The sequence below is a fragment of the Pseudomonas serboccidentalis genome (assembly GCF_028830055.1).
GTDB lineage: Bacteria > Pseudomonadota > Gammaproteobacteria > Pseudomonadales > Pseudomonadaceae > Aquipseudomonas > Aquipseudomonas serboccidentalis.
On sequence record NZ_CP101655.1, the window covers coordinates 1,899,049 to 1,954,228 of the forward strand.

A 55,180-nucleotide genomic window follows, 5' to 3' on the forward strand; every position below is an offset into this window, starting at 1 on the left:
CAACCCGCAGGCACAGTGACGTGCAGCTGCGGTACCATGCCACACTTCACCACCTACGAGCATTGAAAATGGATTCTCACTCGATTCTGGCCTTCACCCTCGTCGCCGCGATTGCCATCGCCAGCCCCGGGCCTGCGACGCTGATGGCGATCAACAACAGTCTGGCGCACGGGCAGCGCAGCGCGATCTGGTCGTCGCTGGGCAATGCCAGTGGCCTGTTCTGCCTGTCGGCGGCGGCGATGCTGGGGTTGGGCGCGTTGCTGGCGAGTTCCGAGTGGTTGTTCAACGCGGTGAAGATTCTCGGTGCCGGCTATCTGTTCTATCTCGGGCTCAAGCAGTTGTTCAAGAAAGGCCCGATGCTGCCCGACGCTATCGCCGATGACGTGAGCAAGAGCAAACCGAGCCGGATGAAGCTGTACAAGTCGGCATTCCTCACGGCGGTGACCAACCCCAAGGCGACGATGTTTTTCACCGCGCTGTTCCCGCAGTTCATCGATCAGGGTGCGACGTTGTTGCCGCAGTTCCTGATTCTGACTTCGATTTTCATGGCGTTGTCAGTCACGTCGCTGAGCCTGTATGCCGCGCTGGCCTCCCGGGCCAAAGGCGTGCTGACCCGGCCCGCGTTGTCGCGTTGGGTCAACCGGGTAGTGGGCACCACGTTCATCGGTTTTGGTGCGGCGATCTTGACCATGCGCCGGCAAACCGTTTAAGCGCGAGCGTCAATCCAGATCGCTGGCCTGATGCCGCTCGGCGACCTGGCTCGCCTCGTCGCCCCAGGTGCGGTTGACGCGCTGGCCACGAATCACCGCAGGGCGTTGGGCGATTTCCTCTGCCCAGCGCTGCACATGGGTGTATTCCTGGGCCGCTAGAAACTCGGCAGCCGAATACACGTTGTTGCGCACCAGTTGGCCGTACCACGGCCAGACGGCGATGTCGGCGATGGTGTAGCTGTCGCCGGCCAGATAGCGGTTTTCAGCCAGGCGTCGGTCGAGCACGTCGAGCTGACGCTTGGCTTCCATGGTGAAGCGGTTGATCGGGTATTCGAGCTTCTCCGGCGCGTACGCGTAGAAGTGCCCGAAACCGCCGCCCAGATAAGGCGCCGCGCCCATCTGCCAGAACAGCCAGTTGAGGGTTTCGGTGCGGCCGGCCGGATCTTTCGGCAGGAAGGCGCCGAATTTTTCCGCCAGGTACAACAGGATCGAACCGGACTCGAACACCCGAATCGGCGGCTGCGCGCTACGGTCGAGCAGGGCCGGGATCTTCGAGTTCGGGTTGATCTCGACAAAGCCGCTGGAGAACTGATCGCCTTCGTTGATGCGAATCAGCCACGCATCGTATTCGGCACCGGTATGTCCCAGCGCGAGCAACTCTTCCAGCAGGATGGTGACCTTCACGCCATTGGGCGTCGCCAGCGAATACAGCTGCAGCGGATGCTTGCCTACCGGCAGCGTCTTGTCGTGTGTCGGCCCGGCAATCGGGCGGTTGATGCTGGCGAACTGGCCGCCGGACGGTGCTTCGTGTTTCCAGACTTTGGGCGGTACGTAGGGCGCTTTACTCATGAAATGGGCCTCATCGTGGTTTTGCCGATTGATACCTGACAGGTATCAGGTTCGACAGCATAAACGCTCCTGATCACGCTGCGCAGTTCGTGGGGTCAATTGATCCCGCGACCGTCGAGCAAGGTTTTCAGCGAGCAGGGGTATCCGCGTTTCCAACAAAGCTTGTTAGCGAAACCGGGTCGAATGATGTGTTGGCAATCTCGCTGACGTCAGGTTCCAACTGCCATTGATCCGCGCTGTTGGTCATCTGGCGCACAACCCATTGCTGCGGTCCCGTCCAGGATAGCTCGAGGTAAGGGCCTGCCAGCGCTGCGCTGGCAATCAGTAAAGCCACTTCATCCGCCGGACCGGGGCACATGCCCCCGACAGCAAAAGGTACACGCGCAAGCATCAGCTCGTTGAGCAGGCGTACGCGCTCGGCGTGCGACGTGAACGTTATCTTGCGCTCTCCGGCTGCAGCACCGGCAAACATCAGATAGCCCGTCGTCGAGTCGGTCGAGTTGATCGACGCCAGATGTACGGGTGGCTGTCCTGAGCCTTTTGCATAACGTGGCGTGTTCACTGCAAATCCTTTTCAGTGGGTGTGTGAAACGATGGGGCCAAAGCATTTTCCATCGGCCAGCGCCGCTTCAAGTGCTCGGTCAAATAATCCATGAAGGCTCTGACCTTCGGCGTCAGCGCCGCACGCTCCTGCACGCAGGCATAGATGTCCATCGGCTCGACATACGCGTGGGCTTCACCTGGGCGATGTTCAAACAGCGGCACCAGTTGACCGTTTTCGAGATAGGGCGCGGCGACGAATTCGGCCAGGCGCGTGATGCCCGCGCCGTTGACTGCCATTTGCGCCAGGGCGTCGATGTCGTCGCTGATGGCGGTGGCGTTGATCGGGGCGTCGTAGTGCTGGCCGTTGCGGATCAAACCCCAGCGCAGAAAGCGTCCGTCCAGTGGATAGCGGAACGCCAGGCAGGCGTGGTGCTGCAGCTCTTGCGGTGATTGCGGCACACCGGCGCGTGCAAGGTAGGCGGGGGCGGCGCAGAAGATGAAGGGCAGGGAAACGATCCTGCGCGCGACAATGCCGTCCTCCAGTTGCGGCTTGATCCGCAGGCTCAAGTCGATGTTGTCCTGGATGTGATTGATCTTGCCATTGGTGGTCGACAGCTCCAGCAGCAAGCGCGGGTGCAGCGCTGCGAAACCGGCGATCAGCGGGGCCAGCACGTGGCGGCCGAACGCGGAGGTGGAGGCGATGCTCAAGCGGCCTTGCAGCTCGCCTTGATCGCTGATGATCGAGCTCTGCGCCGACTCCAGGTCCGCTGCGATGCGTTTGACCTTTTCGTAGTACTGCGCGCCGTTCTCGGTCAGGGCCATGCGGCGAGTGGTGCGTTGCAGCAGGCGTACGCCGAGGTGGGTTTCGAGGCGATTGAGGGTCTGGCTCACGGCGGCGGCACTGACGCCCAGGGTCCTGGCGGCGCCGACGATGGAGCCGGCTTCAACCACTTTGATAAAACTGGCAATCGCCGCCAACAGATTCATCCGTGCTCCGCCGAGTGGGTTCGATTCGTAAGTGCTGCTTTATAAAGTACCTGCGGCGAACCGTCTAGTTGGGGGCAGGGGGCTTTGCTAAGGTGCCGGCTCCCTGTCAATGGATGGCTAAGTCACATGAATCAAAGAGCAACCCCCGATGTCTTGTATGCCTCGCGTCGCAAGCTGTCGGCACGGGCGACGCCCTATGTGTTTGCGCTGTACATGGCGACGATCATGGCGTTCCTGATGTCGCTGGTGATCACCGCCGCCAACGCCGGCATTGATAACGACTACCTGAATAATGCGCTGCATGCCTACAAGCTGGCGATGCCTGTGGCGTTTCTGTGCATCCTCGTGGTGCGGCCGATCGTGATCAAACTGGTGTCGATGACGGTGCATCCGCATCGTTGATTCATACCCCGGCCAGTGGCAAAAACAATCGAAACTTCACGCGTGCCGCGACTGTCCAGACCCTTGTATCGCCCGGCGGATATCTCGCCGGGCAGGCTTCATGCATCGGTGACAGGCGAGGAACGAGATGACGACGACAGTGGGATATTTTCTGGTGGAGCGGCTCAGCCAATGGGGCGTCACGCGGATTTTTGGTTATCCGGGAGACGGCATCAATGGCGTGTTCGGCGCGCTCGCCCGAGCCAATGGCAAGATCGAATTCGTTCAGGCGCGGCACGAAGAAATGGCCGCGTTCATGGCCTCGGCACCGTCGCAAGTGCGCCATCTGCTTGATCGTGCGGTGCGCACGGCGGTTGGCGAGCGTCCTCCCGGGCAAGAAGTAACCCCTGTAGGAGCTGCCGCAGGCTGCGATCTTTTTAATGGCAAAGCAAAAAATCGCTGTTGCGGCCAGCGAGTAGTTGCCACGCCAAACCCACCATGGGCCTCTCAAGCGAAAGCCCTTTCAAGCCGCGAGCGATCACCCGATGAGCAAAACCGTCAGCGCCCACGACCTGCATATCAACCTTGACCCGGTGAGTGAGGCCCTGGCGGCGCGGCTCAATAATGAATACGCCGGCAAGGTTGGCAACATCATCAAGGCCAGCGCCGATCCCGCCGATTTCGAACGGCGTCTGGCGGCGTTCGACGGGATCGGCCCGAAGATCGTGGAGATTTTCAGGCGTGAAGCGGCGAAGGTACTTTTTTAATGTTCATCGGTTGCGCGGGCTGGAGCCTGGGGCGTGAGTATTGGCCGCTGTTTCCGGCCGAGGGCACGCATCTGCAACGTTATGCGGCGCGCTTCAATTGTGTGGAAATCAACAGCTCGTTTTATCGTCCGCATCGGCGTCAGACCTATGCGCGCTGGGCGGATTCGGTGCCGCAGGGTTTTCGTTTTTCGGTGAAGGTGCCGAAGCGGATCACCCATGAATTGCGTTTGCAGAACTGTGATCAGGCGCTGGATGAGTTCCTCGGGCAGTGCGAGGGATTGGCCGATCGGCTGGGATGTTTGCTGGTACAACTTGCGCCTTCGCTGGCATTCGAGCCGGCAAGCGCTGAAGCTTTTTTCGTCGCCTTGCGCCAGCGATTCGACGGTGACGTGGTGCTTGAGCCACGGCATGAATCGTGGGTTACCGCGGAGCCCCTGTTGCGGGCGTATCGGATTGCGCAGGTAGTGGTCGATCCGTCGCGGATCAGTACCGATGGTTCGGTGCAGGGCTGGGCGGGTGTGCGCTATTGGCGATTGCATGGCTCCCCACGCATCTATCACAGCGCCTACGATGAGGGTTATCTGCAAGCGTTGGCACAGCAGATGAAAGTCGCGGCAGCAGAAGGCGCCGCGACCTGGTGCATCTTCGACAACACCGCCAGTGGCGCCGCGTTGGGTAACGCGTTGGCACTGGCTGCGTTGATGGCAGATTGAGTCAGACGGACAAGTGCTCGTAGAAGATTGTCACGCCGACGATCATCAGCGGTTCAGAAACGCCAGCAGGTCTTCATTCAGCGCCTCGCTGTGCGTCACGGCAAAACCGTGCGGCGCACCGGCGTAGACTTTCAACTCGGCGCCTTTGATCATTGCCGCCGCCTGTTTGCCGGTGGTTTCTATTGGAACGATCTGATCGCCGTCACCGTGGATCACCAGGGTCGGCACATCGATCTTCGCCATGTCCGGGCGGAAGTCGGTTTCGGAGAACGCGGTGACGCAATCCACGGTGCCTTTCAACGACGCCAGCAAGGCCACGTTCAGGGTTTGCGTCAGCACGCCGTCGGAGACTTTCTGGCCCTGATTGGTGCCGTAGAACGGTGCCGCGAAGTCGGCGATGAACTGCGCGCGATCCTTGAGCAGGCCGGCTTTGATCCCGTCGAACACCGAGGTGTCGACGCCTTGCGGGTAATCGGCTTTTTTGCCGAACAACGGCGTCACCGCGCCGAGCAGCACCAGACCGGCAACGCGTTCGGTGCCGTGACGGGCGATGTAGCGGCTGACGTCGCCGCCGCCCATGGAGAAGCCGACCAGGGTCACATCGCGCAGGTCGAGGTGCTGGATCAGTTGCGCGATGTCATCGGCAAAGGTGTCGTAGTCATAACCGTTCCAAGGTTGGTCGGAGCGGCCGAAACCACGGCGGTCAAAAGCAATCGTGCGGTAGCCGCGACTGCTCAGGTATTCCATCTGGTATTCCCACATGTCGGCATCCAGCGGCCAGCCATGGCTGAACAGCACGGGCTTGCCGCTGCCCCAGTCCTTGAAGTAGATCTCGGTGCCGTCATCGGTAGTGAATGTGCTCATGGAAACTCCTTGCTTGAGTGGGCGTTGGGGAGGGGCGGTAAAAGCAGGATTCACTATCCGCGTAATCGACCGTGGCCACTTGTATGCAGGTGCTGCGCTGTCGGCGTGGTTCTTTTCCGCTAGCACAGTTGTAAGATGCAACCACACGCCAGGATTGAAGGAGAAACTCCCTGTGAAGCGCAAAAGCCTGCACGGCAACGCTTGCCCGGTCGCCCGCACGCTGGACCTGATCGGCGACTGGTGGTCGCTGCTGATCATCCGCGATGCGCTGGAGGGCATTCGCCGCTTCAGCGATTTCCAGAAGAACCTCGATATTGCGAAGAACATGCTCAGTGCCCGGCTCAAGAGCCTGGTGGAGCAGGGGATCCTGCAAACGGTGCCGGCAGCCGATGGCGGCGCCTACAAGGAATACGTGCTGACAGAGCGCGGCAAGGCCTTGCAGACAGTGATTGTCGCGCTGTCGCAGTGGGGCGCAGAGCATATGTACGCGCCGGGTGAGCCGGGCTCGGTGATGGTCGATGCAAAAAATCGCCAGCCGATTCGCACGCTGCAATTGATGTCGGCCGACGGCCGCTTGCTCGCACCGGACGAGGTAGCGACGCAGTTTGGCGTTGAGCACTGAGATAACGACCGCAACATAGGTTTGACGTCAAAATGATGGCCATCTAATATCGCGGCGTTGTTTTGAGGTCATTCCCAGTCCTGTTGTGCTCAATAGAGATTTCTACGTGAAAAAACGTGTGCTCGTGACGCTGACCCTGCTGCTTGCGCTGTCAGGTTGCCATTCCAATGTGCGTAACTCTTCTCCCAGCCTGCTGAAAGACGGCATCCAGCTGCATCAAGACAAAGTGGTGGTGGACGCCCAGCACGCCAAGGTCATCATGAAGTCTTCTGGCGGCACCTATCCGGTGGAGTTCTCCATTCGCCGCGCCGATGATCCCGACCAGCGCATGGAGGTGCTTGGCACCGTGGTGGATTCAGGTCGCGGCAAGGTCTTCGGCTGGATCGCCAACCTCAATGAAGTGGCCAACAGCGCCACGGTCAAACGCTTTCCGCAACTCGAAGCACAAGCCGACGCTGATAAGCCGTTTGAGGTTTCGGGGTATTCGAACAGCCGGGTGACTGCGGGGATTTATACCTGTGGGCCACTGAAGACCACGTTCACTCCCCAGCGGGGCAAGGTGTATCAGGTGGAGTTCCAGTTCAACGGTGAGCTTTGCGAGCAGCATGTCTACGACGTTACCCAACCCCAGCAACGCATCCCTGTCGCGGGTTGATCCTGCAACGCGCCGCACTGAATTCAGTTGAAGAAAGGACATACCACGTGAAACGGAATCTCTCCCTGGCCCTTATCGTCCTGGCGGCAACGCTGGGTGGCTGCGCCGTCAACAAACCGAGCACCGATCCAGCCTTGATCGGTGCGTGGAAAGGTGTACGGGCCGAAAACGGCAAATGCCAGTTCCTCTCCTGGAAAAACAACTTCAAACCTGACGGCACCTTCACCATCACCTTCTTCCGGGATGCCCAGCAGACCCAGGCGATCCAGTCCGAACACGGCACCTGGAAGGCGGCCAATGGCAAGAACGAGTTGCGAACCGCCGGCGTTCCTCTGCCCGATATCTACACCTACACGTTGATCAATGCCGACACGGTGCATTACGTCAATGTGGCGAAGGACCCGTCGGGCGATTGTCAGGAAGACTACGAGTTCACTGAGCATCGTATTCGCGGTTAAGCTGGTTTGAAAAAGGACGACTTGATGCGTTATCTGGCATCCACGATTCTCATGGGGCTGATGGCACTGCTGTCAGGCTGTAACACCACGCCGTACGACAAAGCGACGATTTACTACGACCGTACACAGTTCCCCGCACAAATCGTAAAAGACGACCCATCGCTGAGTGATCCGATTCTTCAGCACGGGCGCTGCTCATTGATTGTCTCCACGCCTGGGTCGAACACCGGCAGTTATTACTTCTGCACCTACGCACTCACTGCCAAAGGGATTTATGTGCAGGGATGGGATGCCAAGGCGCTCAAGTATGAGGAGATCATGCACGTTGATTTTGCGACGCTGAGAAAGATTTCTCTGGCTTCATTTCTGCGTACAAACCAGCTTCAGTTGACGGAAGAGCGTCGGCAGAGTGCGTTGAGTGCCTGTATCGATGAAGGCGGGTATATCGATACTGCCGCCACTGAGCGGCTGTTCGAAACCATCAAAGGCAAGGGCGTTGCCGTGGTGAAAAGCGAAGGCATGATGAACCCGCCTGCGCCACCTTCGCCTGTTTTCGTTCCAATCATTATTCCGCGGTGATCTGATCACCGATGCGTTGCGCAGACAGCAACAATCCCTGAGACGCGGAAATTCCCGGGGTGAAGAACCCACTCAAAAGTAAGTGCCCCGAACAATGTCGGGGCGTTTTCACTCACCGGGTTTGAACGGTAAAACGTTTACCGAAACGCCGGCACCACATGCTTGATAAACAGCTCCAACGACTTCTTCTTCTCCGCATGCGGCAAGCTGTTGTCACACCAGAAACTGAACTCATCCACCCCCAGTTCCTGGTAGTACTTGATGCGCGGGATGATCTCTTCCGGCGTACCGATCATTGCAGTCTTGTGCAGGCTCTCCAGCTCAAACTCCGGGCGTCCGGCGAACTTCTCTTCCGGGCTCGGGGCGAGGAAGCCGTTGACCGGGGTTTGCTTGTTGCCGAACCACGCATCGAAGGTGCGATAGAAACGCGAGATCGCCTTGGCGCCGACTTTCCAGCCGTCCGGATCGTCAGCGGTGTGCACGTGGGTGTGGCGTAGCACCATCAGTTGTGGGCGCGGGACGTCGGGGTTGTTGTCCAGGGCGGTCTGGAATTTGTTCTTCAGGTCGACGACTTCTTCGTCGCCTTTCATCAACGGCGTGACCATCACGTTGCAGCCGTTGGCCACGGCGAAGTTGTGCGAGTCCGGGTCGCGGGCGGCGATCCACATTGGCGGGTTGGGCTTCTGCACCGGCTTCGGCACGCTGGTCGAGGTCGGGAATTTCCAGAGGTCGCCGTCGTGGGCGTAGTCGCCTTGCCACAGGGCGCGGACCACCGGGACCATTTCGCGCAGGGCCTGGCCGCCGCTGGAGGCAGGCATGCCGCCGGCCATGCGATCGAATTCAACCTGATAGGCGCCACGGGCCAGACCGACTTCCATGCGCCCGTTGCTGATGACGTCGAGCAGGGCGCATTCACCGGCGACCCGCAGAGGGTGCCAGAACGGCGCGATGATGGTGCCGGCGCCGAGGCGAATGGTGGTGGTTTTGGCGGCGAGGTAGGCCAACAGCGGCATTGGACTCGGCGAAATGGTGTATTCCATGGCGTGGTGTTCGCCGATCCACACGGTGCTGAAACCGCCGGCCTCGGCCATCAAGGTCAGCTCGGTCAGGTCTTCAAACAGTTGGCGGTGGCTGACGCTTTCGTCCCAGCGTTCCATGTGAATGAACAGGGAAAATTTCATGACGCTTCCTCGGATCTTTTATTGTTGAGGCTACAAAACTTGTAGGAGTGAGCCTGCTCGCGATAGCGGTTTATCAGATGTCGATGTGTTTTCTGACACACCGCTATCGCGAGCAGGCTCACTCCTACCGTTATTCCATTCAGGCCAGAACGGGCAGGGCGCCCATCTTGCCGTGGCAATACACCAGCGGCCCGGAGTGCTGCTCCGGGACAATCAGATTCTTTACCGCGCCGACCATGATCGCGTGGTCGCCACCTTCATATTCGCGCCACAACTCACACTCGATGATAGCCGTCGCATTGGCCAGGATCGGGTTGCCCAGCTCGCTCAATGTCCACTCGATACCCTGCGCCTTGTCCTTGCCTTTACGGGCGAAGGCGTAAGCCTCGCTTTGCTGGCCGCCGGACAGAACGTGGATCGCGAAGCGTTTGTTCTTGATCAGCACGGGATAGGAGTCGGAACTGTAGTTGGGGCAGAACAGTACCAGCGGCGGGTCCATCGACAGTGAACTGAAGGCGCTGGCAGTGAGGCCGACGATCTGGCCGTCGTCATCCAGGGTGGTGATGACGGTTACGCCGGACGGAAACGAGCCCATGACTTGTTTGTAGATGGCAGCATCGATCATTGGACGGTCCTCGGGTGTTGTGACGCGATTTTTATGTATTTGTTGGTCTGATGGTATACCAGTATTTTATCTTTGCAAGGGCTTTTAGGCTGAACCGATAAACCTGGGGCATTCGTCGGAAACTCAGCGTTTATTGGGCTTCTGGCTGGCCTGCAGCCCGCGGTATCAGTGAGGATGGCGTATCAGATAGCGCCGTAAACTACGGATCAGTCTTGTGAAATGTTTGGAATACCATAATATGGTCTGCATCTGAGGGGTGGCCATAGAGTCCCCCCGGTTTGGCTTCATACAAAGATAAGAACAGACAAACTCGAGTTCATGCATATGTCCCAGATGTCCCGGCAAGATCCGTTGATCGAGAATCACACGGTCGACTACGTCCCACTCGCGGAACGCCACGGGAAGGCCCGCGACCTTTTCACCTTATGGTTCAGCACCAACATCGCGCCACTGCCCATCGTCACCGGCGCCATGGTGGTTCAGGTGTTTCATCTCGATTTGTTCTGGGGGCTGCTGGCGATTGCGCTCGGGCATCTGATCGGCGGGGTGGTGATTGCCTTGGCGTCGGCGCAAGGCCCGCGCATGGGCATTCCGCAGATGGTCCAGAGTCGTGGTCAGTTCGGGCGTTACGGCGCGCTGTTGATCGTGTTCTTTGCGGCGCTCATCTACATCGGTTTCTTCATTTCCAACATCGTCCTCGCCGGTAAATCGATTGTCGGCGTTGCGCCGTCGGTTCCGGCGTCGCTGAGCATTTTGATCGGCGCGCTGGCGGCCACGGCGATTGGCGTGATCGGCTACAACTTCATCCACACGCTCAACCGCATCGGTACCTGGGTGATGGGCGGTGCGCTGCTCGCCGGTTTCATCTACATCTTTGCCCACGACTTGCCGGCGGACTTCCTGACTCGCGGCAGCTTCAATCTGTCGGGATGGCTGGCGACGGTGTCGCTGGGGATCATCTGGCAGATCAGCTTCTCGCCGTACGTGTCCGACTATTCACGTTACCTGCCGGCGGATATCGGTATCGCCAAACCGTTTTGGGCCACTTACCTGGGGGCGACGCTGGGCACGATTCTGTCGTTCAGCTTCGGCGCCGTGGCGGTGCTGGCAACGCCGGAAGGCACCGAGGCGATGGTCGCGGTCAAGCAGTCCACCGGGTGGCTGGGGCCGATTCTGATGGTGTTGTTCTTGCTCAACATCATCAGCCACAACGCGCTGAATCTGTACGGCGCGGTGTTGTCGATCATCACCTCGATCCAGACATTCGCCAGCCAGTGGACGCCGAGCATCAAGGTGCGCGTGGTGTTGTCGAGCGTGGTGCTGGCAGGGTGCTGCGTGGTGGCGCTCGGTGCTTCGGCGGATTTCATCTCCCGGTTCATCGGGCTGATTCTCGCGTTGCTGTTGGTGCTGGTGCCGTGGGCGTCGATCAACCTGATCGACTTCTACTTGATCAAGCGCGGCGCGTATGACATCACTTCGATCTTCCGCGCAGACGGCGGTATCTACGGACGCTTCAACCTGCACGCGATCATTGCCTACTTCATCGGCATCATCGTGCAGCTGCCGTTCGCCAACACCTCGTTGTACGTCGGGCCGTACGCCAACCTGGTGGAGGGTGCGGACCTGTCATGGCTGTTCGGCCTGGTGGTGACGGTGCCGCTGTATTACTGCCTCGCCACGCGCGGGCAGACCCGGCAGAGCAGGGCGGCGCGGTTGGGTTACGCTGACTGACCCAATCATCAATAAAACTGTGGCGAGGGAGCAAGCTCCCGCCGGACTGCGCAGCAGGCCCCTGCTTTTCTATAGCGAAGAGCGAGGTCCGCTGCGCGGCCCAGCGGGAGCAAGCTCCCTCGCCACAAATGATTTTTCCCCAGCCCTGCTGCATTCGTGCGGTCATTCAAATTGGCCATTTCGATCCCCTTTTGGCCCATCACCCACTGTGCCGCGCCCTCGCTCTCGGCAAGAATCAAAGCCACAACGAAACGCTGGACTTTCCTTGCCCTTGGCTACCTTTACAGCCGCTGCCGTGTACAGAACATAAAAACCATCGATCTCACGTCGCATTCCGGGGAAACAAACCATGGTCACGATCAAACGCATTCTGGGTGCCACCGTGTGTGGGCTGACGCTGCTGGCCAGCGCGGTGCACGCCGAACAGCGCGAACTGCGGGTGTACAACTGGGCGGATTACATCCTGCCGTCCGTGCCCAAGGATTTCGCCGCGAAAACCGGCATCAAAGTGACCTGGGACACCTTTGACACCAACGAATCGCTGGAAGCCAAGTTGCTCACCGGCAACTCCGGCTATGACCTGGTGGTGCCGTCGAACCAGTTCATCGACACCCAGATCAAGGCTGGCGTGTTCCAGAAGCTCGACAAGTCGAAACTGCCGAACTGGAGCCACCAGGATCCGGCGCTGCTCAAGCTGCTGGACGCCAACGACCCCGGCAACCAGTACGGCGTGCCCTACATGTACGGCACGGTACTGATCGGCTTCAACCCGGCCAAGGTCAAGGCAGCACTGGGCGACAATGCGCCGGTGGACAGTTGGGACCTGGTGTTCAAGCCCGAGAATATGGAGAAACTCAAATCCTGCGGCGTGGCGATGCTCGACTCGCCTTCGGAGATTCTGCCGCTGGCCCTGCATTACCTCGGCCTCAATCCGAACAGCCAGAACCCTGCCGACTATGAAAAAGCCAAGGACCTGATGCTGAAGATTCGCCCTTACGTGACCTACTTCAACTCGGCCAAGTACATGACCGACATCGCCAACGGCGACATCTGCGTGGCCATCGGTTACTCGGGCAGCTTCTATCAGTTCGGCAACCGCGCCAAAGAAGCGGGTAACGGTGTGGTGGTCGACTGGCGTCTGCCGAAGGAGGGCGCGCCGATCTGGTTCGACACCTTCGCGATTCCGAAGAGCGCGAAGAATGTCGCAGAAGCGCATGAGTTCCTCAACACGCTGCTCGACCCGAAAGTGATTGCGCCGATCAGTGATTTCCTCGGTTACCCGAACGTGAACAAGGATTCGATGCCGCTGGTGAACAAAGACATCACCGGCAACCCGAACCTGACGCCGACCAGCGAAGCGCTGAAAACCCTGTACGTGGTGCAGCCGTTGCCACAGAAACTGGAACGCGTCCGTACCCGGGTCTGGACCAGCATCAAATCCGACAAGTAACCGCACACCCCCTGTAGGAGCTGCCGAAGGCTGCGATCTTTTGACTTTTGTTCCTGAAAAACAAGATCAAGAGATCGCAGCCTGCGGCAGCTCCTACAGGGTTTGGTTTTCTTCGCGGGTGACGATCAGGCTCAATATCACCGACCCAAAAATCACCCCGCCCACCACTGCCAGCGACCACTCCACCGGCATGTGAAACCACGGCATCAGCGTCATCTTGCCGCCGATGAATACCAGCACGATCGCCAGTCCGTACTTGAGCAGATGGAAGCGGTCGGCCATGTCCGCCAGCAGGAAGTACAGCGCCCGCAGGCCCATGATCGCGAAGATGTTCGAGGTGAAAACAATGAACGGGTCGGTGGTGACGGCGAAGATCGCCGGGATGCTGTCGACCGCGAACATCAGGTCGCTGGCCTCGATCAGCACCAGCACCAGAAACATCGGCGTCGCCCAGCGTACGCCGTTGTGCCGCACAAAAAAGCGTTCGCCATGAAAGCCGCTGGTAATCCGCAAATGCCCGCGCACCCAGCGCAGCAACGGGTTGTTGTCGAGGTCCGGTTGATGCTCGGCGAACATCAGCATCTTGACCCCGGTGATGATCAGGAACACCCCGAAGGCATACAGCAGCCATTCGAACTGCGACACCAGCCACACGCCGGCAAAGATCATCGCCGCACGCATCACGATCGCCCCGAGCACGCCGTACAGCAGCACTCGGCGTTGCAGTTCCGGCGGCACGGCGAAGTAGCTGAAGATCATCACGAAGATGAACATGTTGTCGATCGACAGCGATTGTTCGATCAAGTAACCGGTGATGAATTCCAGGGTCTTGCGCTGGGCGATCTCCGCGCCGAACTCGCCGTTGAGGTACCACCAGAGTAATCCGGCGAATGCCATTGCCAGCGCGCACCAGGCGATCACCCAACAGGACGCTTCCCGCACTGAAACGCGGTGCGCCTTGCGTCCGCCGAAGACGAACAGGTCCAGTGCAAGCATCGCGAGGACGAAAACGATAAAGGCGCCCCACATCCATGGTTCGCCGATATTGATGTTGGTGGTTGGCATGGCTGGCTCCCTGGCTTTTATTGAATTAGGGTCAGGCGGCGTCATGCTAGCGGTGAGTTCGGTTGTAAGAAAAATCGCTTATTTCTGATGGATAGTTCGGGAAAAGCGAAGTGTCGTACTGACGACGCGCCTATAACGGTATGATCATCGCGTTCATAGGTTCGGGCGAATGCCTTGTCCGGCAACGAAAGGGAGTTTCGTAATTGAATCAGCCAGTCAGTGAGTTGCGTGCTGAAGAGGGCCTGGAGCGCTACCGGAAATATTTGCGCATCGAGGTTTCACTATTTATTGCAGCGATGCTCGGCGCGTTCGTGCTCAATGGCTACGCTCATCTGGAAAAATATTATCTGATACTGGATGTGCCAATCGACCGCTTGAATATCAGTGGTCAAAAGCTGGCTGCGTATGGCGCCGCCGGACTTGGCTCGATGATCAGCGCGTTACTGTTCGCCATAGCATTTGTTATTGCCGTTTCATTAATCATTGCTTTGACTGAGCAGCCGGGGAGGCCATCGGTATCCCAGACAAGCTCTCCACGGCTGGCGAGGTTTCGCCAACGTGCAAGTGAATTGAACATCGTGTTCAAACTCTTCGCGTTCTCCGCAATCCTGGCCGGATTCTCCATCATGGCTTGGTATCTGACTGTCCACGTACCCTCAATGTCGGGCAGGAAATCTGCTTTGGATACTGCCGCAACGTGCGAGGAGCGCACCTTGACCTTCCGCAGTCTGGACCGCTACACCGCTTGCCAGGTCGCAGAGTCAGAAGACATGTTGTATCTGCTCAAACGCGACTCTAAAAACAAGACCGAGGTTTCGTTCTATACCTTCCAGATTCCCAAAGCCGGCCTCGTTGAAAGTAAGGGGGAAAGCAGGAAAATGAAATTCGATTCGGATGATGACGACGGGAAATAACACGACTGTCGGCACCATGACCGATCAAGTGTGCGCACCTGTTCGGTCATCTCAAGTGCCCTGTGAGGAGGCAGCAGCTTGCCTCCTTTCGTCTATTCGGACTCGTTAGTTGCCAGGCACCAACGCCGGAGTACGCGGCGGCACCTGACGTTTCGATCCCGTAGCCTCAAACGCCGAGGCCAGGCGCAGCAGGTTCGAGTCATCGTAGGCGCGACCGGCGAAGGTCAGGCCGACCGGCATGCCGATGTCGGCCATGATCCCCATCGGTACGGTGACGGTCGGTACGCCGAGGTGACGGATCGCCAGGTTGCCGTTGGCGACCCAGATGCCGTTGCTCCAGGCGATGTCCGCCGATTCCGGATTGATATCGGCATCCGCCGGGCCAACGTCGGCGTTGGTCGGGAACAGCACCGCGTCGAGTTTGAGCGTGTCCATCCAGTCTTCCAGATCAAGCTTGCGGGTCTTTTCCAGGCCGGGCAGGCCGTCCGGCAGGGTCGGGATCTGGTCCCACGGGGTGATGCCGCGCTCGGCCATGCGCACGTATTCGTCCATGCCGGCGGCCAGGTCGCCTTCACGGTTGGGCAGGGTGCCCGGGTCGTGCGGGAAGATCTTCGGTCCGTCGACGTCGGCCAGACGGTTGAGTTTCGGATCGCCGTTGGCGCGCAGGAAGTCGTCGAAGGCCCAGGCCGACAGGTCCCACAGTTCGTGGTGCAAGAACTCCTTGGAGACGATGCCGCGATTGAACACGGTCGGCGCGCCAGGGCGGTCGCCTTCGCAGTTGGAGACCAACGGGAAATCCACTTCGATGACTTCGGCGCCGGCCGCTTCCAGAGCCGCGCGGGCCTGTTTCCACAGGTCGATCACCGATGGGCGGGTGTTGATGCGTTGCCCGGTCGGGCCACCGATGCCCGGCGCTTCGCTGGTGCCGGCTTCCGGGTCGGCGTTGATGTACATCTTCGGCACGCCGAGGCGTTTGCCGGCCAGTGCTGCTGGCTTTACCGCCAGTTCGGCGTAGGAGGCCGGGCGCACCGCGTCGACGCTCGGGATCGGCACCCACGGCTGCAGGCGCCACAGATCGCCACGGGTGTCGGGGTCTTCAGCGACCACCACGTCCAGCACTTCGAGCAGATCGGCCATGGTCCGTGCGTAGGGCACGACCACGTCCATGGTCGGTGTCAGCGGCCAGTTGCCGCGCACCGAAATCACTCCGCGCGACGGCGTGTAGGCGCACAAACCGTTGTTCGACGCCGGGCCGCGACCACTCGACCAGGTCTCTTCTGCCAGACCGAAGGCCGAGAAACTCGCGGCGGTGGCAGTGCCGGCGCCGTTGGACGAGCCGGAGGCGAACGGTGCGGTCAGGTAGGCTGCGTTGTACGGGCTCTCGGCCCGGCCATAGACGCCACGCTGCATGCCGCCATTGGCCATCGGCGGCATGTTGGTCTTGCCCAGGCAGATCGCCCCGGCGGCGCGCAGGCGTTCGATGGTGAACGCATCGCGATGTGCCACCAGCTCGGCAAACGCCGGGCTGCCCGAGGCAGCGGTCAGCCCCTTGACCAGATAGCTGTCCTTGGCGGTGTAGGGGATGCCGTCGAGCGGGCCGAGGGTTTCGCCCTTGGCCCGGCGCGCATCGGAGGCCCGGGCCTCGGCCAGTGCCTCGGGATTGCGCACTACGACGGCATTGAGCGCCGTCGCGGTGGTCGGGCCGTCGTAGGCGTCGATCCGGGCCAGATAGGCCTGCACCAGTTCAACCGCGGTGGTCTGGCCGGCTTCGAGCGCCGCGCGTAATTGAGCAATGGAGACTTCAGTGACTTCGATCATGCTGTTACCGCCGACAGGTTCGCTAAAGGGGTGGGTCATTATGGTTATCGTCGAAACGTGTAAAGAATTCCGTATGGGCGAAACTCTACCCTGAACTTTGCCGAATGGCATGTGCTAATTCGATAAATATCGACAAAAATCAGCGAAAGAATTCTCCCGGTGTCTCGCCAAACTGTTGCCGGAACGCGGCAATGAACGCCGAGGTCGAGTCATAACCGCAGGCCAGAGCCACGTCGGTGACGCGTTCGCCGCGTTCCAGCGGGGTCAGCGCGCCCAACAGACGCAAGCGCTGGCGCCAGGCGCGGAAGGTCAGGCCGGTGTCGCGTAAAAACAGCCGGCTGAGGGTTTTTTCGGTGACGCCGAATTTGTCGCTCCAGTGCTGCAGTGTGGTCTGCTGTTCCGGATGTTGCTCCAGGCTTTGATAGATCTGCCGCAGACGGCTGTCCTGGGGCAGCGGCAGCATCAGATCGATCTGCGGCGCCTCGGCCAGTTGATCGAGGATCACCTGGGCCAGTCGGCCGTGCGCGCCGGTCTCGTCGTATTCCACTGGCACCCGACTGAACGCGCGAATCAGCTCGCGCAACAGGTCGCTGACGCCGAGCACGTGGCAGCGCTCAAGTGCCCAACCGGCCACGCTGCAATCGATGTACAGGCTGCGCATTTCCGTGTGCGGCGAGCTGAACACACGATGCGGCACGCCTGCCGGAATCCACACCGCGCGCTCCGGTGGCGCGACGAAACGCCCGGCGCCGGTCTGCACTTCGAGCACGCCCTGAATTGCGTACGACAATTGCACCCACGGGTGACTGTGACGCCGGGTCAGTGCGCGATTGGGCAGCGATTCGGTGCGCCCGTACAGCGGACGCGGCAGGCTGGGCAGCCCGGGAATGCTGCGCCGGAAGCTTTTCTCATGTCCTTTAGGCGGCATCTACTGGCTCTTCGGCGTTAGTCGGTAATTCACGGTCACGTTAGAGTCGCAATCACGTACTGGCAACCCCCGGATGAGCAAACCCATGACCCGCCCAAGATTCTTGCCCGACAACTTCACCCTGACCCTGATCGGCGTCGTGCTGCTGGCCAGTTTCCTGCCGGCCAGCGGTCAGGTCGCGGTGGGGTTTGGCTGGCTGACCAACATCGCCATCGCGCTGCTGTTCTTCCTCCACGGCGCGAAACTGTCGCGTGAATCGATCATTGCCGGTGCCGGCCACTGGCGCCTGCACCTGTTGGTGTTCGGCCTGACCTTTGTGTTGTTCCCGCTTCTCGGGCTGGCGCTGAAACCGCTGCTGTCACCGCTTGTCGGCGACAAGCTGTACATGGGCATGCTCTACCTCTGCGCGTTGCCCGCCACCGTGCAGTCGGCGATCGCCTTCACCTCGCTGGCCCGGGGCAATATCCCGGCGGCGATCTGCAGCGCGGCGGCGTCGAGCCTGTTCGGGATTTTCCTCACGCCGTTGCTGGTGACGCTGCTGCTGAACGTGCACGGTGACGGTGGCTCGACCCTGGATGCGATCCTGAAGATCAGCGTGCAATTGCTGCTGCCGTTCATTGCCGGGCAGATCGCCCGCCGCTGGATCGGCGCGTGGGTCGGGCGCAACAAGAACTGGCTGAAGTTCGTCGATCAGGGTTCGATTCTGTTGGTGGTCTACGGCGCGTTCAGCGAGGCGGTCAATGAAGGCATCTGGCATCAGATTCCGGTCGTCGATCTGCTGGGGTTGGTGGTGGTCTGCTGCATCCTGCTGGCGCTGGTGCTGTTGGCGTCGACCCTGCTGGGCAAGGTGTTCGGCTTCAGTCAGGAAGACCGCATCACCATTCTGTTCTGCGGTTCGAAGAAGAGCCTGGCCACCGGCGTGCCGATGGCGCAGGTGCTGTTTGCCGGCAGCACGATTGGTGTGCTGATTCTGCCGCTGATGCTGTTCCATCAGATTCAATTGATGGTCTGCGCGGTGTTGGCGCAGCGCTATGCCAAGCGGCCGGAATCGGTGCCGGAGTTGATGGCGCAAGTCGATCCATAAACATCGCATTCCCTGTAGGAGCTGCCGAAGGCTGCGATCTTTTGATCTTAAAAGATCGCAGCCTTCGGCAGCTCCTACAGGGGGTTTTTTCTCAATCCTGCGTAACGTGTTTCGGGCCGGCCAGTGCCCAGGCAATCAGGCCAAACAACGGCAGGAACACGATGGCGATAATCCACACGCCTTTGTTGCTGCCTTTGCCTGCGCTTTTGCGCACCCGGTTGATCGCCCACAATTCAAGGATCACAAGAACGACCGCGAGCACGATCCACACTGATTCGATTTGCATAGGCTACCTCCTGATGGTCTTTCAGTTAGGTGGGCCTCGGCGCGCAGGGTTCATTTAAATTGTGCCGCCGCCCCCTGAATACTTCACCGCGGCAGCGGCCCGTGACGGCACGTTGAGCGTGCGCAACAACGAAGACACATGGATGCGCACGGTGAACGGCGAGATATCCAGTGCCCGGGCGATTTCCTTGTTGGTCTTGCCTTGGGCGATCAGCCGCAGCACGTCTTGTTGACGCGGGGTGAGGGCGGTGCCGGTCTCCAGCGGCAACAGCCCTGAAGGGGCGAACCTGACCAGCACCTCGCCTTGACGGATCGCCAGAATCGCTTCGCCGATTTCGTCCGGGGCGATGTTTTTGCCGATGAAGCCGTCGATGCCGGCTGCCATCACTTCCCCGATCAGCGCTTCGTCGTCGACCATCGACACCACAATCAGCGTGGTGCGCGGCAGTTTTCGGCGCAGGTCGGCGAGTTGGCTGATGCAGGTCAGACCGGGGAAGCGCAGATCGAGAATCAGCGTGTCCGGCTCGCTACCGCCGGGCAGCAAGGCCTGTACGGCGTCCAGATCTCCGGCTTCCTCGAGCGTTGCCTCGGGCAGCAAGCGTTGCACGGTGCGCCGCATGGCCTCGCGAAACAGCGGGTGATCGTCGGCTATGATGATTCGGCATGGCATGGCATGACCCTCCCTGGATCAGGCGTTGTTCACGGCATGCACCTTAGCACCACCGACGCCGTTTGCCTGTCGCCGGGTGCTGAATCTGATGACTGTTACACAAGGACGTTGCCCATGAAGTTCGAGAAAAACACCGAGCTGGATCAGGCCAATCTGCGCATTATCATCGCCAGCATCGCGATAGTTTATATCGGCGTGCTCGGTGCTTTACCGGGCCAGCGCTTCGATACCTATCTGCCGGTGGTGGTCTACATCGCGCTGTTTCTGCTGGCGTCGATCGGCTTGCGTCAGGCCATTGTGCGCTGGCCCGGGCATTACCCGGCCCGGCGGATTTTCGGCATGGTCCACGATTACACCGGCACCTGTTTCGGTCTGGTGGTCGGCGGCGAAGCGGCGCTGCCGCTGTATGCGGTGATCATCTGGGTCAACCTGGGCAACGGCATGCGCTACGGTTCGCGCTATCTGGCGATTGCCACGGGGCTGGCGTTGCTCGCGCTGATGGCGGTTTATCGGCTGACGCCAGTGTGGCAGGCGCAACCGTACATGGTGTTGATGCTGATGCTCACCAGCACGGTGATCCCGTTCTACGCGCACTTGCTGCTGGAGCGCACGCGCAAGGCCTCCGAAGAAGCCGTCGCGGCCAATCTGGAAAAATCGCGGTTTCTGGCTCAGGCCAGTCATGACCTGCGTCAGCCGATTCACTCCATCGGTCTGTTTACCGCGTGCCTGCGTGAGTCGCGGCTGGGCGAGGACGAGCGGCGCCTGGTGGACAACATTGACCGTTCGCTGCTCAACGTTTCGCAGTTGTTCCGTTCGATTCTCGACCTGTACACCCTCGACAACGGGCGCGTCCTGCCCAAGTTGCAGGTGTTCAATCTGGGTGAATGGCTCGCCGATCTGCTCCGGCAGAATGCCGAAGCCGCGCGTTGGGCGGGGGTGGAACTGCGGCTGCGACCTTGTCCTTACTGGGTGCGAACCGATCCGGCGCTGCTCGCGACCATGGTGCAGAACGTGCTGTCCAATTGCTTCAAGTACGGCGCGCATCGGCCGGTGCTGATTGGTGTTCGCCAGCGTGGGGCGGGGCTGGCGATCGTGATCTATGACCAGGGCAGCGGGATCGCCGAAGAGCACCTGCCCAAGGTCTTTGAAGAGTTTTACCGGGTGCGCCAGGTGCGCGACAAGGATGTCGAAGGCGTGGGGCTCGGGCTGTCGATCGTCAAGCGTCTGGGGCAGATGATGGGCGTCGATGTGGCGCTGCGCTCGCAGCTGGGGCGAGGAACGGCGGTGACCCTGTTCGGGTTGCCCGTCGCCGCGCAGCCGTCGCTGTCGGCCAGTCGCGATGATGCGCGGCAGGTGGGGCTGTTGACCGGTTTGAAGGTGTGTCTGGTGGAAGACGACCGCAACGTGCTGCTGGCAACCTCGGCGTTGCTCGAGCGTTGGGGCTGTGTGGTGCAGGCGGAACTGACGGGGCAGGATCTGCTGACCGACTGCGACATCATCGTCGCCGACTATGACCTCGGCTCGCACAGCAACGGTATCGAATGCATCGACGCCGTGCGCCGTCAGCGCGGTTTCGCGGTGCCGGCCATGATCATCACCGGCCATGACAGCGAAAAAATACAGGCGGCCTTGCACGACCGCCAAATTGCCATCCTGTCCAAACCGGTTCGCCCGGCCGAGCTGCGCGCGACCTTGCGGGCCCTGCGCGACCGGCAAACCGAGCCGGTCGAGGAGGTTTGAATCAACGCTTGCAGAGGTAGTCCTGAGTGATGGTGGTTTGCAGGCAGTTGTACTGGCCCATGGTGCGGCAGATGTTTTTCTCCGAGCCGGTCACCTCGGCATGCTTGTAGCCCCAGGTCTTGCAGCGTTCCGATGCGACGGTCAGGCCTTGTGCGGCGCTGGTCTGGCCGCTTTCAAACTGGCCCAGTTCATAGGAGACCTGAACGACGCCGTCGTTCTTGCTGCCACCGGTGGCTTCCCACTGTTTGGGCGTGGCGCAGCCCGTCAGGGCGAGGGCGGTGAGGGTGAGAGTTGCGATCAGGGTTTTCATGATGAAACGTAGTCCTTTACCGGGGGAAATGAATTACTGAAATGGAATCGGTGAGGCGCCTTTGGGCAGGCAGGACAGCGGCGGGGTCATGATGCCCATGCTCGCTACCGCGACAATGGCGCCGCTGGGCAACTCGCAGTTGTATTCGCCGGCCGGGGTGTACGCGGTGTAGTAGGTGAGGGTGCTGTCGCTGCGGATGTTGTCGATTTTCGACACCGGTTTGCCGATGACGGTCTGGGCGCGTTCTTTCATGCTGGCTTCGGTGGGTTTGGCGGTCTGGCAACCGCTGGCGCCGATCAGCAGGGCGCCGACGAGCGTGACTTTGCAGAGGTTTGCAGGCAGTTTCATGGTGCTTCTTCCTTGGTGTTGTTCTGATTTCCAGGCACAACGATCCCGCGCACTGCACAGCGGCAGTGTTGGGGAGCATCGGGGGTTGCGAGGGAATATAACGCCGGGGGGCGGGGTGGTCGATTAGCACAAATGTGCTAGTGAGCTGTGGAGGCGATAGTCTTTTCGCTTCCTTGCGGGCGGGCGCAGAAAGGAAATCAGTCTAAAAACACTCATCCATCATTCGATGGTTTTTGCTAGCCTCAAAGGTGTAGGCGAAGACGCAGACTGATGCGCAAGCGGATAGCAAGGGGACGTGGGGCGCGTTCCGAAGGGTACACGGTTAGAAAGATCTCCGCGCTGAGATCCAGCCCTTATGCCGTGTGAGGCAGCAAAGCACCGCTCTTTTTCCATGGTTGCTTTTGTACTGTGAGAGGCCCGATAAACCTTGTAAGCCAGAGACCAGCACTGGCCGCCTACTCGAACTCCAAAGCCCGCCTTGTGCGGGCTTTGTCGTTCCTGTGGCGTCAGATCGACTTCAGTGCCTGGGCCAGATCGGCGCGCAGGTCTTCGAGGTCCTCAACGCCCACCGACAGACGCACCAGACCATCGCCGATGCCGAGTTTGGCGCGGGTCTCGGGCGGGATGGTCGCGTGGGTCATGATCGCCGGGTGCTCGATCAGGCTTTCGACACCGCCGAGGCTCTCGGCCAGGGCGAAGATCTTCACGTTCTCGAGGAAGCGCCGGGCACCGGCCAGATCGCTGTTCAAGTCCACGGAAATCATCCCGCCGAAGCCGTGCATCTGCCGTTTGGCCAACTCATGCTGCGGGTGCGACGGCAGGCCCGGGTAGTGGACGCGTTTGACCTGCGGCTGTTGCTCCAGCCATTGCGCCAGCGCCAAGGCATTGCTGCAATGACGTTCCATGCGCAGCGCCAGGGTCTTCACCCCGCGCAGGGTCAGGAACGCGTCGAACGGCCCGGAAATCGCGCCGACGGCGTTCTGCAGGAAGCCGAGTTTGTCCGCCAGTTCGGCATTCTGCCCAACCACCGCAATGCCGCCGATCACGTCCGAGTGACCGTTCAGGTACTTGGTGGTCGAGTGCAGCACGATGTCGAAACCCAGCTCCAGCGGTCGCTGGATATACGGGCTGGCGAAGGTGTTGTCGGCCACGCTGATGATCCCGCGTGCGCGGCAGATACGGGCGATGGCGGCGAGGTCCGAGAGGCTCAGCAGCGGGTTGGTCGGTGACTCGACAATGACCAGGCGTGTGTCGTCCTGCAGCGCCGCTTCGAACGCCGCCAGGTCAGTCAGATCGACGTAGCTGAAACGATGCCCGGCACTGCGCTGGCGCACCTTGTCGAACAGGCGGAACGTGCCGCCGTACAGGTCATTGCCGGAGATGACGTGCGAACCGGCATCGATCAGTTCGAGCACGGTGGAAATCGTCGCCAGCCCGGACGCGAAAGCAAACGCGCGGGTGCCGCCCTCCAGATCCGCCACGCAACGCTCCAGGGCAAAACGCGTCGGGTTGTGCGAGCGCCCGTAGTCGAAGCCCTTGTGCACGCCGGGGCTGTCCTGCAGGTAAGTCGAGTTGGCATAGATCGGCGGCATCAGCGCGCCGGTGGTCGGATCCGGCGTCTGGCCGGCGTGGATCACCCGGGTCGCGAAGCCTTGGGATTTATCGTCGTGCTGACTCATGCGAGGGATCTCCGTAATTGGTTGAGCATGTCGGTGCGGGTGATCAGGCCATGGAAGCCCGAGGCGTCGGCGATGATCGCCACGAGGCCGCGACTGAGCACCGATTCCAGTTCGGCGAGGTCGGCGCCGGGCGCGAGGGTTTGCAGTTTGTCGGTCATCACGCTGGAGACCGATTGACTGAAGCGTGCGGCGTCTTCGTGTACTGCCAGCAGGATGTCCGATTCGTCGATCACGCCGACCAGTTGCTTGCCTTCAACCAGCACCGGCAGCTGCGAGACATCTGCCAGACGCATGCGCTGGAACGCGGTCAGCAGGGTGTCGCCGGGGCCGACGCTGATCACCCGGCCGTCCTCGAAACGGCGGGCGATGAGGTCGCGCAGGTCGCCATAACCCTTGCGTTGCAACAGGCCCTGATCGGTCATCCACTGGTCGTTATAAACCTTCGACAGGTAGCGCGTGCCGGTGTCGCAGACGAAGCTGACCACGCGTTTCGGCTCGGTCTGTTCGCGGCAATAACGCAGCGCGGCAGCCAGCAGGGTGCCGGTGGACGAGCCACCGAGAATGCCTTCGGCCTTGAGCAACTGACGGGCGTGATCGAAGCTTTCTTCATCGCTGATCGAATAGGCGTGACGCACGCTGGACAGGTCGGTGATCGACGGAATGAAGTCTTCGCCGATGCCTTCCACCGCCCATGAACCGGGCTTGGGCAGGCTGCCGTCACGGCTGTATTGCGCCATCACCGAACCGACCGGATCGGCCAGGACCATTTCCAGATCCGGCTGTACGCGTTTGAAGAAGCGGCTCAGCCCGGTCAGGGTGCCGGCGGACCCGACGCCGACCACGATCGCATCCAGGTCATGCTCGGTCTGCGCCCAGATTTCCGGCGCCGTGCTGCATTCGTGGGCGAGCGGGTTGGCGGGGTTGTTGAACTGGTCGGCGAAGAAGGCGCCGGGGATGTCTTTCGCCAAACGTGCGGCGACGTCCTGGTAATACTCGGGGTGGCCCTTGCCGACATCCGAGCGGGTGATGTGCACTTCGGCGCCCATGGCTTTCAAGTGCAGGACTTTCTCGGTGGACATTTTGTCCGGCACCACCAGCACCACGCGGTAGCCCTTGGCGCGGCCGACCAGCGCCAGACCCAGGCCGGTGTTGCCGGCGGTGGCTTCGACGATGGTGCCGCCCGGTTGCAGGCGTCCATCGCGTTCAGCCGCGTCGATCATGGCCAGACCGATGCGGTCTTTGATCGAGCCTCCGGGGTTTTGCGACTCCAGTTTGAGAAACAGTGTGCACGGGCCAGTATCGAAACGAGTGACTTGAACCAGCGGAGTATTGCCGATCAGCCCAAGTACGGCAGGGCGTGATTCCTTTGACATTTCTTCACCTCTTCGTGGTGTTGATCGCGTTCCATTCGCGGGGAAAAGCTCGCGAGCAACATAGGCTCACACAGGGTCTGTCGCAACCTTTAGTCGGCCGTCAATTCAGCCAGTTCGATCTAACCATAGAACAAAATCGCCGCCCGCAAGGGGCGGGTTGGGCGTGTTTATATCGAGGCGCCATTGAGTATTCAAAGGGCGTCGTAGGCGTCACCAACGGCTTGATCCGGGAATGAATATCCTGCTGGGAAAACGGGCCGGCGGGATCATCTTCAGCTCATCCGATCATGAGGGAAACTTGTGATCATCAAGATTAAAATGAGTTTGTCTCACTAGCGCTTGATCTCGACAATGGTCGCCATCAACAAGACATTGGAGTTGTTTGTCATGGCACTGGCCCATTCCCTCGGATTTCCGCGTATCGGTCGCGACCGCGAACTGAAAAAAGCGCAAGAGGCGTTCTGGAAAGGAGAACTGAACGAGGCCGGCCTGCGTGAGGTCGGTCGTGAGCTGCGCAAGGCCCATTGGGACTTGCAGAAGAATGCCGGTATCGAGCTGCTGCCGGTGGGCGACTTTGCCTGGTACGACCAGGTGCTGACCCACTCGCTGATGTTCGGGGTGATCCCCGAGCGCTTCCGTCCGCACGACGGCAAAGCCACCCTGCAGACCCTGTTCGGCATGGCCCGGGGCGTCAGCGACAGCTGCTGCGGTGGTGCCCACGCCCAAGAGATGACCAAGTGGTTCGACACCAATTACCACTACCTGGTCCCGGAATTCAGCGCCGATCAACAGTTCCAGCTCGGCTGGGAGCAGTTGTTCGAAGAAGTCGAAGAGGCCCGCGCCCTGGGCCACACTGTCAAACCGGTGGTGCTCGGCCCGCTGACGTACCTGTGGCTGGGCAAGGCCAAGGGCGGCGAGTTCGACAAGCTTGAGCTGCTCGATCGCCTGCTGCCGCTGTATGGCCAGATCTTCGCGCGCCTTGCCGCCCTCGGCGTGGAGTGGGTGCAGATCGACGAGCCGATTCTGGTGCTCGATCTGCCGCAGGACTGGAAGAACGCCTTCGAGCGTGCCTACAACCAGATCCAGCGTGACCCGCTGAAAAAACTCCTCGCCACCTACTTCGGTGGCCTGGAAGAAAACCTCGGCCTGGCCGCCAATCTGCCGGTCGACGGTTTGCACATCGACCTGGTGCGCGCCCCGGAACAGTACCCGACCATCCTTGATCGTTTGCCGGCGTACAAGGTGTTGTCGCTGGGCATGGTCAATGGCCGTAACGTCTGGCGCTGCGATCTGGAGAACGCGCTCGCGACGTTGCAGCATGCGCATGAGCGCCTGGGCGATCGCCTGTGGGTCGCGCCATCGTGCTCGCTGTTGCACAGCCCGGTGGACCTGAGCCGCGAAGACCAACTCGATGCCGAGCTGAAAAGCTGGCTGGCGTTTGCCGTGCAGAAGTGCGAGGAAGTCGCGCTGCTGGCCCAGGCCGTCAATCAGCCGGAAGCGCCGAAAGTGCTGCGGGCCTTGACCCAAAGCCGCTCGGTACAGACCAGTCGCGCCGCCTCGCCACGTATTCACAAACCCGCCGTGCAGGCCCGTGTTGCGGCCATTACGGCGCAGGACAGCCAGCGCCAATCGCCGTTTAGCCAGCGCATTGGCAAACAACGCGCCGGCCTCAACCTGCCGCTGTTCCCGACCACCACCATCGGTTCGTTTCCGCAGACCGCGTCGATTCGTCTGGCGCGCCAGTCATTCAAGCAAGGCAAGCTCAGCGAAGCCGAATACACCGAAGCCATGTACAGCGAGATCCGCCACGCGGTGGAGATCCAGGAGCAACTGGGCCTCGATGTGCTGGTGCACGGGGAAGCCGAGCGCAACGACATGGTCGAGTACTTTGCCGAGCAACTGGATGGCTACGTGTTCACCCGTTTCGGCTGGGTGCAGAGCTACGGTTCACGCTGCGTGAAACCGGCGGTGATCTTTGGTGACCTGAGCCGTCCGAAGGCCATGACCGTGGAGTGGATCCGCTACGCCCAAAGCCTGACCGACAAAGTCATGAAAGGCATGTTGACGGGACCTGTGACCATGCTGATGTGGTCGTTCCCCCGCGAAGACGTGTCCCGCGAGGTGCAGGCGCGGCAACTGGCGCTGGCGATTCGTGATGAAGTGGTGGATCTGGAAGCCGCCGGGATCAGGATCGTGCAGATCGACGAAGCCGCGTTCCGCGAAGGCCTGCCGTTGCGCCGGGCGCAGTGGCAGCATTATCTGGACTGGGCCACCGAAGTGTTCCGTTTGTGCGCGTCGGGGGTGCGTGACGAAACCCAGATCCACACCCACATGTGCTACAGCGAGTTCAACGATGTGATCGAGTCCATCGCGGCGATGGACGCCGACGTGATCACCATCGAAACCTCGCGCTCGGACATGGAACTGCTCGACGCTTTCGAAGCTTTCGCCTATCCGAACGAGATCGGCCCGGGCGTCTACGACATTCACTCGCCGCGAGTGCCGGATGCATCGGAAATGGTCAACTTGCTGCGCAAGGCTGCCCAGCGTATTCCGCCAGAGCGGTTGTGGGTCAACCCGGACTGCGGCTTGAAAACCCGTGGCTGGCCGGAGACTGAAGCGGCGCTGGTGCACATGGTCACGGCGGCTCGCCAGTTGCGCAAAGAACTGGCCTGAGGAGACAACCAAAACCCATTGTGGGAGCGAGCAAGCTCGCTCCCACAATGGGTTTTGTTGAGTGTCAGTGACGACTCATCAAACCGTGCAGCACACCGAGGCGCAAACCCGGTTCCGACGGGGCCATCTGTGAAATGCCGAACACCTTGAACGCCGCCAGCATCAGCACCAGCCCACCCGGAAGGATGCTCTGGCGATGCGGCTGCAAGCCGGCCAGTTTCAATTGCTGAACGTTCTTCACTTTCAGCAGCAGGAGCGACAGGCGCAACAGTCCGCCATAGGTAATGCCGTCCTGGCCCAAGTCATTCAAGCGATTGGCCTTGAGCACTTTCGCCAGCATGCGCGCAGTGCCCGATGAACCAATGGTCTGTTGCCAGCCCTGCGCGCGGTAGCGGCGGGCGACTTTTTCGAATTGCAGGATGGCGACGCGCTCGGCTTCTTGCAGCGCACCGGGAGCGATACGCCCGTCGGGGAAATAGCGTGCGCCAAGGGTGCCGCTGCCGATGGCGATGCTCTCGGTGAGCAGCGGTTGCGCGCCCTGGCCGAGAATCAGTTCGGTGGAGCCGCCGCCGATGTCGACCACCAGTCGCAGGTCTTGCGCGCTTGGCAGCGAATGGGCGACGCCGGCGTACACCAGGCGCGCCTCTTCATGGCCGGAGATGACGTCGATGCGAAAGCCCAGATGGCGTTCGGCGCTGTCCAGAAACAACTGCGCATTGTCGGCCTCGCGCACGGCGCTGGTCGCCACCGCGCGAACCTTGCCGGCCTCGAACCCGCGCAGTTTCTTGCCGAAGCGCGCCAGCGCCTGCCAGCCACGATCCAGAGCCATTGCATCCAGCGCGCCGCCGTCGAATCCCTCGGCCAGCCGCACCGGCTCACGCAAGGTTTTGACCTCCTGAATCATGAAGCCTTTTCGGCTGCGTACCGACTGGCCGATCATCATGCGAAACGCATTCGAACCCAGGTCGATGGCGGCAAACAGCGAGGCGTCTTCTTTCATGGGAATCCTTGCAAAACGTCCGTCGAAGGCTCAAGACGGTTTGCGAGGATTCTGCCGCTGACTTGATGACAGCCTGATGACGGGGCAGGGGCGGTTCAATGAATGTGCGGCTGTCATGACGCTGTCATGTTCCGGCGTCTATGCTCAACCCAATACATCGCGTGTTCTTAAAGTTTTTGCTGCCTCTTTTGGCAGCTTTTTTTTGCCTGCGATTTGATGCACTGCATTCTGTAGGAGCTGCCGCAGGCTGCGATCTTTTGACTTTGGTTTTTATAAACAAAAGCAAGATCAAAAGATCGTCCGATCGCGCCCCGAGCCTGCGGCAGCTCCTACAGGGTTGGTTTGCAATTTTCCATGAGAGTTGGCTAATATACGATCCATATACACTTCGTATCGGATTCGGATATGGGCATCGTAAAGATTTCAGAAGACATGCACGAAAACCTGCGCATCTCCAGCAACGCGCTCAGCCGCTCGATCAATGCGCAGGCCGAGCACTGGATGCGCATCGGCATGCTCGCCGAACTGCACCCCAACCTCGACCACAGCGCCATTTGCCGCTTGCTGATCCGCGCCGAACAGAGCGGCGGGCTGGATCTGCATCAACTGACTCAGGAAGCCGTCAGCGCATGAGAAACCAGATCAAGATCAACACCCCCGCCGAAATCGCTCAGTCGCGTGCTGCCGGCAAACTCGCCGCTGAAGTCCTGGCGATGCTGGTGCCGCATGTGAAGGCCGGCGTGACCACCGATGAGTTGGATCGCCTGTGCAACGACTACATCGTCAATGTGCAAAAGGCGATTCCAGCCAACGTCGGTTATCACGGCTTCCCGAAAACCGTCTGCGCCTCGGTCAACGACGTGGTGTGCCACGGCATTCCTTCGGGCACACCGTTGCAGGACGGCGATATCGTCAACCTCGACATCGCGGTGATCAAGGACGGCTGGTTCGGCGACACCAGTCGCATGTACGTGGTCGGCGAGGCGACCCCTGAGGCGCAGCACCTGATCAAGACCACCTACGACGCCATGTGCGCCGGCATCCGTCTGGTGCGCCCGGGCGCGACGCTGGGCGATATCGGCCATGCGATCCAGAGCCTGGCGGAGAAGGAAGGTTTCAGCGTGGTGCGCGAGTATTGCGGCCACGGCATTGGCAAGGTCTATCACGATGAACCGCAGATCCTGCATTACGGTTTTCCGAATCAGGGCATGAAGCTCAAGGCGGGGATGATCTTCACCGTCGAACCGATGCTCAATGCCGGTAAGCGCCATGTGAAGAACATGCCGGACGGCTGGACCGTGCTGACCAAGGATGGCTCGTTGTCGGCGCAGTGGGAGCACATGGTGGCGGTGACCGAGACGGGTTTCGAAATCCTCACGGCGTGGCCGGACGAAGTTGAAGGTTTCGCGCCCATCGTCTGAAAAAAGGGCCACCGCAGCCCGACGCTGTGTGACCCGAGGGTGATAGACAGTTTCCTTGTAGGAGTGAGCCTGCTCGCGATAACGGTGTGCCAGACAACAACTATGTTGAATGTCAGTCCGCTATCGCGAGCAGGCTCACTCCTACAGGGGGATCTGGTGTCAGGGAAATATCAGTGGGCGCCGGCCGCTTTGTTGAGGTCGCTTTCGGTCCACTCGGTGTACACGCAGGCATCCGCCGTGGCCCAGCGCACCCGCACCGAATCCCCAGCCTTGAGCGGCATGCCCGCCGCCGACAACGCCTTCACCTTCATCGAAGTCCCGCCCGACGTGACCACGCTGCAGGTCTGGCTCTCGCCCAGAAACAACACCTCGACGACCTTCGCCGACACCTCATTCCAACCCGCCACCAACGGCTCATCGCTGGCCTGCTGCACGCTCAGCGCCAGGGCTTTCTCCGGCCGCACCATCAGCAGCACATCCTGATCGGTGTGCAATCCGGCGGTCAGTCGTATCGACAGCGACTGCCCCTCAAAACTCGCCGCCGCATTCCCGTGCGCCTTGAGCTTGAGGAAGTTCGAGTTGCCGAGGAACGAGGCGACAAACGCATTCGGCGGGTTCTGGTACAGGTCATACCCGCTGCCCAGGCCGACAATCTTGCCGTGACTGAAAATCGCGATGCGCTGTGACAGGCGCATGGCTTCTTCCTGATCGTGGGTCACGTAGACGATGGTGATGCCCAGACGCCGATGCAGCTGGCGCAGTTCATCCTGCAGATCCTCACGCAGTTTCTTGTCCAGTGCACCGAGCGGTTCGTCCATCAACAGAATGCGCGGTTCATAGACCAGCGCCCGGGCGATGGCGACCCGTTGCTGCTGACCGCCGGACAGTTGCGAAGGGCGGCGATGAGCGAATTGCTCAAGCTGCACCAGTTTCAACATCGCATCGACACGCTTGTCACGTTCGGCGGCAGCGAGTTTGCGGATCGCCAGCGGGAAGGCGATGTTGTCGCGCACCGACAGGTGCGGGAACAGCGAGTAACGCTGGAACACCATGCCGATGTCGCGCTTGTGCGGTGGCACGTTGACCAGCGACTGGCCGTTGACGAGGATCTCGCCGCTGCTCGGCGTTTCGAACCCGGCGAGCATCGACAGCGTGGTGCTTTTGCCTGAGCCGCTGGAGCCGAGAAAGGTCAGGAACTCGCCGTCCTTGATATCCAGCGAGATGTTGTCGACGGCGGCAAAGTCGCCGTAGTGCTTGTTCAGGTTGCGCAGGCTGACCAGGGGTTTGTCGGTCTGCTGGGAGGCGTCTTTGATCACGGCACTCATGTCGTACTCCTGGGCGCTCAGGCGCTGATTTCGTTGCGCCGGCGCAGTGCGGCGGCGATCACCATGACCAATACCGACAGGCCGATCAGCAGCGTCGAAGCGACGGCGATCACCGGTGTCAGGTCCTGGCGCAGGGTGGTCCACATTTTCACGGGAAGGGTTTGCAGGGTGGGACTTGCCATCATCACGCTGAGCACCACTTCGTCCCATGAAACGAGGAAGGCGAAGAGGGCGCCGGCGACCATGCCCGGACGGATCGCCGGGAAGGTCACCTTGAACACCGCTTGCAGGCGTGAGGCGCCGCAGATCACCGCCGCGTCTTCAATCGACTGATCGAACAGCTTCAGCGAGTTGATGATCGAGATGATGGTGAATGGCAGCGCGACGATCACATGGCTGACCACGAAGGCGAACATGGTCCCGGTGTAGCCGAGCTTGAGAAACAGCGCGTACACCGCCACGGCGATGATCACCAGCGGCACGATCATCGGCAGGGTGAACAGACCATAGAGCATTTCCCGACCGGGAAAACGCCCGCGTACCAGCGCAAACGCGGTCGGCAAACCGAGGGCCACGGCGCAGATCGTGGTCAACACGGCGACCTTGAGGCTGGCCGCGGCGGCGTTCATCCAGTCGGCGTTGGAGAAGAACTGGCCGTACCATTTCAGCGTCCACCCCGGTGGCGGGAAGACCAGCCACTGCGAGGAGCCGAACGACAGCAGAACGATGAACACGATCGGCAACAGCAGGAACAGACCGATCAGCCCGGTGGTGGCATAGAGGCCGAAACGCATCCGGCGGCTCATGGCATTGGGAGTCAGGAGCATCTCGGCTTACCTCGCGTTGCTGGCGCCAACCGGGGATTCCGGCTGAAGCTTCAGGTAGAAGTAGAACAGCACCAGGGTGATCGCGATCAGCAATGCGGCGCCGGCACTGGCCAGGCCCCAGTTGAGGAACGATTGCACCTGCTGAATGATGAACTCCGGCAGCATCATGTTCTGCGCCCCGCCGAGCAGCGCCGGGGTGACGTAGTAACCGAGCGACATCACGAACACCATCAACCCGCCGGACGCCAGACCCGGCCGGCACAGCGGCAGGAACACCCGGAAGAAGTTGGTCCACGGACTGGCACCGCAGATCGAGCCGGCCTGCAGGATCATCGGGTCGATGGCCTGCATGGTCGCCTGCAACGGCAGGACGATGAACGGGATCATGATGTAGCTCATGCCGATCACCACGCCGGTCAGGTTGTGCACCATTTCCAGCGGCTGATCGATGATGCCCATGGCCATGAGCGCCTTGTTGATCACCCCCGAGGCTTGCAGCAGCACCAGCCACGAATAGGTGCGGGCGAGCAGGCTGGTCCACATCGACAACAGCACGATGTTGAGGATCCAGCGCCCCCAGCCGCGTGGCACCAAAGTGATCGCCCAGGCCAGCGGAAAGCCCAGCAACAGGCTGAAGATCGTCACCAGCCCGGCCACCGAAAAGGTGTTGAGCAGCACCCGGGCGTACGCCGAGTTAGCGAACAGTTGTTCATAGTTGCCAAGGCCCGGGGTTGGTTCCAGCACACCGCGCAACAGCAGGCCAATCAACGGCGCGAGAAAGAACAGGCCGAGGAACAGCAGCGCCGGCAGGAGGTTGCCGGCGCCACGCCAGCGTTGCTTGAAGGACGGGGCTTGCGCCATTGCACTGGCCTTGCCGAGGGCCGGACCGGCAGCGCTCGCGGCGCTCCCGGTGGCAGTGGAGGGACGGGACGCAGCGGCCGCCATTTTCATTTGACCAGCCATTCGTTCCACCGTGTCGCGATGGCTTGACCGTTCTTGGCCCAGTACGCGAAATCAAGAGTGATCTGATCCTTAGCGTAGGCAGTCGGCAGGTTCGGGGCCAGCACCGAGTCCAGGCGCGCCACGCTGTCGACGTTGACCGGGGCGTAGGCGGTCAGGTTGGAGAAGTCGGCCTGGCCTTTGGCACTGCTGGCGTTGGCCAGGAACTTCATCGCCGCGTCCTTGTTTTTCGAGCCTTTTGGAATCACCAGAATGTCGGCCATGACCAGGTTCTGCTTCCAGCTCACGCCCACCGGTGCGCCGTCTTCCTGCAGGGCGTGAATGCGACCGTTCCAGAACTGGCCCATGCTCGCTTCACCGGACGCCAGCAGTTGCTGCGACTGCGCGCCGCCGCCCCACCAGACGATGTCTTTCTTGATGGTGTCGAGTTTTTTGAAGGCGCGATCCAGGTCCAGCGGGTAGAGCTTGTCGGCCGGTACGCCATCGGCCAGCAGCGCCAGTTCGAGCACGCCGGGGCTAGGCCATTTGTACAGGGCGCGTTTGCCGGGGTAGGTCTTGGTGTCGAACAGGGCGCTCCAGTCCTGCGGCTTGTTGGCGCCGAGTTTGCCCTCGTTGTAGCCGAGAACGAAGGAGAAGAAGAACGAGCCAACGCCGTAATCGCTGACGAAACGCGGGTCGATCTTGTCGCGCTGGATGACTTTGAAATCGAGGGGTTCGAGCAGACCTTCAGCAGCGGCACGCAAGGCGAAGTCGGCTTCGACATCGACCACGTCCCACTGCACGTTGCCGCTCTCGACCATGGCCTTGAGTTTGCCGTAGTCGGTCGGACCGTCCTGCACCACGGTGATGCCGCTGGCCTTGCTGAACGGATCGGCCCAGGCCTGTTTCTGCGCATCCTGGGTGCTACCGCCCCAGCTGACGAAGTTCACGCTTTCGGCGGCCATTGCAGCCTGGCCGGTCACGCTCAGCAGTCCCGCAAAAAGGATTGCGGTTGCAGCTTTGTTCAACACCATTTTTACGCCCTCATTGTTGTGTTTTTGAGCGGGCTTGCGTTGTTGCCCGCCTGTCGGGAGCAGTAGCTGGACGGTTTTTCAGGTCGCCCGGTCTATGGAATATCATATTATGGTATTCCAAACTTTGTGCAAGCACTTTGCCTTACCGGTTATCTGGAGGCTGTCCTTTTTTGTGGTTCGAAGAAATGGATCTGAAATGCAAAACCCTTGTAGGAGTGAGCCTGCTCGCGATTGCGGTGTATCAGTCAACATCATTGCTGAATGTCACACCGCTATCGCGAGCAGGCTCACTCCTACATTTGGATTTGTGTTTGGTGTGGGTTATTCGCTGAACGGAATGCTCTCAACCACTTCCAGGTCATACCCGGTCAACCCCGCATACTTCAGCGGCGGCCCCAGGTGGCGCAGCTTGCCCACCCCCAGGTTCTGCAGAATCTGCGCCCCGGTGCCCACCTCCGAATAAATCCGCGATTGCGAGCGGCTGAACTGCCGTGGCGGCTGGGTCAATTGCGGCACACGCTCCAGTAACGCCTGCGACGACTCGTGATTGGCCAACACCACGACAACCCCATGGCCTTCAGCCGCGACCCGTTGCAGCGCCGCCCACAGCGTCCAGTTGCTCGGGCCGCTGTACTCGGCACCGACCAGATCACGCAGCGGGTCAATCACATGCACGCGCACCAGCGTCGGCTCTTCGCGGCGCAGATCGCCCATGACCATCGCCATGTGCACGCCACCCTCAATACGGTCTTCAAAGGTGATCAAGCGGAACGTGCCATGCACCGTCGGCAGCTCACGTTCGCCGATGCGTTCGATGGTGTGCTCGGTGCTCAGGCGATAATGGATCAGGTCGGCGATGGTGCCGATCTTGATCCCGTGCTTGCGCGCGAACACTTCCAGGTCCGGGCGGCGAGCCATGGTGCCGTCGTCGTTCATCACCTCGACGATCACCGAGGCGGGGGTGAAGCCGGCGAGGCGCGCCAGATCGCAACCGGCTTCGGTGTGGCCGGCGCGGGTCAGCACGCCGCCTTCCTTGGCGCGCAGCGGGAAGATGTGCCCGGGTTGCACGAGGTCTTCGGCGCGGGCGTCCTTGGCCACCGCGGCAGCGACCGTACGCGCGCGGTCAGCTGCCGAAATGCCGGTGGTCACGCCGACCGCCGCTTCAATCGACACGGTGAACGCGGTGCTGAACACGCTGCCATTGCTCGGCACCATTTGCTCCAGGCCCAGACGCTGGCAGTGTTCGTCGGTCAGCGTCAGGCAGATCAACCCGCGTGCTTCGCGGGCCATGAAGCTGATCGCCTCGGGTGTGCAGCTGTCGGCGGCCAGCAGCAGGTCGCCTTCGTTTTCCCGATCTTCGTCATCGACCAGCAGGACCATTTTGCCGAGGCGATAATCTTCGATGATTTCTTCGATGCTGTTGAAGGCCATGCTGGACTCTCAGGGTTTGTTGGAAATAATATTGGTATACCATAATACAAAATCAACAAAGAGGTCACTATGAAGGCGTACTGGATTGCCCATGTGGATGTGGCGGATGCCGAGCACTACAGCCAATACACCCAGCGCGCGCCGAAGGCGTTCACCGAGTACGGCGCGAAGTTTCTGGCCAGAGGCGGGCGCAGCGAAGCGCTGGAAGGCAGGGCTACCCCTCAGCGTAGTGTGGTGATCGAATTCGAAAGCTACGAGCAGGCACTGGCGTGCTACCACTCGGCGGCGTATCAGGAAGCGAAACGTTATCGCGAGGAATGGGCGAGGGCGGAGATCATCATCGTCGAAGGCATTGCCCCACTCTAAGCAACACCACCACACCCTGTAGGAGCTGCCGAAGGCTGCGATCTTTTGATCTTGCTTTTAAAAACAGGATCAAAAGATCGCAGCCTTCGGCAGCTCCTACAGGGATCGGGTAGCGCTTGAAGTCAGCGGATAAAGTGGATCTTCCCGCTGTCATCATTGCCCATGTAGATCCCATACACCCCGGCCTGACGTTCCTCGATGTAGCGCTCGAGGATCTGCCGGATCGCCGGGTAGTAGATCTGCTCCCACGGGATGTCTTCGGGGGCGAAGAACTTGTAGTCCAGGGTCTCGGGGCCGAACTGGCCGGTGATCTCCAGCGCGATGGCGCGGAAGATGATGTACACCTCGCTGATCTTCGGCACGCTGAAAATCGAGTACGGCGAGAGGATTTCCGCACGCACGCCGCTTTCTTCCCAGACTTCACGCAGCGCCGCCTGCTCGGTGGTTTCGCCGCTTTCCATGAAGCCGGCCGGCAGGGTCCAGGTGCCCGGGCGCGGTGGGATCGCCCGTTGGCACAAGAGGTATTTGCCGTCCTGCTCGATGATGCAGCCGGCGATGATCTTCGGATTGACGTAGTGGATGTAGCCGCAACCACGGCACATCAGGCGCTCGTGCGTATCGCCCGGCGGCACCTGCTGACCGAGGTCAGGGCCACCGCATTTCGGGCAAAAGCTCGGGCTGAACATGTCAGTGACCTATGCGCGGTTCTTTCAGCGCGATGGGCGGGGTGATGTTCGGCGTGGCGCCGGTCTCTTCCTGTTTGCGCTTGAGGTAGTCGAGGGCCACGGCCGCTGCGGCGCGTACGTGATCGACACAGGCCTGATGCGCCGCCAGCGGATCGCCGCTCTTGATCGCCTCGACCATTTTTTCCATTTCCTGGTTACTCGCGCCGCGCCGGTTTTCCTGGGACACCGAGGTCGCCCGCAGGTAGCTGATGCGCGCTTGCAACTGGCGCAGCTGAGTGGCCGCGACATGGTTGCCCGAGCCTTCGAGCAGCACGTCGTAGAAACCCTGCACCGAGTCGATCACCTGTTGCAGCTCGCCGTCCTTGAGCGCCTTGCGGTTCTCGTCGAGGGCTTTTTCCAGGGCCTTGATGTCCTTGGCCTTGGCGCGCAGGGTGAACAGCTGCACGATCAGGCCTTCGAGTACACAGCGCAGCTCATAGATGTCGACCGCATCGGCGAGGGTGATGATCGCCACGCGCGGACCCTTGGCGTCAGCGAACTCCACCAGGCCTTCGGATTCGAGGTGACGCAAGGCTTCGCGCACCGACGTGCGGCTGACACCGAGGCGATCGCACAGATCGCGCTCCACCAGACGATCCCCTGGCATGAGCTGGAAATTCATGATCGCGCTACGCAGTTTATCCAGCACGATTTCGCGCAGGGTGACGGGGTTGCGATTGACCTTGAAGCTGTCGTCGAGTGGCTGGCGTTTCATGGGGTCCGCTCTTGATGTTGGCTGTCCATGCCAGACGGGCATCTAAACAGCCGAGGGGTTAACTGGAGGCCTCGGCGTCGGCTTCGGCGAAGGCTTCACGGGCGAGCCGGAAACTGTCCACGGCTGCCGGGACGCCGCAATAAATACCGACCTGAAGCAGAATTTCGCGTATTTGCTCACGACTCAGGCCGTTACGCAAGGCGCCGCGCACATGCAGCTTGAGTTCATGCGGACGGTTGAGCGCCGAGATCATCGCCAGGTTGATCATGCTGCGCTCCTTGAGCGACAAACCCTCGCGCCCCCAGACATGGCCCCAGCAGTATTCGGTGACCATTTCCTGCAGCGGACGGGTGAAGTCGTCGGCATTGTCGATGGAGCGCTGCACGTAGGCTTCGCCCAGCACCTGAGTGCGGATCTTCAGGCCTTTTTCGTACTTCTCGTTACTCATAAATCCTCCTCACAACACATATCCCTTGCGTAGGAGCTGCCGAAGGCTGCGATCTTTTGATTTTGATTTTCACGAGCAAGATCAAAAGATCGCAGCCTTCGGCAGCTCCTACAGGGATTTGTGTGAATCCGTCAGGCCAGGGTTGGCAACGGGCCGAGCTTGCCCTTGTGGTAGATCATCGGCGTCACCGGTTGCTCGGGCAGGATCAGGTTCTTCACCGCGCCGACGATGATTGCGTGGTCACCACCGTCGTATTCACGCCACAACTCGCACTCGATGATCGCCGTGGCCTTGGCCAGGATCGGGTTACCGAGTTCGCTCAGATGCCACTCGATGTCCTTGGCCTTGTCCTTGCCTTTACCGGCGAAGGCATAGGCCTCGGCAGTCTGGTCGGCGGACAGCAAATGGATCGCGAACTTCTTGCTGTCGCGCAGCACCGGGTAGGTGTCGGAGGCGTAGTTGGGGCAGAACAGCACCAGTGCCGGATCAATCGACAGCGCGCTGAAGGCGCTGGCGGTGATGCCGACGATGCCGCCCGCAGGGTCAAGGGTGGTCACCACCGTGACCCCGGACGGAAACGAGCTCATCACATCTTTGTAAATGCCGGGTTCGATCATGTCGCAGGACTCCTAGCGCATCACAAACGGATCAGGCATCGGTGCCTGAGAGAGGTTGATCCACACCGTTTTCAGTTCGGTGTAGGCCAGCACCGAATCGATGCCGCTTTCGCGTCCATAGCCACTGTTCTTGAAGCCACCGATCGGCGCCATCGCTGACACCGCGCGGTAGGTGTTGACCCAGATGATTCCCGAGCGCACATCGCGCGCCAGACGATGGGCGCGCCCCAGATCGCGGGTCCAGATGCCGGCGGCGAGGCCGAACTGCGAGTCGTTGGCGATCGCCAGCGCTTCGGCTTCATCTTTGAAACGAATCACCGAAGCCACCGGGCCGAAGACTTCTTCCTGCATGATCTTCATCGAATTGCGGTCGCACTCGAACAGCGTCGGCTCGTAGAACCAGCCGTCGCCGAGATCTGTCGGACGTTTGCCGCCGGTGCGCAAACGCGCGCCTTCGGCGATGGCATCAGCGACCAGACCTTCGACCACCGCCAGTTGCTGCGCGGTGGCCATCGGGCCCATTTCACTTTGGTCTTCCTGCGGGTTGCCGATGCGAATGCGCCGGGCGCGCTCGACCAGTCGGTTGACGAATTCGTCGTAGATTTCATCCTGCACCAGCAGCCGCGAGCCGGACACGCAGCTCTGACCCGATGCGGCATAGATCCCGGCAATCGCGCCGTTGATCGCGCTGTCCAGATCGGCGTCGGCGAAGATGATGTTCGGCGACTTGCCGCCCAGTTCCAGCGACAGCTTGGCGAAGTTTTCGGCGCTGCTGCGCACTACATGCCGGGCCGTGGCCGCGCCGCCGGTGAAGGCGATTTTGCGGATCAGCGGATGACGGGTGAGGGCGGCGCCGGTGCTCGGGCCGTAACCGGTGACGACGTTGACCACGCCCGGCGGAATCCCGGCTTCGAGGGCCAGACGCGCGAGTTCAAGAATGGTCGCCGAGGCGTGCTCGGACGGCTTGATCACGATGGTGTTGCCGGCGGCGAGGGCCGGGGCCAGTTTGATCGCGGTCAGGTACAACGGGCTGTTCCACGGAATGATCGCGGCGACCACGCCCATCGCTTCGTGCACGGTGTAGGCGAACAGGTCGGGCTTGTCCAGCGGCAGGGTGCCGCCTTCAAGCTTGTCGGCCAGGCCTGCGGTGTAGTGGAAGAACTCTGGCAGATAACTGACCTGCCCACGGGTTTCGCGGATCAGCTTGCCGTTGTCGCGGCTTTCCAGCTGCGCCAGTTGTTCCTTGTTTTCCGCAATCAAATCACCGAGGCGACGCAACAGTTTGCCGCGCGCGGTGGCGGTCAGACCGCGCCAGGCCGGGCTGTCGAAGGCGGTCTGCGCCGCTTGTACGGCGCGTTCGACGTCCGCTTCATCGGCGTCAGGCAGTTCGGCCCAAGCCAAGGCTGTGGCCGGGTTGAGGCTTTCGAAGGTCTTGCCGCAGAGGGCATCGACCCATTCTCCGCCGATGCACATCTGGAAGCGTGCGAGTGTCATGCAACGATCCCCTTTATTTGATTTTGTCGGGAGTGTGCGAATTCGAGAAATTCCAGCAGCGTCTGGTTGACCAGGCGCGGCGACTCTACCGGCATCATATGCCGTTGCTCGGGCAGCACCGCAACCTTCGCACCGGGGATGCGCCGGGCCAGTTGCTCGGCCATTTCCGGGGTTGAACCGGGGTCGAGTTCGCCGGTGGCGATCAGCGTCGGTGCCTGGATACTGCCCAGATCATCGGCGCGGTACATGTCCTGAGTGGCGAACAGTTCGTAGGTGGTCAGGTAACCCTGCGGATCGTTACCGGCCAGGGTCTGGCGAATGGCAGCGATCTGCGCCGGGTTGGCTGCCTGATATTCACGGCTGAACCAGCGCGACAGCGCCGCTTCGGCGTTGGCATCCGGGCCGTGTTCGGCAGCTTGTGCGGTGCGGGCAATGACGCCGGCGCGCTGTTCTTCGCTGCGGTTGAACACGCTGTTGAGGACTACCAGGCTTTGCAGGCGCTCGGGGTAGTGCAGGGCAAACGCCCGCGCCACCAGCCCGCCCATGGAGAAACCGATCACCGCTGCCTGGGGCAGGTTCAGGTGGTCGAGCAGCTCCAGCAACTGATCGGCGTAACCGAGCAGCGCGGTGCCGCTGGCCGGTCGCGGGCTGGCGCCGTGGCCGAGCATGTCGTAGGCGATCACCCGATACTGGCTGGCGAGGCCAACGATCTGGCCCCCCCACATTTCTTTGTTCAGGCCCACGCCGTGGATCAAGACCACGGGCTGGCCTTGGCCGGTCGCCAGGTAACTGGTGCCAGCCGGGGTGAGTTCAGCGGTGAGCCGAATCATGGAGCGCTCCTGCAATGCCTTTTTATTGTGATTACTGGGCTTTTTCGGCGGCCAGTTCTTCCAGATCGATGTAGCGGTTGCCGATGCGCGGGTGCAGGCGACCACCGTCGGCGCAACCGAGCACCACAACGATTTCGTCGGCACGCGGGGCGTCTTCGATCTGCATTTCCAGGGTGATGTAGTGCGAACGCAGGCCTTCGTCGTCCTTGTGCATCATCGGGATCTGAATCGACGTGCCCGGGCCACCGCGTTTGTTGGTGAAGCTCAGGTAGCTCTTGGCCTTGACCGCTTCGCGATAGTGGTTGCCGAAGCGCAGGGTGTGGATCACCGCCGAGGCGTGTTCGATCTCGCCGTCGGCACCGACCACTGCTGCCTTGCCGTAGGCCTCGATCTTCTCGGCGCCGCCGATGATGCCCACCAGACGTTCGACCATCATTGCGCCGAGGTCGGAACAGTTGGCGCGGATCTGCGGTTTCAGATCCTCGACGAAGCCGTTCCCCACCCAAGGGTTCTTCATCACCACCGCCAGGCCGACCATGGTCACCGGCTTGTCAGTGGCCTTGCCGCCTTCGATGAAGGTTTCATCGACATAGCTGACGATCTTGCGAATTTCGAAACTCATGAGCTGCTCCGTGGGGGGATTGAGAGTGTCTGTGCGTCTGATGGTATACCATAATACCGATCGTGCAAGTCCCCCGCACAAGATTTGCCGCATCCATCCGGCGAATGGCGCTGCATTCACCCGCCACCCGGTTATTCGATGCCGCGCGATATTTCTGTAGGAGCTGCGGAACGCTGCGATCTTTTGATTTTGATTTTTGTTTTAAAGATCAGGATCAAAAGATCGCAGCCTCGTTTCACTCGTCAGCTCCTACAGGGCTTTGTGCAGGCCGATTTGGTTAACAAAAGATAACGTGGCGCCGATTGTCAGACGTTTCCAAAGCCCGATAGGATGAGCCAGCTTCCCAAGGCGCTCTGGACTGCGGGTTTCACGGCTATGCTTGTGACCCATCAGTCACCACGAGCACCCTTGCGGCGCCCTAAGGCCGAATGGCCTAACAATAATAAATAGGGGAAGGTCTATGAGTCGTTGCCGCCCGCCGGCGTTACGCAACACCGCGTTGCTGGCCACAGCACTCACTTTGCTGGGCTGTGTTGCCATGTCGGCACCCGCGCTGGCCGCCGAAGCGCCAGCCGACGGGGTGTATTCCACCGAGTCGGCCAAAGCCGCAAAAAGCCTGATGCTCGATGTCGTTCACGCCGGTAACCGGTTGGTGGCGGTCGGTGATCGCGGGCATATTCTCTATTCCGATGACCAGGGCAAGGCCTGGACCCAGGCCAAGGTGCCGACCCGGCAACTGCTGACGGCAGTGTATTTCGTCGATGACAAACACGGCTGGGCCGTGGGCCACGACGCGCAGATCCTTGCCAGCGAAGACGGCGGCCTGACCTGGAGCAAACAATTCGAAGACCTCAAGCGCGAAGCGCCGCTGCTCGACGTCTGGTTCCAGGACGTCAATCATGGCGTCGCCGTGGGTGCTTACGGGGCCTTGCTGGAAACCACCGATGGCGGCAAAAACTGGCAGGACGTCAGCGACCGCCTCGACAACCAGGACCAGTTCCACCTCAACGCCATCGCGGCGGTCAAGGACGCCGGGCTGTTCATCGTCGGCGAGCAGGGCAGCATGTTCCGCTCCCCGGACTGGGGCCAGACCTGGGAAAAACTCCAGGGCCCGTATCAAGGCTCGCTGTTCGGCGTGATCGGCACTGCACAACCGCAGACCCTGTTGGCCTACGGCCTGCGCGGCAACCTCTATCGCTCCACCGACTTCGGCAGCACCTGGCAGCAGGTCGAACTCAAAGCGGCGCGCGGTGCGCTGGAGTTCGGTCTGTCCGGCGCGACCCTGCTCGCGGACGGCTCGATCGTGATCGTCGGCAACGGCGGCTCGGTGATCAGCAGCAGCGACAACGGCGAAACCTTCAGCGTCTTCAACCGCCCGGACCGCATCTCGCTGTCCTCGGTGACGGCGGCTGGCGACGGCAATCTGATTCTGACCGGGCAGGGTGGCGTTCACACCACCCAGCCAAACGGCGCCGAGATCAATAATAAGAAGGCGGGGCTATGACTTCCTTGATCACTCCTCAGCAGGAAAAAGCGACACTCCTCGAACGTCTGATTTTCAACAACCGCCCGGCAGTGATCCTGATCTGCCTGGTGGTCAGCGTCTTCCTGTTCTGGCAGGCCACACTGATCCGGCCGTCCACCAGCTTCGAAAAAATGATCCCGCTCAAGCATCCGTTCATCGAGAAGATGATGGAGCACCGCAACGATCTGGCGAACCTGGGCAACACCGTGCGGATTTCGGTGGAAGCCAAAGACGGCGACATCTTCTCCAAGGAGTACATGGAGACTCTGCGTCAGATCAACGACGAGGTGTTCTACATCTCCGGCGTCGACCGCTCCGGCCTCAAATCGCTGTGGAGTCCGAGCGTACGCTGGACCGAAGTGACCGAAGAGGGCTTTGCCGGCGGTGAAGTGATTCCGCAGAGCTACAACGGCTCGCAGGACAGCCTCGACATGCTGCGCAACAACGTCCTCAAATCGGGGCAGGTCGGGCGGCTGGTGTCCAACGACTTCAAGTCGAGCATCGTCGACATCCCGCTGCTGGAGTCCTACCCGGATCCGCAGGACCAGGGCAAGTTGCTGGCGCTGGACTATCGCCAGTTCTCCCACGAACTGGAAGACAAGATCCGCAACAAGTTCGAAGCGCAGAACCCCAACGTCAAGATCCACATCGTCGGCTTCGCCAAGAAGGTCGGTGACCTGATCGACGGTCTGGTGATGGTGGTGATGTTCTTCGGCATCGCTTTCGTCATCACTCTGATCCTGCTGCTGTGGTTCACCAACTGCGTGCGCAGCACCATTGCGGTGTTGAGCACGACACTGGTGGCAGTGGTCTGGCAACTGGGGCTGATGCACTTCTTCGGCTTCGGGCTGGATCCGTATTCGATGCTGGTGCCGTTCCTGATCTTCGCCATCGGCATTTCCCACGGCGTGCAGAAGATCAACGGCATCGCCCTGCAATCGAGTGAGGCGGACAACGCCCTGACCGCGGCGCGGCGCACGTTCCGGCAACTGTTCCTGCCGGGGATGATCGCGATTCTCGCCGACGCGGTGGGCTTCATCACCCTGCTGATCATCGACATCGGGGTGATCCGCGAACTGGCGATCGGCGCCTCCATCGGCGTGGCGGTGATCGTGTTCACCAACCTGATTCTGCTACCGGTGGCAATCTCCTATGCCGGCATCAGCCAGCGCGCGATTGCCCGGAGCAAGAAGGACGCGAATCGCGAACACCCGTTCTGGCGCCTGCTGTCGAACTTCGCCAGCCCGAAAGTCGCACCGGTCTCGATTGCCCTGGCGCTGATCGCCTTCGGTGGCGGCCTCTGGTACAGCCAGAACCTGAAAATCGGTGACCTCGACCAAGGCGCGCCGGAACTGCGTCCAGACTCGCGCTACAACAAGGACAACAACTTCATCATCAACAACTACTCCACCAGTTCCGACGTGCTGGTGGTGATGGTCAAGACCGCCACCGAAGGCTGCTCGCGCTACGAAGCGATGGCGCCGATCGATGAGCTGATGTGGAAGATGCAGAACACCGAGGGCGTGCAGTCGGCGATCTCGCTGGTGACCGTGTCCAAGCAGATGATCAAGGGCATGAACGAGGGCAACCTGAAATGGGAAACCCTGTCGCGCAACCCGGACGTGCTGAACAACTCGATCGCCCGTGCCGACGGCCTGTACAACAACAGCTGTTCGCTGGCGCCGGTGCTGATCTTCCTCAATGACCACAAGGCCGAAACCCTCGACCGTGCAGTGCATGCGGTGCAGGAATTCGCCAAGGCCAACAACAAGGACGGTCTGGAATTCATCCTCGCTGCCGGTAACGCCGGGATCGAGGCGGCCACCAACGAGGTGATCAAACAGGCCGAGCTGACCATCCTGATCCTGGTGTACATCTGCGTGGCGGTGATGTGCATGATCACCTTCCGCTCGTGGGCGGCGACCCTGTGCATCGTCCTGCCGCTGGTGCTGACCTCGGTGCTGGGCAACGCGCTGATGGCGTTCATGGGCATCGGCGTCAAAGTCGCGACCCTGCCGGTGGTGGCGCTGGGCGTGGGGATCGGCGTGGACTACGGCATTTACATCTACAGCCGTCTGGAAAGTTTCCTGCGGGCCGGGCTGCCGTTGCAGGAAGCCTATTATCAGACCCTGAAATCCACCGGTAAGGCGGTGCTGTTCACCGGTCTGTGCCTGGCCATCGGCGTGTGCACCTGGATCTTCTCGGCGATCAAGTTCCAGGCCGACATGGGCCTGATGCTGACCTTCATGCTGCTGTGGAACATGTTCGGTGCGCTGTGGCTGCTGCCGGCACTGGCGAAGTTCCTGATCAAGCCGGAGAAAATGGCAGGGCAGAAGGGCAATTCGCTGTTCTCCCACTGATCCAGATGCCTGAAACAACAAAGCCGCAACCTTAGGGTTGCGGCTTTTTTGTAGGTCAAGATCAAAAGATCGCAGCCTCCGGCAGCTCCTACAGGAGGCCAAGTAAATCAGTAATCCAAGGGTGCACCCAATCTCTGTAGGAGCTGCCGGAGGCTGCGAACTTTTGGCTTTGCTTCAGGTGAGCTCGGTGCCGAGCACCGCACTCAACGCACTGCGCGCATCATCGAGTTGCACCAGCGTCGCGTGGCGGGCGCCCAGCGCATCACGGTTTTCGATGGCCGTGAGAATCGCCTTGTGTCGCGGCAACGCCAGTTCATGCAGATTTGGCCGCTGATTCGAATGCTTCAGCGCCTCGGCAATCGCCACCGAGAGCATGTTGCACAGATTGGCCAACAGATCATTGTGCGTCGCATCGGCGATGCGGCTGTGGAAGTCCAGATCCGGTTGCAGCAAGGCTTCCGGCGTCGGTGCGGCTTCCATGCGCTGATAGGCTTCGCCGATGGCCGCGATGTCGGCCTCGGTCGCATGCTGGGCGGCGAGGGCGGCAGCGGCCGGCTCGATGATGCTGCGCACGCTGGTCAGCACATTGAAGAATTCGTTCTGCGGACTGCTTTGCATCAGCCAGTGCAGCACGTCCGGATCGAGCATGTGCCACTCCCGGCGCGCCTTGACCACCGTGCCGACCCGCGGCCTGGAATACACCAGCCCCTTGGCCACCAACACCCGCGTGGCTTCGCGCAACACCGGCCGGCTCACCGCGTATTCCTCGCACAACAAGGCTTCGGCGGGCAGTTTGTCGTCGGGCAAAAAGCGTCCGGAGACGATCTGCATGCCCAGTTCCTGGACAATGCGCGAGTGCATGCTTTTGCGGTCGGAAGGTTTGCGGTAATCCATGGGGAGCGGCGCGATCCTGAGCGATGGAGATGCCGCGCATCATAGCAGGCACGGACGGTGGGCGATCCAGCCCTTGAAAAGATCGCAGCCTGCGGCAGCTCCTACATTGGAATGCATTTCCCTGTAGGAACTGCCGCAGGCTGTGATCTTTTGATCTTAGTGGGAATGGCGTGGAACTTCCGCACCTCGGCAACCGACCAGGAAGTCAAAGTCGCAGCCCTGGTCCGCCTGCAACACATGGTCGATGTACAACTGACGATAGCCGCCCACCAGCAACTGCTGCGGTGGCTGCAGATCGGCCATGCGCGCCGCCAGTTCGGCGTCCGGAATATCCAGATGCAAGCGCCCGCTGGCGCAATCGAGTTCGATCCAGTCGCCTTCCTGCACGGCCGCCAAAGGCCCGCCGGCCGCCGCTTCCGGCGCAACGTGCAGGACAACGGTGCCGTACGCGGTGCCGCTCATCCGCGCGTCGGAAATGCGCACCATGTCGGTCACGCCCTGCGCCAGCAACTTGGCCGGCAGCCCCATGTTGCCGACTTCGGCCATGCCCGGATAACCCTTCGGTCCGCAGTTTTTCATCACCAGAATCGAGTCGGCATCCACGTCCAGCTCAGGGTCGTTGATCCGCGCCTTGTACATGTCGAAGTTCTCGAACACCACCGCGCGTCCTCGGTGCTGCATCAGTTCCGGGGTGGCAGCGGACGGCTTGAGCACGGCCCCCAGCGGCGCCAGATTGCCGCGCAATACGCAAATGCCGCCGTCGGCGCGGATCGGATTGTCGAGGGTGCGGATCACTTCGTCTTCGCCATAGATCGGCGCGTCCTGGGTGTTCTCGCCCAGTGTTTTGCCGTTGACGGTCAGCGCGTTGGGGTTGGGGATCAGATTGGCTTCGCCGAGACGGCGCAGCACCGCTGGCAGGCCACCAGCGTAATAGAACTCTTCCATCAGGAAACGCCCGGACGGTTGCAGGTCGACAATGGTCGGCATGCCGCGCCCAATGCGCGTCCAGTCATCCAGGTCCAGCTCGACACCGATGCGACCGGCAATGGCTTTCAAGTGGATTACCGCGTTGGTCGAACCGCCGATAGCCGCGTTGACCCGAATGGCGTTTTCAAACGCTTCCTTGGTCAGGATCTTCGACAGACGCAGGTCTTCGCGCACCATTTCCACCGCACGCATGCCGGACATGTGCGCCAACACATAACGTCGCGCATCCACCGCCGGAATCGCCGCGTTGTGCGGTAAGGATGTGCCCAGTGCTTCGGCCATGCAGGCCATGGTCGACGCGGTGCCCATGGTGTTGCAGGTGCCCGCCGAGCGCGACATGCCGCCCTCGGCCGCGAGGAAATCATCGAGGGTGATGGTGCCGGCCTTGACCTGTTCGCTGAGCTGCCAGACCACAGTGCCGGAACCGATGTCCTTGCCCTTGTGCTTGCCGTTGAGCATCGGCCCGCCGGTGACGACGATCGCCGGCACATCGCAACTGGCCGCGCCCATCAGCAGCGCCGGGGTGGTTTTGTCGCAGCCAGTCAGCAGCACCACACCGTCAATCGGGTTGCCGCGAATCGCCTCTTCGACGTCCATGCTCGCCAGGTTGCGGGTGAGCATGGCGGTGGGGCGCAGGTTCGATTCGCCATTGGAGAACACCGGGAATTCCACCGGAAAGCCACCGGCCTCGATCACCCCGCGTTTGACGTGCTCCGCGATCTGGCGGAAATGCGCGTTGCACGGGGTCAGTTCCGACCAGGTGTTGCAGATGCCGATGATCGGCTTGCCGTGGAACTGGTGGTCGGCGATGCCCTGATTCTTCATCCAGCTGCGGTACATGAAGCCGTTCTTGTCGGCAGTGCCAAACCATTGGGCCGAGCGCAGGGTGGGTTTCTTCTCAGACATGATCGGTTCTCTTATTGTAAGACTATTGTTTGCGAGTCACGGCTAAACATAAGCTCAAAATCGGCAGTTTGGAAGTGTTGTTGGGTAATTAGTATTACTATATAGTCGTTTTCGACGGAGGGATTGGCCCTGGCGGTTTCCGCGAGAGGCGTCCCCCGAGGTTCTATAACAACAACAATCGGAGACCGACCCCATGAGCCAGGAATTGCGGCTTATCCGCCGCATCACGCTGAAACTGATTCCCTTCCTGATCCTGCTGTACCTGATCGCCTATGTGGATCGCTCCGCCGTCGGCTTTGCCAAGCTGCACATGGGCGCCGACATCGGCATCGGTGATGCGGCCTATGGCCTGGGCGCCGGGCTGTTTTTCATTGGCTACTTTCTGCTGGAAATCCCCAGCAACCTGATGCTCGAACGCTTCGGCGCACGGCGCTGGTTCGCACGGATCATGATCACCTGGGGCGCAATCACCATCGGCATGGCGTTCGTCCAGGGCCCGCACAGTTTCTACGTGATGCGCTTTCTGCTCGGCGCGGCGGAGGCGGGGTTCTTTCCCGGTGTTCTGTACTACATCACTCAATGGTTCCCGGTGCGCCATCGCGGCAAGATCCTCGGCCTGTTCATCCTCTCCCAACCGATTGCAATGATGATCACCGGCCCGGTGTCGGGCGGGCTGCTGGGCATGGACGGCATCCTCGGCCTGCACGGCTGGCAGTGGCTGTTCATCGTCATCGGCACCCCGGCGATCCTGCTGACCTGGCCAGTACTGCGCTGGTTGCCGGACGGCCCGCAACAAGTGCAGTGGATGGATCAGGCCGAGAAAGACTGGCTGAGCGGCGAGCTGAAAAAAGACCTGCAGGAATACGGCCAGACCCGTCACGGCAACCCGCTGCACGCGCTCAAGGACAAACGCGTGTTGCTGCTGGCGCTGTTTTATCTGCCGGTGACCCTGAGCATTTATGGCCTCGGCCTGTGGTTGCCAACGCTGATCAAGCAGTTCGGCGGCAGCGATCTGGTGACCGGTTTCGTCTCGTCGGTGCCGTACATCTTCGGCATCGTCGGTTTGCTGATCGTGCCGCGCAGCTCCGACCGCATGAACGATCGCTACGGGCATCTGGCAGTGCTTTATGTGCTGGGCGCGATCGGCCTGTTCCTCAGTGCGTGGCTGTCGTTGCCGGTGGCGCAATTGGCGGCGCTGTGCCTGGTGGCGTTCGCGCTGTTTTCCTGCACGGCAGTGTTCTGGACCTTGCCGGGGCGGTTCTTCGCCGGTGCCAGTGCGGCGGCGGGGATCGCCTTGATCAACTCGGTGGGCAATCTCGGTGGCTACATCGGGCCGTTCGTGATCGGTGCGCTGAAGGAGTACACCGGGAACCTGGGTTCAGGGTTGTATTTCCTCAGCGGGGTGATGGTGTTCGGCTTGATTCTGACCGGTGTGGTTTACCGCGTGCTGGAGCGCAAGCACGTGCTGCCGGTTGACCAGTTTGCCGCCAGCGCTCGTGGCGCCACCCGAACCTGAATGGCTGACAGACACCGACCCTTGTAGGAGTGAGCCTGCTCGCGATGAGGCCAACACCTTCAATATTTATGGCGACTGATACACCGCAATCGCGAGCAGGCTCACTCCTACAGGGGGCTGCGGTGTTGCGAATAACACAGGAGAGGACATATGCATCTGGTGCAATTCGAATTAACCAACGGCGAACGCCGCGTCGGCGTGGTCGACAACGGTCTGATCCGCGAAGTGCAGGGCGCCCGCTGCGTGCGTGACCTGGCCCTGGCCGCCATCGAAGCCGGCGGCTCGCTGGAGCAGCAAGTGCAAACCCTCGGCCTCGGCATCAGCCATGACTACGCCGAGCTGCTGAGCACGCGGCGCATCCTGCCGCCGCTGGACCATCCCGATCCGGCGCACCTGTTGGTCAGCGGCACCGGCCTGACGCACCTGGGCAGCGCCTCGGCGCGAGACAAAATGCACCAGCAGGCCGGCGACGAAGCGGCGATGACCGACACCATGCGCATTTTCAAATGGGGCGTGGAGGGCGGCAAACCGGCGGCGGGGCAGGCGGGCGTGCAGCCGGAGTGGTTCTACAAGGGCGACGGCAGCATCGTCGTGCGCCCGGGCGAGGCCTTCCCGTTGCCGCCGTTCGCCGAGGATGCCGGCGAGGAACCGGAAATGGCCGGCCTCTACGTCATCGGCCATGACGGCAAACCGTATCGCCTCGGTTTCGCGGTGGGTAACGAGTTCTCCGACCACGTCATGGAGCGCAAGAATTACCTGTATCTGGCTCACTCGAAATTGCGCAGTTGCAGCTACGGCCCGGAACTGCGCACCGGTGAGCTGCCGCAACATCTGGCCGGCAGCAGTCGCATCCTGCGCGACGGCGAAGTGCTGTGGCAGAACGAATTCCTCAGCGGCGAGGCCAACATGTGCCACAGCCTCGCCAACCTCGAATACCACCACTTCAAGTACCGCCAGTTCCTGCGTCCGGGCGATGTACACATTCACTTTTTCGGCACCGCGACCCTGTCGTTCGCCGATGGCATTCGCACGCAACCGGGCGACGTGTTCGAGATCAGCCAGGCCGAATTCGGCGCACCGCTGGTCAACGGCATCGCCCCGGCAGCTGCGGCTTTTCAACCGGACAGCATCGGCACCCTTTAAGGAGCTCCCATGACTCAGATTCTCGGCCACAACTACATCGGCGGTCAGCGCAGTGCAGCAGGCAATGTGAAACTGCACAGCGTCGACGCGACCACGGGTGAAAACCTGCCTTGCGAGTTCATCCAGGCCACGCAGCAGGAAGTCGACGCTGCCGCCCAGGCCGCTGCCGCCGCATACCCGGCGTATCGCAGCCTCAGCGCTGAACGTCGCGCGCAGTTTCTCGACGCGATTGCCGATGAGCTGGATGCACTGGGCGATGATTTCGTTGCCGTGGTCTGCCGCGAAACCGCGCTGCCTGCGGGGCGAATTCAGGGGGAGCGCGGGCGTACCAGCGGGCAGATGCGCCTGTTCGCCAAAGTCCTGCGGCGCGGTGATTTCTACGGCGCGCGGATCGACCTGCCGCTGCCGGATCGCCAGCCACTGCCACGCCCGGATCTGCGTCAATACCGCATCGGCCTCGGCCCGGTTGCGGTGTTCGGTGCGAGCAATTTCCCGTTGGCGTTTTCCACCGCCGGCGGCGATACCGCTGCGGCGCTGGCGGCCGGCTGCCCGGTGGTGTTCAAGGCACACTCGGGGCATATGGCAACCGCGGAACAGGTCGCTGATGCAGTGATTCGCGCCGCCGAGAAAACCGCGATGCCGGCCGGTGTGTTCAACATGATTTACGGCGGGGGCGTCGGCGAATGGCTGGTCAAGCATCCGGCGATTCAGGCGGTGGGCTTCACCGGTTCGCTCAAGGGCGGTCGGGCGTTGTGCGACATGGCAGCGGCGCGGCCGCAACCGATTCCGGTGTTCGCCGAGATGTCGAGCATCAATCCGGTGATCGTCCTGCCGCAGGCGCTGGCCGTGCGTTCGGAATCGATTGCCCGCGAACTGACCGCTTCGGTGGTGCAGGGCTGCGGCCAGTTCTGCACCAATCCCGGACTGGTCATTGGTATTCGTTCGCCACAGTTCAGCGCCTTCATGCAGCAGCTCGCTGGTTTGATCGGCGATCAACCGGCGCAGACCATGCTCAACGCCGGCACCCTCGGCAGCTACGGCAAAGGCTTGCACAAGCTCCTGGCTCATTCTGGCATCGAGCATCTGGCGGGCCAGCCGCAACAGGGCAATCAGGCGCAGCCACAACTGTTCAAAGCGGATGTCAGCCTGTTGATCGGTGGCGATGAAGTGCTGCAGGAAGAAGTGTTCGGCCCGACCACGGTGATCGTCGAAGTGGCGGACAAGGCCGAGCTCAGCGCGGCGTTGCAAGGCCTGCACGGGCAACTGACGGCGACGATTATCGGCGAGCAGGCGGACTTCGAACACTTCCCGCAACTGACGCCGTTGCTGGAGCTGAAGGTCGGGCGGATCTTGCTCAATGGCTACCCGACCGGGGTCGAGGTGTGTGATTCGATGGTGCATGGCGGGCCGTATCCGGCGACGTCGGATGTGCGCGGCACGTCGGTGGGTACGCTGGCGATCGATCGGTTCCTGCGTCCGGTGTGCTTCCAGAACTACCCCGACAGTCTGCTGCCGGAACCGCTGAAAAATGGCAATCCGTTGCGCATCCAGCGGCTGGTGGATGGCAAGCCGTCACGCGACGCCCTCTGAAACACTAACGCTGTAGGAGCTGCCGAAGGCTGCGATCTTTTGATCTTGATCTTAAAAACAGAATCAAAAGATCGCAGCCTTCGGCAGCTCCTACAGAGGGATCGAGGCTCCATGAGCTATCATTGGCCCTTTCCCCCCTAGAAAGACTGTTTGCCATGACTGCCCAAACCCTTCTCAACGCCCTCGAACACTGCGGTATGGTCGAAATCGACGGCCTGCACGCCTTCGAATTCGCCCTCGACGAAGACGACAACCTGCACATCGAATGCATCGACGGCCGAGCGGCCAAGCATTGGGAATTCACCCCGACTCAGGTTGCGGCGGCGACGTTTGATGAAGACCTGCAGAGCTGGTTGATCATTGGTTATGCCAGCGACACCAAAACCACCGGCGAACACCGCCTGGTCTGCCTTGGCGACGTAGTCAGCAGCAGCGATGACGAGGACGAAACCGATGAACATGCGTAAATTCTGGCCGCTGCTGATGGCCGGCAGCGTCGGCGCGATGGGCCTTTCCAGTGCCAGCGCCGAGAACTATCAATTGCTGGTCGGCTCCTACACCGCCGGCACCAGCCAGGGCATCTATCGAATGAATTTCGACAGTGCCACCGGCCAGATCGCCGCCAAACCGCTGCAAGTGGTGAAGAGTGAAAACCCGTCGTGGCTGACCCTGTCCAAGGATTCTCGTCGGCTGTTCGTGGTCAATGAAAACGGTCCCGGCCAGAAAGATCCGGTCGGCCGCGTCAGCAGCTACTCGATCGATCCCAAGACCCACGCCCTGACGCTGATCAATCAAGTGCAGAGCCTGGGCAACGAGCCGACCCATTCAAGCCTGAGCGGCGATGCCAGCCATCTGTTCGTCAGCAACTATTCAGTGGTGGAAGATCCGGGTGGCACCCTCGCGGTGCTGCCGGTCGGCACTGACGGCAAACTCAAGCCGGTGGTGCAGATGAGCGGGCACCCGGCGAGCCGGGTCAATCCCGAGCGTCAGGCGTCCAACCACGTGCATTCGACGGTGTCCTCGCCGGATGGTCGCTACGTGTTCTCCAACGACTTGGGGGCGGACAAGATCTTCATCTACCAGTTCGACCCGAAAGCCAATCCGCACCAGCCGCTGACCCCGGCAAAAACCGCTTCGGTGAGCTTGCCGGCCGGCAGCGGCCCGCGTCATCTGCTGTTCAGTGCTGACGGCAAACATGCCTGGCTGACCACGGAAATGAGCGCGCAAGTCGCGGTGTTCGACTACAACGACGGTGTGCTGACCCAAACGCAACTGGTCGATCTGGCTGCTGGTCAGCCAACCTCGGACAAAGCCGCCGCCGCGCTGCATGCATCGGCCGATGGCAAGTTCCTCTACGTCAGCAACCGTGGCACCGCCAATCAGTTGCTGGTGTTCAGCATTGATCCGGCCACCGGCCAACTCAAAGAGCTGCAAAAACGTTCGGTAGAAGGTGATCACCCGCGCGAGTTCAGCCTCGATCCAAGTGGCAAGTTCCTGCTGATTGCCAACCAGAAGAGCAACGAAATTGTCGTCGTCGAACGCGATGCCAAGACCGGTCTGCTCGGCAAAACCGTGCAAAAACTGCCGATGGACGCGCCCAGCGACCTGAAGTTTATCGTGCGACAATAAGCCACAGGCCCCGGTTTACGGGGCCTGCCTCTTTGTATTAATCGCGCTGATATCCGGTACTGCTACAAAACATTTCAAGCGATCAACCCTTGAGCGTTAAGTTTGCTTCACGGCCCAACCGGGCAAGCCAGCCAACCGAACACGAGGGTTACCGCCATGAACTTCAATCTCTTCTCCGTCATTGCCGCTTCCGCCATTTCCGCCACCGTTGCGCTGCCAGCCAGTGCCAACGTTGAAATCGCCGGCAAAAAATCCCACACCCAGAGCTACACCCAGAAATACCTGCAACAGAGCGCCAACTTCTACGCCGCGCTGGATCACAAAGCCCAACACTGAAATGCCCGGCTCGAACAACTCCCTGTAGGAGCTGCCGAAGGCTGCGATCTTTTGATCTTGAAAATCAAAAGATCGCAGCCTTCGGCAGCTCCTACACGTGTGCGTGTGTTTTTCGCGGCCTGATAGGTTTCTCAAACTGCGCAAATAGACTGGCTAAATAATCAACGAAGTTGATGTTTACTATGGGAAACCCTGAGTGGTTACCGCGGCTTTTTTGATTGATCCTGACGGCACTGAAACATGCCCACGGAGAACATCATGGCCAGTGCAATCATTACCTCAGCCAAGCGCGGCGCCTATCTGGCCATCGGTCTTTACCTGGTCCTGGTGTTGTTCGTCAGCGTCGCCGCGCAGACTCAACACAACGTCGACGCGCCGATTCAGGTCGCACACCCCGGCATCCAGTTCGAACACCGCGCAGACAGCGTGCTGGTCGATCGGGCGGAACTCGCAGGAGTGGGCGGAGCATGAAAGGCTACAGACTCTGGGTCATCG

General features: G+C 60.9%; 56 protein-coding genes and 2 pseudogenes (1 of these 58 cut by a window edge). 28 read left to right on the top strand and 30 right to left on the bottom strand.

Annotated elements, in window-relative coordinates:
* Positions 1-68 precede the first annotated feature (68 nt).
* Positions 69-710, top strand: a complete 642-nt coding sequence (locus NN484_RS08850; protein ID WP_274658911.1) for a LysE family translocator — start codon at positions 69-71, stop codon at positions 708-710.
* 9 nt (positions 711-719) lie between these two features.
* Here the strand turns inward: NN484_RS08850 and yghU are convergent, their stop codons facing one another.
* The 3 genes from yghU to NN484_RS08865 all read right to left on the bottom strand — a co-directional run bounded on the left by yghU (position 720) and on the right by NN484_RS08865 (position 3,089).
* Positions 720-1,559 (bottom strand): glutathione-dependent disulfide-bond oxidoreductase, encoded by an 840-nt coding sequence (yghU, locus tag NN484_RS08855; protein ID WP_215499693.1) that lies wholly within the window; start codon positions 1,557-1,559, stop codon positions 720-722.
* 127 nt (positions 1,560-1,686) lie between these two features.
* Positions 1,687-2,121 carry a hypothetical protein gene (locus NN484_RS08860; protein ID WP_274658912.1) on the bottom strand — a complete coding sequence of 145 codons (435 nt, stop codon included), beginning with the start codon at positions 2,119-2,121 and terminating at the stop codon, positions 1,687-1,689.
* A complete protein-coding gene (locus NN484_RS08865; protein WP_274658913.1) occupies positions 2,118-3,089 on the bottom strand; it encodes a LysR family transcriptional regulator in 972 nt (323 codons plus the stop codon). The genes NN484_RS08860 and NN484_RS08865 overlap by 4 nt, the downstream gene beginning before the upstream one ends.
* Before the next feature lie 126 nt (positions 3,090-3,215).
* Between NN484_RS08865 and NN484_RS08870 the strand changes: the two genes are divergently transcribed.
* The 4 genes and pseudogenes from NN484_RS08870 (at position 3,216) to NN484_RS08885 (ending at position 4,950) form a co-directional block, all read left to right on the top strand.
* Complete coding sequence (locus NN484_RS08870) at positions 3,216-3,491, top strand: DUF2798 domain-containing protein (protein WP_215499700.1); 276 nt, start codon at positions 3,216-3,218, stop codon at positions 3,489-3,491.
* 127 nt (positions 3,492-3,618) lie between these two features.
* Positions 3,619-3,855: pseudogene (locus NN484_RS08875) on the top strand (thiamine pyrophosphate-binding protein); the annotation flags it as partial.
* 217 nt (positions 3,856-4,072) lie between these two features.
* Positions 4,073-4,237 (top strand): annotated as a pseudogene (locus NN484_RS08880) (DNA methylase); the annotation flags it as partial.
* Positions 4,237-4,950: a DUF72 domain-containing protein gene (locus tag NN484_RS08885; RefSeq protein ID WP_274658914.1), complete on the top strand. Its 714-nt coding sequence runs from the start codon at positions 4,237-4,239 to the stop codon at positions 4,948-4,950. The pseudogene NN484_RS08880 and the gene NN484_RS08885, both read left to right, overlap by 1 nt.
* 45 nt (positions 4,951-4,995) lie before the next feature.
* Here the strand turns inward: NN484_RS08885 and NN484_RS08890 are convergent, their stop codons facing one another.
* On the bottom strand, positions 4,996-5,814 hold the full coding sequence (locus NN484_RS08890) for an alpha/beta fold hydrolase (protein ID WP_127652474.1): 819 nt from the start codon (positions 5,812-5,814) through the stop codon (positions 4,996-4,998).
* Positions 5,815-5,986: 172 nt separating this feature from the next.
* On the opposite strand from NN484_RS08890, the gene NN484_RS08895 reads away from it, so the two are divergent.
* The 4 genes from NN484_RS08895 (at position 5,987) to NN484_RS08910 (ending at position 8,128) form a co-directional block, all read left to right on the top strand.
* Entirely contained in the window at positions 5,987-6,436 is a 450-nt protein-coding gene (locus NN484_RS08895; RefSeq protein WP_215499704.1) for a winged helix-turn-helix transcriptional regulator, read from the top strand.
* 106 nt (positions 6,437-6,542) lie between these two features.
* On the top strand, positions 6,543-7,091 hold the full coding sequence (locus NN484_RS08900) for a hypothetical protein (RefSeq protein WP_127652472.1): 549 nt from the start codon (positions 6,543-6,545) through the stop codon (positions 7,089-7,091).
* 47 nt (positions 7,092-7,138) lie between these two features.
* Positions 7,139-7,549, top strand: a complete 411-nt coding sequence (locus tag NN484_RS08905; RefSeq protein ID WP_274658915.1) for a hypothetical protein — start codon at positions 7,139-7,141, stop codon at positions 7,547-7,549.
* A 24-nt stretch (positions 7,550-7,573) separates the two neighbouring features.
* Positions 7,574-8,128, top strand: a complete 555-nt coding sequence (locus tag NN484_RS08910) for a hypothetical protein (protein ID WP_274658916.1) — start codon at positions 7,574-7,576, stop codon at positions 8,126-8,128.
* Positions 8,129-8,265: 137 nt separating this feature from the next.
* Here the strand turns inward: NN484_RS08910 and NN484_RS08915 are convergent, their stop codons facing one another.
* Positions 8,266-9,309 carry an LLM class flavin-dependent oxidoreductase gene (locus NN484_RS08915; RefSeq protein WP_274658917.1) on the bottom strand — a complete coding sequence of 348 codons (1,044 nt, stop codon included), beginning with the start codon at positions 9,307-9,309 and terminating at the stop codon, positions 8,266-8,268.
* A 139-nt stretch (positions 9,310-9,448) separates the two neighbouring features.
* A complete protein-coding gene (locus NN484_RS08920) occupies positions 9,449-9,934 on the bottom strand; it encodes a flavin reductase family protein (protein WP_274658918.1) in 486 nt (161 codons plus the stop codon).
* Positions 9,935-10,258: 324 nt separating this feature from the next.
* Between NN484_RS08920 and NN484_RS08925 the strand changes: the two genes are divergently transcribed.
* Both NN484_RS08925 and NN484_RS08930 read left to right on the top strand, forming a co-directional pair.
* The gene (locus NN484_RS08925) at positions 10,259-11,665 is read left to right on the top strand and encodes a purine-cytosine permease family protein (RefSeq protein ID WP_274658919.1); all 1,407 of its coding nucleotides are present in this window, start codon (positions 10,259-10,261) and stop codon (positions 11,663-11,665) included.
* A gap of 349 nt (positions 11,666-12,014) precedes the next feature.
* On the top strand, positions 12,015-13,115 hold the full coding sequence (locus NN484_RS08930) for a polyamine ABC transporter substrate-binding protein (protein ID WP_215499712.1): 1,101 nt from the start codon (positions 12,015-12,017) through the stop codon (positions 13,113-13,115).
* Between the two features lie 93 nt (positions 13,116-13,208).
* Here NN484_RS08930 and NN484_RS08935 read toward each other — a convergent pair whose 3' ends face one another.
* Positions 13,209-14,180, bottom strand: coding sequence for a TerC family protein (locus NN484_RS08935; RefSeq protein WP_274658920.1), 972 nt, complete (start codon positions 14,178-14,180; stop codon positions 13,209-13,211).
* A gap of 203 nt (positions 14,181-14,383) precedes the next feature.
* On the opposite strand from NN484_RS08935, the gene NN484_RS08940 reads away from it, so the two are divergent.
* On the top strand, positions 14,384-15,094 hold the full coding sequence (locus NN484_RS08940; protein ID WP_274658921.1) for a hypothetical protein: 711 nt from the start codon (positions 14,384-14,386) through the stop codon (positions 15,092-15,094).
* A gap of 105 nt (positions 15,095-15,199) precedes the next feature.
* Here the strand turns inward: NN484_RS08940 and NN484_RS08945 are convergent, their stop codons facing one another.
* Both NN484_RS08945 and NN484_RS08950 read right to left on the bottom strand, forming a co-directional pair.
* Positions 15,200-16,912, bottom strand: coding sequence for an amidase (locus tag NN484_RS08945; RefSeq protein WP_274659283.1), 1,713 nt, complete (start codon positions 16,910-16,912; stop codon positions 15,200-15,202).
* Between the two features lie 139 nt (positions 16,913-17,051).
* Positions 17,052-17,840 (bottom strand): AraC family transcriptional regulator, encoded by a 789-nt coding sequence (locus NN484_RS08950; RefSeq protein WP_274658922.1) that lies wholly within the window; start codon positions 17,838-17,840, stop codon positions 17,052-17,054.
* An 85-nt stretch (positions 17,841-17,925) separates the two neighbouring features.
* Between NN484_RS08950 and NN484_RS08955 the strand changes: the two genes are divergently transcribed.
* Positions 17,926-18,924 (top strand): bile acid:sodium symporter family protein, encoded by a 999-nt coding sequence (locus NN484_RS08955; RefSeq protein WP_215499720.1) that lies wholly within the window; start codon positions 17,926-17,928, stop codon positions 18,922-18,924.
* Between the two features lie 91 nt (positions 18,925-19,015).
* On the opposite strand, the gene NN484_RS08960 is transcribed toward NN484_RS08955, so the two are convergent.
* Positions 19,016-19,210 carry a PLDc N-terminal domain-containing protein gene (locus tag NN484_RS08960; protein ID WP_127652462.1) on the bottom strand — a complete coding sequence of 65 codons (195 nt, stop codon included), beginning with the start codon at positions 19,208-19,210 and terminating at the stop codon, positions 19,016-19,018.
* Between the two features lie 54 nt (positions 19,211-19,264).
* Positions 19,265-19,879 (bottom strand): LuxR C-terminal-related transcriptional regulator, encoded by a 615-nt coding sequence (locus tag NN484_RS08965; protein WP_274658923.1) that lies wholly within the window; start codon positions 19,877-19,879, stop codon positions 19,265-19,267.
* A 114-nt stretch (positions 19,880-19,993) separates the two neighbouring features.
* Between NN484_RS08965 and NN484_RS08970 the strand changes: the two genes are divergently transcribed.
* Positions 19,994-21,619 carry an ATP-binding response regulator gene (locus NN484_RS08970; RefSeq protein WP_274658924.1) on the top strand — a complete coding sequence of 542 codons (1,626 nt, stop codon included), beginning with the start codon at positions 19,994-19,996 and terminating at the stop codon, positions 21,617-21,619.
* A gap of 1 nt (position 21,620) precedes the next feature.
* Here the strand turns inward: NN484_RS08970 and yecR are convergent, their stop codons facing one another.
* The 4 genes from yecR to NN484_RS08990 form a co-directional block, all read right to left on the bottom strand.
* A complete protein-coding gene (gene yecR / locus NN484_RS08975; RefSeq protein WP_127652458.1) occupies positions 21,621-21,929 on the bottom strand; it encodes a YecR family lipoprotein in 309 nt (102 codons plus the stop codon).
* A gap of 33 nt (positions 21,930-21,962) precedes the next feature.
* Positions 21,963-22,277, bottom strand: coding sequence for a hypothetical protein (locus NN484_RS08980; protein ID WP_127652457.1), 315 nt, complete (start codon positions 22,275-22,277; stop codon positions 21,963-21,965).
* Positions 22,278-22,783: 506 nt separating this feature from the next.
* Entirely contained in the window at positions 22,784-23,956 is a 1,173-nt protein-coding gene (locus NN484_RS08985) for a cystathionine gamma-synthase (RefSeq protein WP_127652456.1), read from the bottom strand.
* Positions 23,953-25,329 carry a pyridoxal-phosphate dependent enzyme gene (locus NN484_RS08990; protein ID WP_127652455.1) on the bottom strand — a complete coding sequence of 459 codons (1,377 nt, stop codon included), beginning with the start codon at positions 25,327-25,329 and terminating at the stop codon, positions 23,953-23,955. Before NN484_RS08990 ends, NN484_RS08985 begins: the two co-directional genes overlap by 4 nt.
* A gap of 387 nt (positions 25,330-25,716) precedes the next feature.
* Between NN484_RS08990 and metE the strand changes: the two genes are divergently transcribed.
* Positions 25,717-28,005 (top strand): 5-methyltetrahydropteroyltriglutamate--homocysteine S-methyltransferase, encoded by a 2,289-nt coding sequence (gene metE / locus NN484_RS08995; protein ID WP_274659284.1) that lies wholly within the window; start codon positions 25,717-25,719, stop codon positions 28,003-28,005.
* Between the two features lie 64 nt (positions 28,006-28,069).
* Here metE and NN484_RS09000 read toward each other — a convergent pair whose 3' ends face one another.
* Positions 28,070-29,005, bottom strand: a complete 936-nt coding sequence (locus tag NN484_RS09000) for a Ppx/GppA family phosphatase (protein ID WP_127652454.1) — start codon at positions 29,003-29,005, stop codon at positions 28,070-28,072.
* Positions 29,006-29,410: 405 nt separating this feature from the next.
* Here NN484_RS09000 and NN484_RS09005 point away from each other — a divergent pair, with 405 nt between their 5' ends.
* Together NN484_RS09005 and map are read left to right on the top strand one after the other, a co-directional pair.
* Positions 29,411-29,638: a ParD-like family protein gene (locus NN484_RS09005; RefSeq protein WP_274658925.1), complete on the top strand. Its 228-nt coding sequence runs from the start codon at positions 29,411-29,413 to the stop codon at positions 29,636-29,638.
* Complete coding sequence (gene map / locus NN484_RS09010; RefSeq protein WP_274658926.1) at positions 29,635-30,426, top strand: type I methionyl aminopeptidase; 792 nt, start codon at positions 29,635-29,637, stop codon at positions 30,424-30,426. The genes NN484_RS09005 and map overlap by 4 nt, the downstream gene beginning before the upstream one ends.
* 170 nt (positions 30,427-30,596) lie before the next feature.
* Here map and NN484_RS09015 read toward each other — a convergent pair whose 3' ends face one another.
* The 5 genes from NN484_RS09015 to ribBA all read right to left on the bottom strand — a co-directional run bounded on the left by NN484_RS09015 (position 30,597) and on the right by ribBA (position 35,982).
* Complete coding sequence (locus NN484_RS09015; protein WP_274658927.1) at positions 30,597-31,751, bottom strand: ABC transporter ATP-binding protein; 1,155 nt, start codon at positions 31,749-31,751, stop codon at positions 30,597-30,599.
* A 17-nt stretch (positions 31,752-31,768) separates the two neighbouring features.
* Positions 31,769-32,578 (bottom strand): ABC transporter permease, encoded by an 810-nt coding sequence (locus NN484_RS09020; RefSeq protein WP_025111627.1) that lies wholly within the window; start codon positions 32,576-32,578, stop codon positions 31,769-31,771.
* 6 nt (positions 32,579-32,584) lie between these two features.
* Positions 32,585-33,529 carry an ABC transporter permease gene (locus NN484_RS09025; RefSeq protein ID WP_274659285.1) on the bottom strand — a complete coding sequence of 315 codons (945 nt, stop codon included), beginning with the start codon at positions 33,527-33,529 and terminating at the stop codon, positions 32,585-32,587.
* Entirely contained in the window at positions 33,526-34,551 is a 1,026-nt protein-coding gene (locus NN484_RS09030) for an ABC transporter substrate-binding protein (protein ID WP_127652449.1), read from the bottom strand. Before NN484_RS09030 ends, NN484_RS09025 begins: the two co-directional genes overlap by 4 nt.
* A 321-nt stretch (positions 34,552-34,872) precedes the next feature.
* Positions 34,873-35,982, bottom strand: coding sequence for a bifunctional 3,4-dihydroxy-2-butanone-4-phosphate synthase/GTP cyclohydrolase II (gene ribBA / locus NN484_RS09035; protein ID WP_215499735.1), 1,110 nt, complete (start codon positions 35,980-35,982; stop codon positions 34,873-34,875).
* Between the two features lie 69 nt (positions 35,983-36,051).
* Between ribBA and NN484_RS09040 the strand changes: the two genes are divergently transcribed.
* Complete coding sequence (locus NN484_RS09040) at positions 36,052-36,348, top strand: DUF1330 domain-containing protein (RefSeq protein ID WP_274658928.1); 297 nt, start codon at positions 36,052-36,054, stop codon at positions 36,346-36,348.
* A 122-nt stretch (positions 36,349-36,470) separates the two neighbouring features.
* Here the strand turns inward: NN484_RS09040 and NN484_RS09045 are convergent, their stop codons facing one another.
* From NN484_RS09045 to NN484_RS09075, 7 genes are all read right to left on the bottom strand, one after another.
* Positions 36,471-37,034 carry an NUDIX hydrolase gene (locus tag NN484_RS09045; protein ID WP_127652284.1) on the bottom strand — a complete coding sequence of 188 codons (564 nt, stop codon included), beginning with the start codon at positions 37,032-37,034 and terminating at the stop codon, positions 36,471-36,473.
* Position 37,035: 1 nt separating this feature from the next.
* Entirely contained in the window at positions 37,036-37,788 is a 753-nt protein-coding gene (locus NN484_RS09050; RefSeq protein WP_274658929.1) for a GntR family transcriptional regulator, read from the bottom strand.
* Positions 37,789-37,846: 58 nt separating this feature from the next.
* The gene (locus NN484_RS09055; protein WP_027613073.1) at positions 37,847-38,236 is read right to left on the bottom strand and encodes a carboxymuconolactone decarboxylase family protein; all 390 of its coding nucleotides are present in this window, start codon (positions 38,234-38,236) and stop codon (positions 37,847-37,849) included.
* Positions 38,237-38,367: 131 nt separating this feature from the next.
* On the bottom strand, positions 38,368-38,853 hold the full coding sequence (locus NN484_RS09060; protein ID WP_127652282.1) for a flavin reductase family protein: 486 nt from the start codon (positions 38,851-38,853) through the stop codon (positions 38,368-38,370).
* A 12-nt stretch (positions 38,854-38,865) separates the two neighbouring features.
* Complete coding sequence (locus tag NN484_RS09065) at positions 38,866-40,347, bottom strand: aldehyde dehydrogenase (RefSeq protein WP_274658930.1); 1,482 nt, start codon at positions 40,345-40,347, stop codon at positions 38,866-38,868.
* The gene (locus NN484_RS09070; RefSeq protein WP_127652280.1) at positions 40,344-41,177 is read right to left on the bottom strand and encodes an alpha/beta fold hydrolase; all 834 of its coding nucleotides are present in this window, start codon (positions 41,175-41,177) and stop codon (positions 40,344-40,346) included. The genes NN484_RS09065 and NN484_RS09070 overlap by 4 nt, the downstream gene beginning before the upstream one ends.
* A 31-nt stretch (positions 41,178-41,208) precedes the next feature.
* The gene (locus NN484_RS09075) at positions 41,209-41,799 is read right to left on the bottom strand and encodes an amino acid synthesis family protein (RefSeq protein WP_274658931.1); all 591 of its coding nucleotides are present in this window, start codon (positions 41,797-41,799) and stop codon (positions 41,209-41,211) included.
* A gap of 460 nt (positions 41,800-42,259) precedes the next feature.
* On the opposite strand from NN484_RS09075, the gene NN484_RS09080 reads away from it, so the two are divergent.
* On the top strand, positions 42,260-43,303 hold the full coding sequence (locus NN484_RS09080) for a WD40/YVTN/BNR-like repeat-containing protein (RefSeq protein ID WP_215499740.1): 1,044 nt from the start codon (positions 42,260-42,262) through the stop codon (positions 43,301-43,303).
* Entirely contained in the window at positions 43,300-45,684 is a 2,385-nt protein-coding gene (locus tag NN484_RS09085; protein WP_127652278.1) for an efflux RND transporter permease subunit, read from the top strand. The genes NN484_RS09080 and NN484_RS09085 overlap by 4 nt, the downstream gene beginning before the upstream one ends.
* Positions 45,685-45,858: 174 nt before the next feature.
* On the opposite strand, the gene NN484_RS09090 is transcribed toward NN484_RS09085, so the two are convergent.
* Together NN484_RS09090 and NN484_RS09095 are read right to left on the bottom strand one after the other, a co-directional pair.
* Complete coding sequence (locus tag NN484_RS09090; RefSeq protein ID WP_127652277.1) at positions 45,859-46,578, bottom strand: FadR/GntR family transcriptional regulator; 720 nt, start codon at positions 46,576-46,578, stop codon at positions 45,859-45,861.
* Positions 46,579-46,734: 156 nt separating this feature from the next.
* Positions 46,735-48,471, bottom strand: a complete 1,737-nt coding sequence (locus NN484_RS09095) for an IlvD/Edd family dehydratase (protein ID WP_274658932.1) — start codon at positions 48,469-48,471, stop codon at positions 46,735-46,737.
* A gap of 193 nt (positions 48,472-48,664) precedes the next feature.
* Between NN484_RS09095 and NN484_RS09100 the strand changes: the two genes are divergently transcribed.
* The 8 genes from NN484_RS09100 to NN484_RS09135 all read left to right on the top strand — a co-directional run.
* Positions 48,665-49,987: an MFS transporter gene (locus tag NN484_RS09100; RefSeq protein WP_274658933.1), complete on the top strand. Its 1,323-nt coding sequence runs from the start codon at positions 48,665-48,667 to the stop codon at positions 49,985-49,987.
* 150 nt (positions 49,988-50,137) lie between these two features.
* On the top strand, positions 50,138-51,130 hold the full coding sequence (gene araD1 / locus NN484_RS09105; RefSeq protein ID WP_274658934.1) for an AraD1 family protein: 993 nt from the start codon (positions 50,138-50,140) through the stop codon (positions 51,128-51,130).
* Positions 51,131-51,139: 9 nt separating this feature from the next.
* Positions 51,140-52,720, top strand: coding sequence for an aldehyde dehydrogenase (NADP(+)) (locus NN484_RS09110; RefSeq protein WP_274658935.1), 1,581 nt, complete (start codon positions 51,140-51,142; stop codon positions 52,718-52,720).
* Positions 52,721-52,875: 155 nt separating this feature from the next.
* The gene (locus NN484_RS09115) at positions 52,876-53,187 is read left to right on the top strand and encodes a DUF5629 family protein (RefSeq protein ID WP_274658936.1); all 312 of its coding nucleotides are present in this window, start codon (positions 52,876-52,878) and stop codon (positions 53,185-53,187) included.
* The gene (locus NN484_RS09120; protein ID WP_274658937.1) at positions 53,174-54,349 is read left to right on the top strand and encodes a lactonase family protein; all 1,176 of its coding nucleotides are present in this window, start codon (positions 53,174-53,176) and stop codon (positions 54,347-54,349) included. Before NN484_RS09115 ends, NN484_RS09120 begins: the two co-directional genes overlap by 14 nt.
* Before the next feature lie 156 nt (positions 54,350-54,505).
* A complete protein-coding gene (locus NN484_RS09125; protein ID WP_115989595.1) occupies positions 54,506-54,685 on the top strand; it encodes a hypothetical protein in 180 nt (59 codons plus the stop codon).
* 258 nt (positions 54,686-54,943) lie between these two features.
* On the top strand, positions 54,944-55,156 hold the full coding sequence (locus tag NN484_RS09130) for a hypothetical protein (protein WP_215499750.1): 213 nt from the start codon (positions 54,944-54,946) through the stop codon (positions 55,154-55,156).
* On the top strand, positions 55,153-55,180 hold the beginning of the coding sequence (locus tag NN484_RS09135; RefSeq protein WP_127652259.1) for a hypothetical protein. 230 nt of this gene lie beyond the right edge of the window; only the first 28 of its 258 coding nucleotides appear in the window; the start codon lies at positions 55,153-55,155; its stop codon lies beyond the right edge, outside the window. The genes NN484_RS09130 and NN484_RS09135 overlap by 4 nt, the downstream gene beginning before the upstream one ends.

What these genes read in the sequence shown, in the direction of transcription:
- NN484_RS08865 (WP_274658913.1), bottom strand. Translation starts at nt 3,089, where the DNA reads ATGAATCTGTTGGCGGCGATTGCCAGTTTTATCAAAGTGGTTGAAGCC.
- NN484_RS09045 (WP_127652284.1), bottom strand. Translation starts at nt 37,034, where the DNA reads ATGTTCAGCCCGAGCTTTTGCCCGAAATGCGGTGGCCCTGACCTCGGT.
- NN484_RS09120 (WP_274658937.1), top strand. Translation starts at nt 53,174, where the DNA reads ATGAACATGCGTAAATTCTGGCCGCTGCTGATGGCCGGCAGCGTCGGC.
- NN484_RS08965 (WP_274658923.1), bottom strand. Translation starts at nt 19,879, where the DNA reads ATGCCATGCCGAATCATCATAGCCGACGATCACCCGCTGTTTCGCGAG.
- NN484_RS09060 (WP_127652282.1), bottom strand. Translation starts at nt 38,853, where the DNA reads ATGATCGAACCCGGCATTTACAAAGATGTGATGAGCTCGTTTCCGTCC.
- NN484_RS08925 (WP_274658919.1), top strand. Translation starts at nt 10,259, where the DNA reads ATGTCCCAGATGTCCCGGCAAGATCCGTTGATCGAGAATCACACGGTC.
- NN484_RS09020 (WP_025111627.1), bottom strand. Translation starts at nt 32,578, where the DNA reads ATGCTCCTGACTCCCAATGCCATGAGCCGCCGGATGCGTTTCGGCCTC.
- NN484_RS09065 (WP_274658930.1), bottom strand. Translation starts at nt 40,347, where the DNA reads ATGACACTCGCACGCTTCCAGATGTGCATCGGCGGAGAATGGGTCGAT.
- NN484_RS08955 (WP_215499720.1), top strand. Translation starts at nt 17,926, where the DNA reads ATGACCCGCCCAAGATTCTTGCCCGACAACTTCACCCTGACCCTGATC.
- NN484_RS08970 (WP_274658924.1), top strand. Translation starts at nt 19,994, where the DNA reads ATGAAGTTCGAGAAAAACACCGAGCTGGATCAGGCCAATCTGCGCATT.
- NN484_RS08945 (WP_274659283.1), bottom strand. Translation starts at nt 16,912, where the DNA reads ATGATCGAAGTCACTGAAGTCTCCATTGCTCAATTACGCGCGGCGCTC.
- NN484_RS09115 (WP_274658936.1), top strand. Translation starts at nt 52,876, where the DNA reads ATGACTGCCCAAACCCTTCTCAACGCCCTCGAACACTGCGGTATGGTC.
- NN484_RS08870 (WP_215499700.1), top strand. Translation starts at nt 3,216, where the DNA reads ATGAATCAAAGAGCAACCCCCGATGTCTTGTATGCCTCGCGTCGCAAG.
- NN484_RS09000 (WP_127652454.1), bottom strand. Translation starts at nt 29,005, where the DNA reads ATGAAAGAAGACGCCTCGCTGTTTGCCGCCATCGACCTGGGTTCGAAT.
- NN484_RS08885 (WP_274658914.1), top strand. Translation starts at nt 4,237, where the DNA reads ATGTTCATCGGTTGCGCGGGCTGGAGCCTGGGGCGTGAGTATTGGCCG.
- NN484_RS09025 (WP_274659285.1), bottom strand. Translation starts at nt 33,529, where the DNA reads ATGAAAATGGCGGCCGCTGCGTCCCGTCCCTCCACTGCCACCGGGAGC.
- NN484_RS09055 (WP_027613073.1), bottom strand. Translation starts at nt 38,236, where the DNA reads ATGAGTAACGAGAAGTACGAAAAAGGCCTGAAGATCCGCACTCAGGTG.
- NN484_RS08890 (WP_127652474.1), bottom strand. Translation starts at nt 5,814, where the DNA reads ATGAGCACATTCACTACCGATGACGGCACCGAGATCTACTTCAAGGAC.
- NN484_RS09085 (WP_127652278.1), top strand. Translation starts at nt 43,300, where the DNA reads ATGACTTCCTTGATCACTCCTCAGCAGGAAAAAGCGACACTCCTCGAA.
- yghU (WP_215499693.1), bottom strand. Translation starts at nt 1,559, where the DNA reads ATGAGTAAAGCGCCCTACGTACCGCCCAAAGTCTGGAAACACGAAGCA.
- NN484_RS09070 (WP_127652280.1), bottom strand. Translation starts at nt 41,177, where the DNA reads ATGATTCGGCTCACCGCTGAACTCACCCCGGCTGGCACCAGTTACCTG.
- NN484_RS08990 (WP_127652455.1), bottom strand. Translation starts at nt 25,329, where the DNA reads ATGTCAAAGGAATCACGCCCTGCCGTACTTGGGCTGATCGGCAATACT.
- araD1 (WP_274658934.1), top strand. Translation starts at nt 50,138, where the DNA reads ATGCATCTGGTGCAATTCGAATTAACCAACGGCGAACGCCGCGTCGGC.
- NN484_RS09130 (WP_215499750.1), top strand. Translation starts at nt 54,944, where the DNA reads ATGGCCAGTGCAATCATTACCTCAGCCAAGCGCGGCGCCTATCTGGCC.
- NN484_RS08915 (WP_274658917.1), bottom strand. Translation starts at nt 9,309, where the DNA reads ATGAAATTTTCCCTGTTCATTCACATGGAACGCTGGGACGAAAGCGTC.
- NN484_RS09100 (WP_274658933.1), top strand. Translation starts at nt 48,665, where the DNA reads ATGAGCCAGGAATTGCGGCTTATCCGCCGCATCACGCTGAAACTGATT.
- NN484_RS09030 (WP_127652449.1), bottom strand. Translation starts at nt 34,551, where the DNA reads ATGGTGTTGAACAAAGCTGCAACCGCAATCCTTTTTGCGGGACTGCTG.
- yecR (WP_127652458.1), bottom strand. Translation starts at nt 21,929, where the DNA reads ATGAAAACCCTGATCGCAACTCTCACCCTCACCGCCCTCGCCCTGACG.
- NN484_RS08985 (WP_127652456.1), bottom strand. Translation starts at nt 23,956, where the DNA reads ATGAGTCAGCACGACGATAAATCCCAAGGCTTCGCGACCCGGGTGATC.
- NN484_RS09125 (WP_115989595.1), top strand. Translation starts at nt 54,506, where the DNA reads ATGAACTTCAATCTCTTCTCCGTCATTGCCGCTTCCGCCATTTCCGCC.
- NN484_RS08850 (WP_274658911.1), top strand. Translation starts at nt 69, where the DNA reads ATGGATTCTCACTCGATTCTGGCCTTCACCCTCGTCGCCGCGATTGCC.
- NN484_RS09075 (WP_274658931.1), bottom strand. Translation starts at nt 41,799, where the DNA reads ATGAGTTTCGAAATTCGCAAGATCGTCAGCTATGTCGATGAAACCTTC.
- NN484_RS08920 (WP_274658918.1), bottom strand. Translation starts at nt 9,934, where the DNA reads ATGATCGATGCTGCCATCTACAAACAAGTCATGGGCTCGTTTCCGTCC.
- ribBA (WP_215499735.1), bottom strand. Translation starts at nt 35,982, where the DNA reads ATGGCCTTCAACAGCATCGAAGAAATCATCGAAGATTATCGCCTCGGC.
- map (WP_274658926.1), top strand. Translation starts at nt 29,635, where the DNA reads ATGAGAAACCAGATCAAGATCAACACCCCCGCCGAAATCGCTCAGTCG.
- NN484_RS09110 (WP_274658935.1), top strand. Translation starts at nt 51,140, where the DNA reads ATGACTCAGATTCTCGGCCACAACTACATCGGCGGTCAGCGCAGTGCA.
- metE (WP_274659284.1), top strand. Translation starts at nt 25,717, where the DNA reads ATGGCACTGGCCCATTCCCTCGGATTTCCGCGTATCGGTCGCGACCGC.
- NN484_RS08980 (WP_127652457.1), bottom strand. Translation starts at nt 22,277, where the DNA reads ATGAAACTGCCTGCAAACCTCTGCAAAGTCACGCTCGTCGGCGCCCTG.
- NN484_RS08930 (WP_215499712.1), top strand. Translation starts at nt 12,015, where the DNA reads ATGGTCACGATCAAACGCATTCTGGGTGCCACCGTGTGTGGGCTGACG.
- NN484_RS09015 (WP_274658927.1), bottom strand. Translation starts at nt 31,751, where the DNA reads ATGAGTGCCGTGATCAAAGACGCCTCCCAGCAGACCGACAAACCCCTG.
- NN484_RS08950 (WP_274658922.1), bottom strand. Translation starts at nt 17,840, where the DNA reads ATGCCGCCTAAAGGACATGAGAAAAGCTTCCGGCGCAGCATTCCCGGG.
- NN484_RS08960 (WP_127652462.1), bottom strand. Translation starts at nt 19,210, where the DNA reads ATGCAAATCGAATCAGTGTGGATCGTGCTCGCGGTCGTTCTTGTGATC.
- NN484_RS09095 (WP_274658932.1), bottom strand. Translation starts at nt 48,471, where the DNA reads ATGTCTGAGAAGAAACCCACCCTGCGCTCGGCCCAATGGTTTGGCACT.
- NN484_RS08910 (WP_274658916.1), top strand. Translation starts at nt 7,574, where the DNA reads ATGCGTTATCTGGCATCCACGATTCTCATGGGGCTGATGGCACTGCTG.
- NN484_RS08935 (WP_274658920.1), bottom strand. Translation starts at nt 14,180, where the DNA reads ATGCCAACCACCAACATCAATATCGGCGAACCATGGATGTGGGGCGCC.
- NN484_RS09080 (WP_215499740.1), top strand. Translation starts at nt 42,260, where the DNA reads ATGAGTCGTTGCCGCCCGCCGGCGTTACGCAACACCGCGTTGCTGGCC.
- NN484_RS09040 (WP_274658928.1), top strand. Translation starts at nt 36,052, where the DNA reads ATGAAGGCGTACTGGATTGCCCATGTGGATGTGGCGGATGCCGAGCAC.
- NN484_RS09005 (WP_274658925.1), top strand. Translation starts at nt 29,411, where the DNA reads ATGGGCATCGTAAAGATTTCAGAAGACATGCACGAAAACCTGCGCATC.
- NN484_RS09050 (WP_274658929.1), bottom strand. Translation starts at nt 37,788, where the DNA reads ATGAAACGCCAGCCACTCGACGACAGCTTCAAGGTCAATCGCAACCCC.
- NN484_RS09090 (WP_127652277.1), bottom strand. Translation starts at nt 46,578, where the DNA reads ATGGATTACCGCAAACCTTCCGACCGCAAAAGCATGCACTCGCGCATT.